The following is a 57,671-nucleotide window of genomic DNA, read 5'->3' as shown; positions in this document are numbered from 1 at the left end:
CGGGCGGCCGCCTTGCCGGTGGGGGCAGCCAGTGCGACGCGTGGGGGATTGGTCTCCCCCGTCTGCGCGTGGAGCCGGGCGAGCACGGCGAGGATGCGTGCGACGGTGCGCGTCTTTCCGGTGCCGGGCCCGCCGGCGAGCACCAGACGTGAGCCATGGGCGGCGATGACCGCCGCCAGTCGTTGCTGATCCGAGGAGCCCTCGGGAAGCAGGGAACCGTCGAAGAGTTCATCGAGGGAACTGCGGAGCATCTCCCCATCGACCGCGGTGGGTGAGGCTGGCGAACTGTTCAGCCATGCCCGCAGGTTCTCCTCATCGTTGAAGTGTCTGGCCGGGTACAGCAGTCCACCACGACGACGCAGTGGCGCTCCGGTATCGGGGGCATCGGCGTCATCCACCAGACCGCTGGCCATGAGGGAGGCCCACCACACGTCCGGTTCGGGCCAGGGGAGATCGGCGTCGGGGGCGACCTCGGCGTCAAGCACGAGTTCGTGGGCGCGGCGCAGGTCGACACACACCGATCCGGCGCGGAGCGCGCGCAGCGCGATGGCCAGCCCGAGCCGGACGTTCTCGTCGGGCTCGGCATCGGGACGATACAGCTCATGCAGCCGTGTCGCGGCATGAACCTCGGCAGCGCCGATGACGCCGGCGTCGTTGAAGGTCTTGAGCAGGCCGGTGGCCGCCAGGGCACGGTCGGCCGAGTGTGGGTCGACGCTGAGTGTCATCGTGTTTTTCCTCCTGCGGCGTCGGTGGAGCGAGACTGCTCCGTCACGTCGATGCGATCGGACAACTCTTCGATCATGGACGCCGGTGGGTGCCAGGTGAAGACGCCGCAGCGTGCACCATCGATGACCGGGGTCGCCTCACCGCCCATGCCGCGTACGAAGAGGTAGGCGACACCACCCAGGGAGTGGTCGGGCCGGTAGTCGGTCAGACGCCAGCGCAGGAAGCGGTGCAGGGCGACCGAGTACAGCAGGGCCTGCAACGGATAGTGCGCATGGATCATGGACTGCGCCATGATCGGCATGGTGTGGTGGCGCAGGAGAAGCGGACCGGGATCGGTGGGCGGAAGCAGCCAGTTGGTCTTGTAGTCCACGACGAGGAACCGTTGGGGTGAACCGACGCGCAGCACGGCGTCGATCGAACCGGTCAGGAATCCCCGCAGCTCCTGCTCGCAGAGCCCGGGGGCACGCAGGTGCGCGGGGTAGTCCACGAGCGGATCGTCGGCCGGGAGATGATCTTCCAACAGGTCTGCGATATCGCCCAGCCGGATCCCGGGCCGGGCCGCCGTGGCGTGCTGCCCTCCGGCGAGCGGCATCTCGAAATCGAGTTCGGGAAGGCGATCGTGGGCCGGGATGTCGCGGAGGCGCAGATCGTCCGCGACAGGCCCCAACGGCGTCTCCACCACCGGCAGCAGGGAAGCGGCCAATTCTTCGGGTTCGACGCCCAGGCTCGGCAACCGCATCGCCCAGTGTTCACAATGTCGTGTCAGCTCGGCCAGGAGATCTGGTGCGGCCGGATCGAAGTCCTCCAACACCGCGTGCACCAAGGTGCCGAAGGCGGGGCCGCGCGGAAGGTCGGCCATGGGAGAAACCGCCTCGGGGGAGACCGTGTTGATCGTTGCGGAGACATCGGACGCCTCGGCTGAGGCGGGTCGGGCATCGATGGTGCCATCGGACGGGGCAGGGTCATCGAGCAGTGCATCGGCATGTTCGATCGACGGTTCGGTGAGTTCCGATGGTTGTCCGGGGCCGTGCACGTCCTGCGTCAATGAGGAATACGACGAACGCCGCCACCCGGTGTCGAGCTGACGCTGCCAGCGACGCACCGACAGCTCGGGGCGTTCCACGGGGCGCGGATCGGCGGATTCGGCCAGCACATGCGGCAGTTCGGCACAGTGGATACCCGGATGCTGCACACGGCTGAGCTCCTCGGGCCGACGAGGACGGACTCGCTCCGGCGTCCTGCCCTCCTCGGCCAGAAGCATGCGGTGCAACGGGGCGCGGGACGCGTCCGGCGTCGACCCCTTCTTCGCCGAAGCCGCCCAATGAAGCACCAGATGACTTTGTGCACGCGTCATGGCGACATAGGCGATGCGCAACAACTGCGCGTTCTCGTCCTGACTGTGACGGCGCAGCGGCTGGCTCTCACCCTGGGCGGTGACGTGGAGCCGGCGACCACGCTCCCCGAGGTAGGTGATGGGATCGCCCTCCTTGTGGGGAGGCTGCCAGCCAGACCACAGCGTCGGGGCGTACACGACGGGGAACTGCAGCCCCTTGGCGCGATGCACCGTGAAGATCTGTACCGCGTCCGCATCGGTTTCCAAGCGTCGGCTGGCTTCGGCCCCGGCATCACGTTGGAGCGCCAGCCAATGCCGCACGCCCGCGATCCCCAGTCGGTGACGACGCTGCGCAGCGTGGAGCAGCTGCCCTATGTGCTGCAGGTCGGTCACGAGTCGATCACCACCCAGTGTGGTGAGCAGACGAGCGGTGACGCCGTGGGCATCGAGAGCCTGGGAGAGATCGGCGATGGAGTTGGACGCCATCTGTGACCACGTGCGGACGCGTGTGGCCAAAGCATTGACGGTGTCGTCGTCAGCGCTCACCAGATCGGCGAAGGACATCCCGATGATCGGAGTGAGTGCCAGACGTCGCACCGTGCGGGAGTTGGGTTGTTCGCAGGCGCTCAGGAGCTGCTCCCAGATGTGGCCGGCCTCGCTGGTGAACACATTGGTGGCGCCGGCATGGACGGCGGGGATTCCCTGCTTGATCAGGGCGGCGCAATAGGCGTCGGCGTCGGCATTCGACTGCACGAGGATCGCGATGTCTCCCGGGCTCAACGAACGACCGTCATCACCTGTGGCGGTTTCGGTGGCCTGCTCCATCACTGTGGTCACGTTCAGCATCCGCCCGATGTCCTCCACGACGTCGTTGAGGATCATCGGTTTGATCGTGAAGTCATGACGCGTCTTGGGCACGCTGCGGATACGCAATGGTCCGGTCATGTCGGCGTCGGCGATACGGAGTCGTGAACCCTTGCGTCGCGCCCTGACCGGGTGGACCCGGATCTCATCGGAGCCGAGGGAGAGGTCCTGCAGCAGGTGGGCAAGAGCGTCCACCAGCGACGCGTCGCTGCGATGGTTGGTCGTGAGGGTCAGCGTTCGGTCGGCCGCCCGAGTGGCGCGCAGGTACGCGTGGATGTCACCGCCACGGAACCCGTAGATCGACTGCTTCGGGTCGCCGATGAGTACCAGGGTGGCCGGGGGCGGGTCGGTGTGTTCACGCGCCCCGAACGCCCGATGCAGGATCGTCCACTGGCGATCGTCGGTGTCCTGGAACTCGTCCACCAGAACGATCCGATGGAGCTGACGCAGCCGTACCACGGCACGGTGGCCGGCATCCTTGTCGGTCACGGTGTCGACGAGGAACCGGATCTTGTCGTCGTGGGTGTGGATGCCACGTATCCGCTGACGCCGTCGTACCTCTTCACGAACGCTTCTGGCGAAGCGGACCTCGTCGAGCTCACGTCCTTGGGAGTCGACCTCGGAATCCACCTCGGCATCGGATGCGGCGACCGCCCGCGCGATCGCGAAGGCCCGTTGGGGAGTGAACGAGGGGTTCGGGTCATTCCCGAACCGGCGCACGTAGAAGTCGGCGGCGACCTCATCGGCGAGATCGTCGAGGCGTTCGACGAAATCGGTACGGGGGCTGCCATCGCCCAGGACACCGAGATGGGCCGCGGCATCGTCGCAGAACCCGTGGATGGTGGCGATGGTGGCGGCATCGAAGTCGCCGAGTGCGGTGTACAGGCGAGCCCGGCGCTCGGGTGCCCGTTCCGGTTCGTCGGCGAACATACGGTCGACCGGGTGCTCGCTCGAGGTGATCCCGGTGGCGATCACCTCGTCGAGGGACGCCACGGCATCCACCAGGCGCGCCCTGATCGTCGTTCGGAGATCGTGGGCGGCGGTGCGGTTGAACGTCACCACCAGGAGCTGGGCGAGCACGGCGTGGCCGTCGGCCAGATAGCGGGTGCACAGGGCCGCGATGGTCCACGTCTTGCCCGTGCCGGCCGAAGCCTCGAGCACCACCGTCTCGTCGAGCGGGAGGGGGGCGGTGATGTCGAACTCGTCGGCTGCGCTGCTCATGACAGCTTCCTCTCGTGGTCGAGCATGGGTGTGATGACGCGTTCGGAGACCTGTGTGAAATCCGGTGCCTCTCCGATGTTCCGAGCGGGGCCGATGAGCATCTGCCATGTCTCGTCGTGCGCATACATCTTGCTCCGGTACCCCAGATATCCACCGGATTCGATGAGTTCACAGCCACAGTCCGGTGGCCACAGCACCGGCCGGTGCAGGCCCTGCCAGTGGATCTCCAGGAGTTGCCGCAGGGCCGCCCGTGCCGTCGATTCGGCGACGGGACCCTGATGGCGGCTGCCCTGACTTCCGATGATCGCGGCCTCCCACGGCTCGGGCTGGAAGGTCGTCAGCGCCAGCAGGTTGATCCATCCCTGGAGACGTCGTTTTCCGCGGATCGTGGAGGGCGTCGCGGACACGATGCAGCGTTCATGGATGTCTCCCACGGTTCCGGACAGCCGGAACCGTCCGATCTCCACCTGTCCGGTCACGGTCCGCAGGGGGCCGCGGCGGTGACGTTCGAGTGGACGGAGTATGTTCTCGGCCTTCGCCATGGCGAGCTCGAGGGATCGGGAGCCCATTGCCCGGGGTGGGACGGCACCGCGTCGACGCTCCACATCGAGCAGGGTGTCAGCGTCGACGCCAGCCAGCAGACCCCGCAGCAGACGCTGGGCGACCTGGAAGATGTCGAGTCCGTCGGATTCGAGCGGCAGCTGTTCGGACGGTTCATCCTCCTGCCACGTGGAGATACCACCGCGGGCCCGCAGGTAGTGATTTCCGGGGTGACGGAAGAAGGACAACAGGTCGCTGAGCTCGATATCGATGGGGGAGCCCTCGGCGTGCTCGAGGGCTGGGAGGGGCGTGTCGTCGAACACGGGTCGGGCCGGGGTGAGCGGTTCGGTCCGTGCCGCCTCGGCCGACGCCAGCGCCACCTCGTCGAAACTGAACGGCGGATCGCACAGGTCGCTCTCCCCATGGGACTGGAGGGGATGCCGACGTGTGATGACCGCCGGGTCGGCACCGAGACCGACACAGGTGTCCAGAAGATCCTGGACGGGAGGAGCCGCGGCCACCGGTTGGTTGGTTCGTTCGTCGAAACCGCTGTGGATCACCACGAGCCGTTGCCGTGCCGACATGATGGCGTCAAGGAAGGCCTGCCGGTCTGCGGCCCGTGGGTCGGGGTCGCCGATCTGCGGATGCACCGCCACGAGGTCATCGCCATCGGGCCGGACGGCGCGGGGAAAGACGCCATCGTCCAGGCCGAGAAGCACCACGGCGCGGTGGGGGGCCTGACGCATCGGTGCAAGTGTGCAGATCGTGATGGCGCCGGTGCCGAAGGCCGACCGAGTGGGGCGACCGGACAAGGCCTCCGACAGCATCGCGACCGCATCGGTGGAACGCAGCAGGGCTGTTGTGTCTTTGGCGCGGGTGTCGGAGATGTCGGCCAGCACCCCGTGGGCGTGGCCGATCTGCCAACTGTCGTCGGGTGCGACCGCGGTGAGTTCATCGATGATGCGGTGGCCCAGAGTGACCCATTGCGCCGCAGTGGCCTGGGCTGAGGCTGTGTCGACGAGATTGGCGACGCGGTCGACGAATTCGGCGAAATGGCCCACGAGGTCGGTCTCATTCGACTCGACGCCCTCCACCGGCACAGCGGTGCCGGCGGTGTGGCGGTCGTCGTCCTCACGAAACAGGCTCAGCAGGAGTCGGTCACGAGCGCTCGCCCAGGTGTTCTGGTCGGTGCCCACGCGGAACCTTGATCGAAACGTGGCATCGATGCCCCAGTTCACCCCGGCGGCGTCGATGAGCTCGGTGAGGGCCTCGAACTGGCCCTCACGGCCCCAACCGAAGCGGCGGGCGACCGGAGCCGCCGCGCACAGATCCAGAAGGTCCGAGCGTGATGCACGGCCGGTCGTCAGTTCCAACACCGAGGCCAGCACATGAAGCACCGGGTTGACCTCCCGCAGGGAGTGGTCGGCCAGGCGTACCGGTAACGCCTGGCCCGGATGGGCCGAGCCCTCTGGGGGTGCGGTGAACACCGCGTGGGCCAGAGGGGCGACTTCCGGCATGTTCGCGCACTGCACGATGATGTCGCGGGGCTCGAGCGTCGGATCGTCGGCGAGGAGCCCGAGCAGGACCTCGCGCAACACCTCCACCTGACGATCCAGACCATGACACCGGTGGAACATGACGCTGTCATCATCGTGGCCACGGCCGCCTTGCTCACTGCCGCCTCGTTCAGGTTTCCCTTGTTCAGGGGCGCCTTGTGCAGGGTCGTGTTCGAACGTGACTTCGGGGGCCTCATCGCGTCGGATCGCGTCTTGAACCCGCGCCAACAATGTGTCGGTTTCCTCGCGGGTGTCAGCGTTGTCCTCGGCGGGGACGCCCGTGCTCGGCCAGGCCTTGTGCTCGACGACGCCCTGGAGCTCCCGGGAATCCCGCCCGAGTCGCGCCAGCAGGGGGTTCGTGGCAATGGTGGCGGTGGGGTCGTGATCGCGTGACGGAAGTGCCCCGGTACGTTCCCCGCTCCAGCGGTCTGCGACCTCGTGCCACAGCTGCGGTGAGGAATGCGGAAGCCAGAGCACCACCTCCCGATCCTGCCCCAGGGCTTCCAACACGGTGGTGTGCAGGGCCGTGAGGTGGTTGGGGGACCACACCGCCAGCCGTGGGGGGAGGTTGACGATCTGCGGGTCGGCCCTCAGGTCATCGGCCAGACTGATGAGTCGTTGCGCAGGGTCGGGAACATCCATGCGACCCTGCAGAGCACGCCACAGGTGGGCCTGCCAGCGGAACGCGTCATCGAGTGGCTTTCCTGCAGCGTCCACGTCGTCCCCGAGCGTCCATCGCCGCATGAGGCCTGGACGCAGCGTCGCATAGCGGTGCAGACGCCGTGCGGCCTGCTCGGCGACCACATAGCGCCGGGTGTGTTCGGCGGCGATGTGACGTTGCAGCACACGGCAGTCCGGACGTGCGGCGATCTCGTCGAGAAGATCGAGCACCGACCAGATCAGTCGTCCCGGATCCCACGGATCGAGATCGTCGACACCGGCAACGACAGTCAGCACCTGTGCGCACAACCCATCGAGGCGCTGGAAGTCGATGGCTGCACAGACTCCGAAACGTTGCGCGAGCTGCTGGGTCAACCATCGCTGGACACCGGCGGAGGGCACACACACGACATCGGCGCTGAACGGATCGGCGCGCGTGCCGTCGAGCCACGTGGCCAGCTCTGCGGCCAGCGGAACCGATGCTCCGTGGACGACTCGGACACCGGCACCCGACAGTGGGGCGCCGGTCTGATTCGTGGCCGCGCTCATGGCCGGAGACGGGGAGGTGTTCACGATGCGTAACGCTACTGGTCGGGTCCGACATATTCGGGCCAGAGGGGGCGAACGAACCTTCGATGCCCGAGTGAAGACCTGCTCGGGGTGAGGACTGGCGTACGGTGACGGGGATGGATGACGAACTGTTGGACGCGTTGGACCCGGAGCAGCGTCAGGTGGCGACGCGATTCGACGGTCCCATGGTCGTCATCGCGGGCGCCGGAACGGGCAAGACCCGCGCCATCACCCACCGCATCGCCCATGGCGTGCGGATCGGTCGTTACGTGCCGACACGTGTTCTCGCCGTCACCTTCACCACTCGGGCGGCCGGTGAGATGCGTGGACGGCTGGAACGGCTCGGTGTGCAGGGCGTCCAGGCCCGCACCTTCCACTCGGCGGCGCTGCGTCAGGCCCAGTACTTCTGGCCCCGTGTGCACGGGCATGACCTGCCGCCGGTGCTCGAGAACCGGATGTCGTTGATCGCGGAGACCGCCGGGCGTATGCGGCTCAGCACCGACACCGGCACTCTCCGTGATCTTTCGGGAGAGATCTCCTGGGCCAAGGTCTCCAACATCTCGCCCGAGGACTATCCGACGCTGGCGCGTTCGGCCGGACGCGAACTGGCATCGGTGGACCCCGAGACGGTGGCCCGCGTCATGGAGACCTATGAGGAGACCAAACGCAGCCGCATCCGTATCGACTTCGAGGACATCCTCCTGTGCTGCTGCGCACTGTTGGCGCAGAACGAGGAGATCGCAGCCCAGGTCCACGACCAGTACCGGCATTTCGTGGTGGACGAGTACCAGGACGTCAATCCGTTGCAGGAGACCCTGCTGAGCCTGTGGCTGGGGCGTCGGGAAGATCTCTGCGTCGTGGGCGATCCCGCGCAGACGATCCACTCCTTCGCCGGAGCACGTGCCGACTACCTGACCGATTTCACCACGCGTCATCCCGGGGCCGATGTGGTGCGGTTGGTTCGCAACTACCGATCGACGCCGCAGATCCTCGACCTGGCGAACCGCAGCCTGCACGGGCGCAGCAGCGGGGAACAGGGGGCGGGGCACGCGGCCCTCGGAGCCGTGCGGTTGCAGGCCACCCGGGGCAGGGGACAAGACCCGGTGCTGACCTCGGCCGCATCGGAGGCCGATGAGGCCGAGGCGGTGGCCCGCTGGCTGGGCGGTCTGGCCGAGCGCGGCGTCGCCTATCGGGACATGGCGGTGCTGATGCGGACCCGTGCACAGTCACCCGCGGTCGAACAGGCACTCACCGATGCCGACATCCCGTACCTGGTCCGGGGCGGTGAACGCTTCTACGAACGCCCCGAGGTGCGTCGGGCCCTGGGGCTGTTGCGCACACACGCCAAGGCGGCCAGCGCCGATCCGGTGATCGAGCAGGTGCATTCGGCCCTGGTTGCCGCGGGCTGGACCCAGAGCGCGCCCACCGGAGCCGGCGCCGCACGCGAGAAGTGGGAGTCCCTCGCAGCCCTGCACACGGCGGCGTCGGACTTCATCGCCGACAGCGACGACGTGACCATGGCCGGGCTCGTCACCGAGCTGGAGTTCCGCGCCAACGCCCAGCAGGTTCCGGCCGCCGAGGGCGTCACGCTGGCCACGATCCATTCGGCCAAGGGACTGGAGTGGGATGCCGTCGCGGTGATCGGCGTAGCCGAGGGGCTGCTGCCGTTCGTCCTCGCCAAGCGACCCGATGAGGTCGTCGAGGAGCGGCGCCTGTTCCACGTGGCGGTGACGCGGGCCCGCAGTCACCTGCACATCTCATGGCCCACGACGCGCGCCGGTGGCGGCGGACGCCGCCGCTCCCGCTTCCTGGACGGCGTCGTCCCCGACACCTCCGAGCCGGTGCAGCGTCGTCGCACCCGGAAGGTGAGCGTGGCGACCTGCCGCGTCTGTGAGCGACCGCTGGGAGCCGGCGTCGAACGCAAACTCGGACGCCACACCACGTGCGAATCCAGTTACGACGAGGACCTGCTCGAAGCACTGCGCGCATGGCGACTCGAACAGGCCAAGGAGCGCGGCGTCCCCGCCTATGTCGTGTTCACCGACGCGACCCTCGTGGCCGTGGCCGAACAGCTTCCGGCCGATGAGAGCGCCCTGCTCCGCATCCGTGGCATCGGACGGGTGAAGGTGGACACCTACGGTGAAGGACTCCTCGGCGTTCTGCGTGCTCACCGGAGCTGATCGGCGTGTCGTTGTGTGAGGAACGCGATGCTGGGATGCATGAATCAGATCTCGCAGGTCACGCAGGTCTCACCGATCTCCCACACCTCATCGATCACACAGCCCGCCCCGGTCGATGTTCATCGCCCTCTGCAGGGGAGGACGAGAGAACGGGCGAGTGGGCACGAGGCAGGATCTGAGAAGACGCCGCGGCTCCTCACCGAGGTCTGGCGACGCGGTGACGGTGACCATCAGGTGGGCCTCGATGTGGAAGGGGGCGTCCGATTGCGTGTCGCGGACGACATCGCAGCGGCCCTGCGTCTTCTCGACGGACGCCACACCCTCGAGGAGGTGGCGGCGCTCGAAGCCGTTGATCCGGTGGCGCTGCGTGAGACGGTCACAAGCATTCCCAAACACCTCTGGGCCGCTGACGGGGACGCTGCTCCTGCGGTGCGTCTGATCGGAGCCGGGCATCTGGGGCGGACCTTCGCTGAGCAGTGGACGGCGGCCCGGCCCACCGTGCCCCTGGTGCTCATCGATCCGATGCCGCCACCGCCCGGGCTCTACGAACAGCGATATCCCTCCGCGGCGGCCTGCCTGCAGGCGGCGCTGGCCGAAGGCTGCGTCCCGGATCACGGTCTCGACGTCAGTACCCGACAGCACTGGTGGGACGCACCGGGCCGACCCACCATCACCGTCATCGCCCAGGACGCCGCCGAATGTGATCGCGCGCTCACCGGAAGCCTGGTGCGTGATGACCAGCCGCATCTACTGATCCGCCCGTTACCGACCGGCGCGGTGGTGGGTCCCCTTGTGGAGCCCGGAACCACAAGTTGCCTCCGCTGTGCTGATCTGATCCGAGCCGGTGATGCGGGCTGGGGGAGCGTTCTGGCTCAGGCGGTCAGACGGCGCGTGGTGCCGTCACACCACCATCTCGCCTGGGCGGCCTCGGTTGCTGTGTTCCACTTGGGCAGATGGATGGACCACGGCGCGTGCGCGCTGCAGGGGGCCACCTGGGAGTCGACCGAGATCAGCGGAGAGCACGTGACGCGACTGTGGCCGCACCATCCCGACTGCGGATGTGGCGGCCTGTGATGCTGCCGCAGATGACACTTCGTTCCCGGTCGTTCAAAGCCGATTCGGGTGCGCTGCAGAATGGGACCCATGGCACGCAACAGGGATGACCTGCCCACCTCGGGCATGGGACGAGCAGCTCGATTGATCCGGTTTCCCCTCGGAGCCGCGGGTAGGGCCACACGTGGTGTTGGTCGACGATTGGGTGGCGCGTCGAGCACGGCCGCGACCGAGATGGCCCGCACCGAGGCAGCCGATCAGCTCTTCAGGGTTCTCGGTGAGATGAAGGGCGGCGCCATGAAGGTGGGGCAGACGCTCAGCCTGTTCGAATCCTTCTTCCCCGAGGAGATGGCAGCCCCCTACCGCACCCAGCTCAAACGACTCCAGGATCAGGCTCCGCCCATGCCGACCTCACGGGTCCATCATGTGCTGTCCGGTGAGCTCGGGGAGGACTGGAGCAAGCTGTTCTCCGAGTTCTCCCCGCGACCTGCCGCTGCGGCGTCGATCGGGCAGGTCCATCGCGCTGTGTGGGCGGCCACGGGTGAGCCTGTCGCGGTCAAGGTGCAGTACCCGGGAGCGGCGGCGGCCCTGCGGGCCGACCTCACCCAGATCCAACGGCTCGGGGGAGTGCTGGCGCCCCTCGCCGGCGGCATGGAACTGCGGCCTCTCATGGAGGAGATCGTCTCGCGGGTGGGCGAGGAGGTCGACTACGAGAAAGAAGCCGCGGCCCAGGAGCAGGCTGCCCGTGGCTTCGAAGGGCACCCGGAATTCGTCGTGCCGCATGTGCTCGCCCACACAGACAAGGTGATGGTGAGCGAATGGATCAGTGGCAAGAGCTTCAACCGTATGGCCGACGAACCACAGGACGTGCGCAATGAGATGGCCCTGCGCTACGTCCGGTTCCTCTTCGCCGGCCCCCAGGAAGTGGGACTCCTGCACGGCGATCCACATCCCGGTAACTTCCGGGTTCTTCCCGACGGCCGTCTCGGAATCGTCGACTTCGGTCTGGTGGACCGGCTGCCCGGAGGCCTCCCGCCCGCCATGGGACGCCTCATCCGCATCGCGATGACCGGGGACGCGGACACCGTCACCGAAGGGCTGCGTGAGGAAGGCTTCCTCCTTCCCCGTGCCGGAACGGTCAACCCCTAGGAGATCCTTGACTTCCTCAGCCCCTTCCTGGAGCCCGCGGAGACCGAAGAATTCCACTTCCACCGTGAGTGGATGCGCCACGAGTTCGACCGCGTCATGGCGGCCAAGAACTCCAAGGTCATGCGGCAGATCAATCTTCCCGCGAGTTACCTGCTCATCGATCGCGTCTGGCTCGGCGGCATCGCGGTGCTCTCACAGCTCGATGTGCGGGCCAACTTTCGGCAGATCCTCGATGAGTACCTTCCTGAATGGCGGGCACCCGACGCCTGACGGCGAAGAATAGAAAACCCCTTGCTCTGCAGGAAAGACCCTGCTGCATGAAAGACCCTTGCTGTATGAAAGACCCCGGGGGCGCCGCCTGCCTTCCCCTGCGAGCGGCGCAACACCCCGGGGTCTGGGCATGGAATCTATGACGCCGGAGGGGTCCGCGTCAACTGCATGTGACCACTTGGTGGAGTGGACTTATCCACGGTCTGTGGACAAGTCTGTGGAGATCCTGTGAATGTCGTGTGTGGTCTGTGCGGATCGCTGTGGAGTTCTGTGCAACAGTGGGGCCTGTGCCCACGTTGAATACCGTCGTGGCGGCCTCTGATCGGGAACGCTCTGTGGATGGACGCCATGAACTGCTGACCGTGGATGGCGAGACCGTCGAGATCCGCCGGAGCCGTCGCCGTACCAAGACCGTCGCCGCCCACCGGGAGAACGGCCGCATCATCGTCCTGATGCCGGCCCGGCTCAGCGCTGACGAACAGCAACGCTGGGTGCGGAACATGGTGGAACGGGTACGTCGGCGAGAGCGCTCGCGACGTTCGGGCCACTCCGACGACGACCTCATGGAGCGGGGGCGGAAACTTCTGGAGCGTCACGTGTGGCCGCACACCACAAAACAGTTGGCTCCCACCTCGATCCGATGGGTCTCGAACCAGAAGCGGCGGTGGGGCTCCTGCACGGTGGAGACCGGTGCCATTCGGCTCTCGGACCGGCTGCAGTCGTTCCCGGACTTCGTCATCGACTACGTGCTCGTCCATGAGCTTGCCCACCTGTACGTGGCCGATCACACCCACGAATTCTGGGCCTTGGTGGAGCACTATCCGTGGACCGAGCGTGCTCGGGGTTTCCTCGAAGGATGGTCGACAGCCCGGAATGCTCCCGCCGGTGGGGGCGAGCAGAACAGAGCCGTGGATGACGAGGGAGAGTGACCGACGTCGGATCGCAGCGGCGTCAGATCTCGTACTGCAGGTATTCCTGGGCAGTGAGAACGAGGAGGCGGACCGACTCGTCCACCTGAGGCAGGGCATCGGTGCGGAACCACTCGGCGGGCGTCTCGGGAGACTCCGCCACCGGTTCCTCATCGGGGTCGGCGATGATGAGGAACCGCACATCGAGGTGATAGGTGGAAGCATCTTCGGCGTGGTGCCGCACGATGTGCCGGTCAAGCTGGATGGGCTCGGGCTTGATGTCCAGTGAGGACAACCCGGTCTCCTCGCGTGCCTCTCGGAGAGCGGCGTCGGCCAAGGAGGCATCAGTCGCCTCGATGTGGCCACCGGACTGGAGCCAACGCCCGAGCCCAGTATGGAACACCAACACCACCTGACTTCCGTCTTCGGAGCAGATCAGAGAACTGGCGGTGAGGTGGGCCTCGGCGTTGTCCCGCGACCACGCCTCGTCGCTGGCCTCCAATACGTCGAGAAACCTCCGTCGCAGCGCTTCCTGCTCCGAGGTGGGTGCGGGCCAAGCCTTGAGGGTCTCCACGCATGACGCATGCAGTGATGCGGTCATCGTTCGTCTCCGTCCCGGGGACTCGCCCCATCGTCTCCCTCTGATTCCAACAACTTCCGCAGTTCTTCGTCGAATGCGTCGACGCTCGGCGTGTCGTCGCTGCCCTCGACGTCGGGGCGGACGAAGCCCAGCGGATCATCGAGATCGTGGGTTCCGGGGAGCAGATCGGGGTGTCCCCAAGCTGCCTCGCGCCGTTGCGCACCGCCGTCCTCACGTAGCGCGGCCCACAGATTCTCGGCATCGCGGACGCGACGTGGCCGCAGTTCGAGCCCCACGAGTGCCTGGAAAGTGGCCTCGGTCGGGCCGCTGGAGGCACGCCGACGCCGCAGCGACTCCACGATGGGTGCCGCGGTGGGCATCCACTGGCCGGTGACATCGGCGGTGACATCGTCGACCCAGCCGTCGATGAGGGCCAGCAGGGTCTCCAGTTCGGCGAGGACGCGGTCCTGCTCGGGCGTTCTCCGCGGAGCGAACAGGTTGCCCTGAAGCTTCTCCGACATCTCCTGCAACTGGGAGAGATCGGTCATCGACTCGAACTCGCCCATGGCCTCCTCCAGGCCGGAGGTGTCGATGGTGATCCCGTGGGCATAGCGCTCCACGAGGGACAGGAGGCGTTCGCTCAACCATGGTGCGGCCGCGAACAGGCGCTGACGAGCCGATTCCCGCAGGGTGAGAATGAGCCAGATGTCGTTGGCGTCCTGCTCGAGTCCGTCGGCGAACTCCTCGACATTGGTGGGCAGCAGAGCCACGGTGTGACAGTGCTCGCCGTCGAGGGGAAGGGTGGACTCGGTGGCCGATACCACCGAGGACGCCAGGTTCCCGATCGCCTCGGCGGCCTGGGCGTGGAACACCGTTGAGCCGGTCTGGCGCAGCATCGGACGGATCATCGCCTCCAGTCCCGCGATGGGGTTCTGCGGGTCGGCGTCGCCCTGGGAGTCGGCCAGTGATCCCATGGCGTCGGCCAGCGCAGAGGCCACCGGGTCGATCAGGCGGCGCCACGTGGGCATGGTGTTCTCGACCCACTCGGCGCGGCTCCATGCCTGGATGCGGCCGTTGGTGGCCGGGAGATCGACATGCCGGTCGAGCCAACCCTCCACGATCCGGGCGGCATCCCCGAGTTGGCGGCGCGACGCATGCGTCGGGGTCGGATCTTGTCCCTTCGTCTGGACCACCTTGCGGGCCAGGTCACGGACCGTCTCCCACGACTTGGCCGACCCGTCGGACTGTGGGCCGAACATTCCGCCGCCAGATGCACCGAGCTGCCCGAACATCTGCTGGACCTGACGCATCATCGCTTCGAAGTCGGGTTGGCCACCCGGCCCGCCCATGGACCCCCCGAACAGCATCTCGAACGGATTCGGCGGCTGATTCCCGCGGTCGTCGCCGGACTCGTCGCGGTTCGGTTCGCCGGACTCGTCGCGGTTCGGTTCGTCGGGGCGATCGTTGTCGGCCATGTGTCTCCAAACGGTCTGCGTCGGTCGACGCGTCTTTGCCAAACGGATTGGGCGTCGGCCGTCATCGGGCGGCTGTACGTCTTCACGTGTCGTCTGCATGACGTGCTCAACCACGTCATTGGTACAGGGTAGTCTCGACGCCATGTCAGACCGAGTGCGCGCCAGTGGTCTCACCGATGAACCTGTGGATCCGGAGTCCTTCCGCAGGCTCGTGGCCGATGATGCGGCCGGCGCCGAGGTCGTGTTCTGCGGAACCGTCCGCGATCACGATGGGCGCCCCCAGCAGGTGAGTGGACTCACCTATGAGGCACATCCCGGTGCCGCCGAACGGCTCGCGGAGGTCTGCGAGCAGGTGGCTGCTGCCCATGATGTGATCGCCGTCGCCGCTGAGCATCGTGTCGGTGAGTTGGAGATCGGTGATGTCGCGGTGGTCGTGGCCGCTTCGTCGGCGCATCGGGTCGATGCCTTCGCCGCGGCCTCGGATCTCATCGACACGCTCAAGCGTGAGGTCCCCATCTGGAAGCATCAACGGTTCGTCGACGGCTCCGACGAATGGGTGGGGCTGTGAACCAAGGTCGGTGGGGGAGACCCCGCAGACGCTTCACGGTGAGCCGACAGACGGTCACTGCCGCCGTCGCGGCGGGCTGCTTCATATCCACCGCCGCCATCTTGATGTTCGTGCCGGTGCCCTACGTCATGTATTCACCGGGCAATGCCTATGACATCTTCGCCCTTGACGCGGAGAAGCGCCCCACCGTGTCGGTGAGCGGAGTGCCGACCTATCCGGTGAGCGGTGAACTCCGCATGACGACGGTGTCGGTGACGCGGTCGGATGCGAACCTGACGTTGCCGGAGGTCGTGTTCGGCCAGCTTTCGCCCTCGCACGATGTGCTGCCACGCGAGAACGTCTATCCCGAGGGCAAGAGCGCCGAGCAGGTGCAGAGCGAGGAACGTCAGATGATGGACACCTCGCAGCAGGAGGCCATCGTCGCCGCGTTGCGTGAGGCCGGCCAACCGGTGGAGGAGATCCCGGTGGTGGCGTCCGTCGTGACCGACGGCCCTTCGGACGGCATCCTCATGCCGGGCGACTTCGTGCTCGAGGTCGATGGTGAACCGGTGCAGGCCACCAGCGACATCCCTGAGCATGTTCAGCAACGCGAGCCCGGGGACGAGATCACGCTCAAGGTTTTGGGCGCCGACACAGACGAACCCGAAGAGGTCACCGTGCCGGTGGAGATCGGGCCGGAGGGAACTCCGCGGATCGGCATCGGTGTCGAGCTCGGCTACCAGTATGACGCCGAGGTGAATTTCGGGGTGCGTGAGGGGATCGGTGGCCCGAGTGCGGGTCTTGTGTTCGCCCTCGGCATCTACGAGCAGGTCACCCCCGGCGACCTTGTGGCCGGACGGGACATCGCCGGCACCGGGACCATCGACGTCGATGGCAGGGTCGGGCCCATCGGTGGCATCCGCGAGAAGATCCATGGCGCGGAGAAGGCCGGAGCCGAGGTGTTCCTGGTGCCTGCGGAGAACTGCCGTGACGTGGTGGGGCTGCGCACCGACGCAGAACTGGTTCGCGTCGACGACCTCGCCGGTGCCGTGGACGCCCTCGACGGCGACGGCCCGATGCCGCGCTGCGGTTGATCGGTTCGCGGCTGTCGAAGCCCCAGATCCTCGAGGGAATCAACGAGATCTGGACCAACGAATGCAGAATCTACGAGTGTGGGATCAATGAACGCAGGAGGAGACGTGAGCGAAACATCCGATGATCGGTCCCAGGGCCAGAACGAACCGATCGAGGACGAGGAGGCGCTCATCGCCGCGTTGGTGGAGCTCGATCACCACGTGGGACGTCTCGGATGGGATCAACCCCCACGGTTGTTCGCTCTGGTGCGCTCGGCGAGCCTGCTGGAGGCCGAGCCACAGTTGGCCGAACACCTCGGCGTCGAAAGTGCCGACGAGCTTGTTCCCGGCGCCTTGAGCTCCATCGAGCAGGAAGGGTTCAACCCCAAGCAGGATCCCGACCTGGAAGCGGTGCTGGGGCGCGTCATGTGGCCCGAGGATGTTGACGGATGTGCGCTGTCCTGCGTCCGCACGTTCCTCCCGCAGGCGTTGCAGAACGAGATCCCCGAGGATCCGGTCGAGGCCGCTGACTTCGTCGCAGAGCATCCCGAGCGAGAGGAGATCCGGCTCGTCGCGGGGGTGCTGCGTGGGGGATCCCAGCATGCGGTGGCGCGTCTGGTGAGTCATCCCGATGACCTGTTGGGCGGGAAGGATCTTGCTCCGGGAGTTCTCTCGGCTCTGGCCAGTACGCTGTGGTGAACCCGCAGATGGGCGAGCATCGGGGAGAGCGCGGTCTCTCCTGGTGTCGCGCCACTCCAGATGGGCAACGATAGACAGATGAGGGGTCAGTGACCGACGTGAATGCATCCTCGCGCAGTGCCAACCGAAGCCGCAATGCTCTCCTGCCCACCGTGGGCATTCTTTTCGGCATCTTCGTGGTCTTCGTGTTGTTCTCCACGGTGTACACCGACTACCTGTGGTTTCGTTCCATGGAGTTCGACCATGTGTTCACCACGCTGCTGTGGACCCGCATCGGGCTCTTCGTCGCTTTCGGTCTCATCCTGGCGGCGGTGACCACCGGCAACGCGTGGGTCGCGTGGAGACTGCGTCCGCGGACGATCTCCTTCGGCCATCCTGCGCTGGACAGGTATGCCGAATCCCTCCGCTCCAGAGTGACGCCGTTGTTCGTCGGTATCGCTGCCGTCATGGGGTTGTTCGGCGGTATGGCTGCGGTGGGGTCGGCTCAGCTGTTTCTCGCTTGGCGCAATGGGGAAGCCTTCGGAACGACCGACCCGCGGTTCGGGCTCGATATCGGGTTCTTCGTCTTCGACTACCCGTGGTGGCGTTTCATCATCGGATTCGGTATCGCGGCCCTGGTGATCTCCACGATCATCTCGGTGCTCATCCATTACGTGCTCGGGGGGCTTCGCGTCCGCCGTGAGAACGATGGGCGCCGTTCGACCCGCGGTGCCAACGCACACGTGTCGATCCTGCTGGCGTTGACGATGGTCCTGCTTTCGGTGAGTGCTTGGTTCGACCGCTACGGGCGAGCGGTGACCACGAACGATCTGCTCACCGGTATCCGCTACACCGACGAGAACGCCACGCTGGTGGCCTCGCTGATCATCGCCGTCATCGGCATCCTGTGTGCGGCCCTGTTCGTCGCCAATGTGGCGGTTCGACGCTGGACCATCCCGGTGGTGGCGGTGGTGTTGATGATGCTCAGCAATTTCGTGCTCGGCGTCCTGTACCCCTCGATCGTCCAGGCCGCTGTCGTGCGTCCGAACGAACCAGATCTGGAACGTCCCTTCATCGAGCAACACATCAAGGCGACCCGATCGGCCTATGGAGTCGCCGATGTGGAGATCGACGATTACAAGGCCGAGACCGACGCGTCGGCCGGGCAGTTGAGGGCCGACGCCGAGGCGCTGCCGGGGCTGCGTCTGATGGACCCCTCGGTGATCGGCGCGACGTTCGACCAGTTGCAGCAGGTTCGTGGCTACTACTCGTTCCCCGAGGTGCTCGACGTGGATCGCTATCAGATCGACGGTGAGGAGACCGACTCGGTCGTTGCTGTCCGTGAACTCAATCAGGAGAACCTGCCCAACCAGTCCTGGAACAATGTGCGCACGGTGTTCACCCATGGTTACGGCCTGGTCGCTTCCTACGGAAACCGTTCCAGTTCTGGTGAGCCGGAATGGATCTCGAAGGATCTGCCGCCGGTGGGCGAGCTTGGGGAGTTCGAGCCCCGTATCTATTTCGGCGAGGGACACACCGAGTACTCGATCGTTGGACGCGCCGAGGGAGAGGCGCCGGTGGAGCTGGACACCCCAGGTGGTGGCCCCGACGGTGGACCCAGTCGCAATATCTATGACGGCAAGGGCGGCGTGCCGATCGGGAACTGGTTCGTACGGTTGATGTATGCGGTGCGTCTTGCCGACTACAACATCGTGCTCTCCGAGCGCGTGAATCCCGAATCGAAGATCATCTACGATCGCACTCCGCAGCAGCGGGTCCAGGCTGCGGCGCCGTGGCTTCAGGTGGACTCCAACGCCTACCCGACGGTGGCTGATGGTCGCATCGTCTGGGTCGTCGATGGCTACACCACGTCGAATCACTACCCGAACTCCGAGCGGGTCTCGATGCAGGAGGCAACCGCGGACGCCGATACCAAGCTCGATCCCGAGCTCGCTCAGACCGATCAGATCAACTACATCCGCAACTCGGTCAAGGCGACCGTCGACGCCTATGACGGCACCGTCAAGCTCTATGCCTGGGACGAGGAGGACCCAGTGCTCAAGACTTGGGAGAAGGTCTTCCCCGGGTCTGTGACCCCGCGTGAGGAGATCCCCGAGCAGTTGTTGGAGCACCTGCGTTACCCCGAGGACCTGTTCAAGGTTCAGCGCGAGATCCTCGGTAGCTATCACGTGACTGAGCCGCATGAGTGGTTGGCGAACAACGACCTCTGGGAGATCCCCAAGGACGCTTCGGGCAAGACCGAGGCCAAGCAGCCCCCGTACTATCTGCAGGTTCGGTGGCCCGATGAGAAGGGGGCGACCTTCTCGCAGACGGCGACATTCGTGCCACGCGAGCGTCAGAACCTCGCTGCGTTCATGTCTGTCAATGCCGATGCCACCAGCAAGGATTACGGCAGGATCCGCATCCTGCGGATGAATGACGCCACCCAGATCGATGGCCCCCAACAGACGTTCAACGCCATGGTCACCAACCCGGCCGTGGCTGCGGAACTGCGTCCCTTCCAAGACAGTGATTCGGCTCGAATCACTCATGGAAACCTGCTGACCCTGCCGGTGGGGGGCGGCCTTCTGTACGCGATGCCCGTATACACCAAGCGAGCCGGAACCGGCGGAGGCGCCTATCCGGCACTGACCTTCGTGATCGTTCGTTTCGGTCAGCAGGTCGGTATCGGGAAGACGCTCGACGCAGCACTGGATGAGGCCTTCGGTGGCGACTCCGGGGCCGAAACCGGTGAGGAGGGCACTACGGAGCCACCGCCGGACACCGAGAGCAAGCCCGGTGATCCGGGCGATGGCGCTCAGCTATCTGCTGAGGTCATCCGGGCGTTGAAGGACGCCGACAAGGCCTTCGGAGAAGCTGATGAGGCCCTCAAGAAGGGGGACCTCGCCGAGTATCAGAAGAAGATCGAGGAAGCCCGCGAGGCGCTGGAGCGTGCGCAGGCCGGCTGACGCAGACACCAGAGGTGGTGGATCCCAGCACATGCGGCCACGGTGACCGGCCACGCGACGACCCGAGCCATGGTGACCTCGCGGTCTGTGCGGCTCGGGTCGTCGGTGTGCAGGTATTCAGTTTGCGGGGATCTGGATGGCGCTCATCACGCCACCTTGCTGCATGGCCATGATCAGTGCCGTTTCACTTTTGTTGGCGTCGAAGCAGATCCACCCGGATTCGGAGCTGCCGGAACTGATGGTCTCCACGGGGAAGCGCGTCTTGCCCTCGGGCATTCGGTAGGAATCGGTGTAGACGTTCCCGGACCTGTCGACGAGTCCGAACCCGCTGGAGCTGATCGTGACTCGGGAGTTGGGGCTGGTGATACCGACCTCGACGTTGGCGCACAGGTAGGCATCACCGTCGAGCGGCTCCGTGCCCTGGATCTCGGTGAGCCATTCGTACTCACTGACTGTGGTGTACCCCTCGATGGTGCTGCCGCTGACATCTGCACTCCACGTGACTTTGTCCCCGACCTTGCCAGTCGCGGCATCCGACGTGTCGAGATCCCCGGTGGGCTCCTGCATCGGTGTGCTCGATTCGGATGGCTCTGTCGATTCACTCGGCGGAGAGGCTGGCTCGCTGCTGGGCGCGGGGGCCGGGGGTTCTGCGGGGGCCGGGGGCTCGGTGCCCTTTTCGTCCCCGCCGCCCAGAGTGAACACGGCGACGAGAACGATCACGAGAACGAGCGCGAGTCCGCCACCGATCAGCGCGATCATCTTCCCCTTGCCGCCAGATCCGCCACCGGGTGGGAGCGGGTTGCCCGGTCCCAGACCGCCCGGTCCCATACCGCCCGGTCCCATACCGCCGGGGCCCATACCGCCGGGGCCCATGCCGCCGGGAGGCTGACCTCCGTAGGAACCGCCGGGGCCGGGCTGTCCGCCGGGGTAGTTGCCCCCACCCTGAGGTCCACTGGGGCCGCCCTGACCATATTGGCCGGGGCCGTACGGGCCGCCTGCTCCCGGGGGTGCCATCCCGGGGCCTGGCTGGCCGCCACCGGGTTGACCCGGGTTGGGGGGACCACCGGGCCCCGGGTTCTGCGCCCCCCAGCCGGTGTGGGGCTCTTGCGGATTGGGGTTCCAGCTGTTGTTCACCCGATGCTCCTTGTTTTGTTGGGCGGGGTCCCTTGATGACATCACATTTGCGTGCGTGGTCAACTGCGACGAAGGGCTTGCCCGTGCGGTTCCATCTCCTGACGTGATCAAGATCATGGGGAAGGCCAGTGGAACGGAGACTACCTGCGGCTTGCGCAACGCAGTGGAGCCGTACGCACCGACATCGGTGCACAGACTTCCACCATCCATCCGCCGATGGAGGTGACTCTTCAGGTGAAGGGCAACGAAAAAGTCCCGGGGTCCGATGAGGATCCCCGGGACTTCACGTGGTAGCGGGGACAGGATTTGAACCTGCGACCTCTGGGTTATGAGCCCAGCGAGCTACCGAACTGCTCCACCCCGCGTCGTTGTGCTTGTGCAACATTACACGTCATCTGGAGGGAAGCCAAATCGGGGTCGTCAAAATTTTCCGGCCTGGGTTTCTGTGGTGTCGGCGTGGTCCATCGAGGGTGCCCCCTTCGTGCTGGCCAGGCGGCGCACGAATGGGCGGGGGAGAGCCTGCAGGAGTGCAGAGAGCGCCCGGTACTGCAGGCCGGGTACGCACACGACACGCCCTTGGGAGGCATCGGTGAGGGCGGTGCGAGCGACTTCTCCGCTGTCGAGCCACATCCACTCGGGGATGGCGGTGGTATCGATGTCGGCGCGTTGATGGAACTGTGTCCGGGTGAAGCCCGGGAGGACGACGCTGGCTTGCACCCCGGTGCCTTGAAGTTCGAGTGCGAGCGATTCGGTCAGTGTCAGCACGAAGGCCTTCGCCGCCGAGTAGGAACCTCCGGGTAGGAGAGCCGCGACTGATGAGACGTTGAGGATCATGCCGTGCCCCCGTTCCACCATGGCCTCGGCGGCTGTCTTGCTCAGCAGCGCCACAGCCCGGACCATCACCTCGACGCTGTCGGATTCGTACTCCGGTGTGGAATCGAGGAACGAGTCGGCTGTACCGAAGCCGGCATTGTTCACCAGCGTGCTGATGGGGCGGTCCTGGTCTTTCAGGCGTGCAGCCACGGCTTCGACACCGACCTCGGTCGCCAGATCGGCCACCAGAACTTCAGCTCCGCCGAACTCGGCAGCGAGCAGCTCGAGCCGATCTCGGTTGCGTCCCACCAGCACCATGCGGTTGCCTCGTCGGGCGAGCTGCCGAGCGAACTCTGCCCCCAAACCTGCAGAAGCCCCGGTGACCAATGCGATGGGAGGTTCAGCGCTCATGCTGCGATCCTTTCCGAGATGTCCTGTGGATGATGCCCTGTGGAATCAGAGCGTGCGTGCAGAAAAAGTGTCGCACTGACGCACGTCACCGGTGCGCAGACCACGATCGAGCCACCGCTGGCGCATCTCCGAAGAGCCATGCGTCCACAGATCGGGGTTGACCTCCCCGGAGCGCTCCTGGATGTGGTCATCACCCACGACGCGGGCGGCGTCCATGACGCGGTGCATGTCCTCCGCCGTGATGTTCTCGATGAGGTCGTCGGGGTTCTCGTTGGCCCATGCCAGGTAGGCACCTGCGTAACAGTCGGCCTGTAGTTCGGCACGGACGGCGGGGGAGTCCTCGCCCTGTTGTGCGCCCTGACGAGACTTCGCCAACAACCCCTGAAGCTCCTGGGCATGATGCCCGAACTCGTGGGCGACGATGTAGACCTCGGCGGCCTGCCCACCCTGCGTGCCGAGTTCGTTCAAAAGCTTGCCCAGGAAATCGGTGTCGACGTACACCAAGCGGTCGGCGGGGCAGTAGAACGGCCCAGTCTGTGAGGATGCCATGCCGCATCCGGTGGAGACCTGCCCACTGAACGTGATGATCGAGCTTTCCTCGTAGCCGTCGAACCGTTCGATCCAGAAGTCGTTCGTGCTCGTCGAATACGCAGGCCAACGGCATTCGGGATGGGTTTCGACGTCGGCGCCGGTCTGGCAGTGCGAGTAGTCCGTGCCGGGTTGGGCGCTGGTCTCCGGCTGTGGGCCGCCGCTGAGCAGCATGCTCGGATCAACCCCCAAGAAGAGCGCGATCACCAGTACGACGAGACCGGCGCCCCCGCCGATGGCGAGCCCGCCACGGCCACCTCCACCAGATCGGGCCGAGCCGCCACGGATACGGGCGTCTGATTTGAAATCCATGATCACTCCATGTCCGGTACGGCCTCTCGGGCGTCTGCCGAGTCCATGCCGCACAGCTCCAGTACATCGATAATCATGGACCGTGCCTGCGCAAGAAGCACCACCGCCGACAGCGAACGGTCGATCTCGAACTCCGCAGAACGTTCCGCGAGTTCGATCAACCGCCCTCGGACCTCCCGGGGAACGTGGCCCTGTTCGAGTTCCTGGGCACAGTCGCGCAGGACATCGGCGATGCCCGCCAGCAGCTCCCGGTGCGTTTCGGGAACTGCTTCGTGCCGCCACAGCGCCACCGCACAGCGCCGGGCCACGATCCGCAGGTTCCGCAACAGACGATCCAGAGGGGCCACCAGTGCCGCCAGCTCCTCGGCGTGCCCGCGTCGGTGCCGCAGCAGGGCCGAGAACCGCGCCGACGCCAGCGATTCACGGCTCGTCTCCCGCAGGGGCTCCATGAGCGATTCGGACCGACGTGCACGGGCCAATACATCACGGCCAGCGTCCTCGTCGTTCTCTCGCAGTGCTCGGCAGATCGCATCGATGGTTCCGGCCGCCTCGGTGAGCGCCTTGGCCGCGGCGCGACGAGGCCGATGGAGCGAAGCGGTCGGCATGATCAACGACGCGGCGATGGCGCAGGAGGAGCCGATGACCGCGTCGAGCACACGGGTCAGGCCCTGATCGTCGCCATGGAACAGCGTCATCACCACGATGCCCTGGACAGCAGCCTGGATCGTGATGAGGTTCCCCGCCCCCAACCAGGTGGCGAATGACATCGAGGCGGCGATCAGCACGACCAGCTGCCATGTGCCGACGCCGAACAGCGTCACGAAGAGCGTCCCCAGCCCCACTCCCACCGTGACGCCGACACCGATCTCGATGGCACGTGCGGCCCGTTGTCCATGGTTGAGGCCGACGGTGATCACTGCGGCGATGGGCGCGAACAGCGCGAGGTCATGGCTGAACAGGTGCGTGGCGATGGCCCAGGCCACAGAGGCGGTGATCGCACAGGCCACGATGAAGGGAAGCCGTTCCCGCCAGCGTTCGACTCGCCGCTGCTGGGAGCGCTTCCCCCAGCGGACGCTGCGCTCGCTGAAATCGAAGGCCCGCAGTGCCATACGACGGATCAGGGGAGAACCACTCACCGTTCCATCATGCCGTCCTTGTGAACCCGGTTGGGCATATGGGCCTAAGGTTGATTGCCGTGAAGGTCTTGCTGCTCGAAAATATTCATGAAAATGCCGTGACGACCCTGACCCAGGCGGGTTTCGAGGTCGAACAACGTGCCGGTGCCCTCGACGAGGATGAGCTCATCGAAGCTCTTGCCGGCGTCAGTGTGCTCGGTATCCGCTCCAAGACGCAGGTGACCGCCCGTGTCATGGAGGCCTGCCCTGACCTGCTCGCTGTCGGAGCCTTCTGCATCGGCACCAACCAGATCGATCTGTCGGCGGCCTCCGAGCAGGGCGTGGCGGTGTTCAACGCCCCCTACTCCAACACCCGTTCGGTGGTGGAACTCGTCGTGGCCGAGATCATCTCGATGGCCCGACGCCTCACCGTGCGCAATGATGCGATGCATCGTGGTGTGTGGGACAAGAGCGCCTCAGGTTCACACGAGGTCCGCGGCCGAACCCTGGGCATCGTCGGCTACGGCAACATCGGGTCGCAGCTCTCGGTGCTGGCCGAGTCGCTGGGCATGAAGGTCTTCTTCTACGACGTCGACGACAAGCTGGCACTCGGTAACGCGACGCGCTGCGACAGCCTCGGTGAGCTGCTGGCCAGCGTCGAGACCGTGACGCTGCACGTGGACGGACGCACGGGCAACGCCGGGATCTTCGGCGCCGAGCAGTTCGCCCAGATGCAGCCCCGCAGCCTGTTCCTCAACCTGTCGCGTGGTTTCGTCGTCGATCATCACGCACTGCGTGACGCGTTGACCAGCGGCCACCTCGCCGGCGCTGCGGTCGATGTGTTCCCCAGCGAGCCGAAGTCGAACAACGAGCCGTTCTCGTCCCCCCTCCAGGGGTTGGACAATGTCATCCTCACTCCGCACGTCGGTGGCTCGACGCAGGAGGCCCAGGAGCACATCGGGTACTACGTGGGCGGCAAGATCGTGGACTTCCTCACTGCCGGGAACACCTCGATGTCGGTCAACCTGCCATTGGTGGTGACCGAGAATCATGCTGCGGCCGGCTCGGCTCGACGCATCCTTCACCTGCATCACAATGTTCCCGGTGTCTTGGCCCGGATGAACCAGTTGCTCGCCGACATCGACGTCAACATCGATCGCCAGAATCTGGCGACGCGCGGTGAACTCGGCTATGTGGTCACCGACATCTCGGGTGAGGATCTCGACTCACTGACCGACAAGCTTGTGACCCTGCCCGAGACGATCCGCCTGCGAACTGTCGACGCCTGACGCCGCTCAGGCTTCGTCGGGCCTCAACAGCTCGATGACATCGCCGTGCAGGTGCCCGTTGGTCGCCACCGCGCCCGGGCCCTGCACGCCGTCGAGACCGTCGATATTGGTGAACCGTCCACCGGCCTCGGTGACGACCGCTTGACACGCCGCCATGTCGTAGAGATTGAGCTCAGGTTCGGTGGCGATGTCCACCGCCCCCTGTGCCACGAGCATGTAATGCCAGAAGTCGCCGTAGGCGCGGGTGCGCCAGCATGAGCGCATGAGTTCACCCATGCCACGTCCACGGCCCTCATCGACCCAGCCGCCGAGGGACCCGTACGACAGTGACGCATCGGCCAGACGGTGGACGCCGGACACCTGCAGCCGGGTGGCCTTCGACATCCGCGGACCCATCCAGGCACCTGCACCACGGCTGGCCCACCAGCGCTGCCCCAGCGCGGGCGCACTGACCACCCCCAGCGCGACCTCGTCCTCCACCATGAGTGCGATCAGCGTCGCGAACACCGGGACGCCGCGCAGGAAGTTCTTCGTGCCGTCGATCGGATCGATGATCCACCGGCGGTCACTTTCTCCGGAATCGGAGAACTCCTCGCCGTGGATCGCGTCCCGCGACCGCAGGCGTCCCAGAGTGGAGCGGATGGTTCGCTCCACCGCGAGGTCTGCATCGGTGACGGGAGTGGCGTCGGGCTTCGACTCCACATGCAGATCCTGTGCGCCGAAGCGCTCGGCACTGATCTGGTCGGCGCTGTCGGCCAGCATGTGTGCGAGGCCGAGGTCGTCGGCGTGGGCTTGGGGATCCAACACGGGGGTACCTTTCGTGAGTCCGAGGCCGTCAGGGCCGATCGGAACGTGTGGGGACGTCGATGTCGGTACGAGCATCGACCATGCGGCGGAATGAATCGAGGCGGGCCGCAGAGACAGATTCGTCGTGTCGGGCAAGATCGAGACCACATTCGGGGTCACTGCTGCGGTGCGGGCAGCCTCGGGGGCAGGTGTCGGTGAAGCGTTCCAGATCGGGGAAGGCGCGGATCACCTTGTGCCACTCCACGTGGCTGAGTCCGAATGATCGGACCCCGGGGGTGTCGATGATCCAGCCGCCGTTCGCCAGGCGCAGTGCCATCGCTGAGGTGGAGGTGTGGCGGCCGCGGCCGGTCACCTCGTTCACCTGCCCGGTGGTGCGTTCTGCCTCCGGGACCAGGGCGTTGACCAACGTCGACTTGCCGACTCCGGAATGTCCGACGAGCACACTGATCTGGTTGTGCAATGCGTTGCGCAGAGGAGTCAGATCGGCGCCTGGACGTGTGGTGATGACCTTGATCCCCAAGGGCTCATACGCCGCGATGAGTTCATCGGGAGTGGCCAGGTCGGACTTGGTGAGGCACAGCAACGGTTCAAGACCGGCGTCGTAGCAGGCGACGAGGATCCGGTCGATCATCCCGGTGCGGGGTGGCGGATCGGCCAGAGCGGTGACGATCACGAGCTGGTCGGCATTGGCCACGATGGGACGCTCATAGGGGTCATCATCATCGGCCGTGCGGCGCAGCACCGAGTCGCGTTCCTCCACCACGACGATCCGGGCCATGGTGCCGGGGTGACCGCTGGTGTCCCCATCCAGACGAACGAGATCGCCGACGATGGCGGAGTTGCGGGCCAGGACGCGGGCTTTCGTCGCAGTGATGGATACGCCGTCGAGATCACAGCGGTAGCGTCCACGGTCGACGCTCACCACCCGAGCGAGCGGGGCGTCGGAATAGTCCGGACGTTCCTTGGTGCGTGGTCTGGAACGTCGACGTGGACGATCGAAGGCGGCGTACTCGTCGCCTCGGCGACGTGCCATCACGCCTCGCCGTTGACGTTCTGCTCCGACCACACCGCCGACTGCTCCAGCATCATGCGCCACATGCCGGGGAAATCTGGCAGGGTCTTGCTGGTGCACGTCACGTCGTCGAGCGTCACATCGTCCACGATCAGCCCGATCAGGGCTCCGGCGTGTGCCATGCGATGGTCGGCGTAGGTGTGCCAGTCACCACCGTGGAGCATGCGTGGCGCGATGCTGAGCCCGTCCTCGGTCTGGTGCGTGGCCGAGCCGAGCTCGTTGAGCTCTGCTTCGAGGGCGGCCAGACGGTCGGTCTCGTGCCCTCGGATGTGCCCGACGCCGCGGATGGTGCTGCTCTGGTGCGCGATGGCGGCCAATGCGGCGACCACTGGGGTCAGCTCGCTGGCGTCACTCAGATCGAGATCGACGCCGCGTGGGTGCATCGTGCCGGTCACATGCAGGCCGTCGGAATCGAGGCGGACCTCGGCGCCGAAGTCGGTGAGGATCTGGCGGATCCGATCACCGGGCTGATTCGTCTCGAACGGCCAGCCGGGCACGGTCACTGAACCAACGGTCATGACTGCGGCGGCGAGGAACACCGCTGCATTCGTGAGGTCGGGTTCGATGACGCTGTCCAACGCGACGATTCGGCTGGGTTCGATGCACCAGCGAGTCCCGCCCTCGTCGAAGGCTCGGATCCCGTGCTCGTTGAGCATGGCGACGGTCATGTCGATGTGGGGTCGGCTCGGTAACGTCTCGCCGATGTGTTCCACGTCGAGGCCACGCGCGCAGCGTGCGCCCATGAGCAGCAGCCCCGACACGAACTGGCTTGATCCCGATGCGTCGATGCGGATCGGTCCACCGGGGAGGTCAGGCCGCCCGTGAACGGTGAAGGGAAGCGAATCGGTGTCGGTGCTCACTTCGGCACCCATGTCGTACAGGGCGTCGAGCAGAGGGCCCATGGGGCGCTTCTCGGCCTCGGGATCTCCCACGAAGTGGGTGGGTCCGTCGGCGAGGGCTGCGATCGGTGGCAGGAACCGCATGACGGTCCCGGCAAGGCCACAGTCGATCGTTCCGCCACCGCGGAATCCCCCATCCGGGGGAGTGACGAGCCAATCGTCGGTGGAGTCGTCGATCGTGACGCCGAGCGTGCGCAAGCCTTCGCGCATCAACCGGGTGTCGCGGGCCTCGAGGCCTCCGGATATCCGGCTGGGGCCGTCGCTCAAGGCGGCCAGCACCAATGCACGGTTGGTCTCGGACTTGGAACCGGGCACGACGATGGTGGCATGAACCGGTTCGGTGGCGATCGGTGCCGGCCACGGCCCTTCGTCGGCCGCCCGTCTGGGCAGTGAGAGGGCCTCGTCTGGCATCGGGTCGGTCGCCACGGTCAGGAGGTCGCGTTCTTGCCGACCTTCGTGGCGGCCTTGGTTGCTCCGCGTGCCTTGTTGCGCATGTTCGCCTGGATCTTGCCGCGGGCCTTGCCTCGGGCGGAGGCCTTCTGTGCGATCTGCTTGCGCTTCTCCGCACGCTTGCGGCTTTCGGCGAGGCGATAGCTCACACTCGGACGGCCCTGGAGGTCGCCGGCAGCGATGAGAGTGGCGCCGGTGAGTGCGAGATTGCGGAGGAAGTCGTCACGCTTGTCCGGGTCACCGGTGGGCCCCGATGCGAGCAACGACGGCACCATGGAGGTGGTCAGGAGGAGCGCTCCGAGACGGCGCCCCTTGCCCGTGGCCAGAGCGACGCCGCCCACCACTTGGAGGCCGCCACGGATCATCGCCCATGTGGAGGCGGTCTCGGGAAGCTGAGGGACCGCATTCTTCGCGAGAGGAACGACACTCTCGGCGAACTGCTGGGTCTCGTCGGCGTACTCCTCGGGCTCCTTCAGAGCCTTCACGCCGTTGACGACGAAGTAGCTGGCCAGCATGGCCCGGGTGGCAACGCGGAATGGATTCATGCCCCCCATTCAACCGCGTCTGTCTTCATCGAACAACAGTGGGGTCGGTGCGAACTCGAAGCTCGGCGCTCCTGACAGGCCGGGGAGGTCCACATCCGATCGCTCCCGTTGTCTGATACGTGAGGGGTCTGATACGTGAGGGGTCCGATACGTGAGGGGAATGTTCATGACCCTGAAGGTGTTGCACCGGTGTGATGACACAGAATCGTGAACGACCTGTCGATACAACCGCCTCCGGTGGTGGTTGGGCCTTTGTGCCCGCGGCTGTATCGTGCGTGACGATGATGAACGATGGCGACCCCCACTCGGCTGCTGAGTCCCCGGCTGCTGAATCTTTGAGAGGCGACGGGCGATCCGGAGTGGTTGATGTGGCCGACGACACCGGGACGGAGCACGGGGATCTGACAGCGCGTTTCGAGGCCGAGGCGCTTCCTTATCTGGATCAGCTTTACGGTGCCGCTGTCCGGATGACGCGGCACACCGCGGATGCGGAGGACCTTGTGCAGGAGACCTTCACCAAGGCCTTCACGAAGTTCCACCAGTACCGCCCCGGAACCAATCTGAAAGCGTGGCTGTACCGGATCCTCACCAACACTTGGATCAACACCTACCGCCGGGCACAGCGTCGGCCACAGGAATCCGACGACGATCAGGTTGAGGACTGGCAGCTGGCGGCTGCCGCCGAGCACACGTCGACGGGGCTGCGTTCGGCTGAGGTCGAAGCGCTCGAGGCGATGCCTGACGAAGCCGTGACGCAGGCTCTGGCCGAACTGCGCGATGAGTTCCGAATGGCGGTGTACCTCGCCGACGTCGAGGGGTTCGCTTACAAGGAGATAGCCGAGATCATGGAGACCCCGGTGGGCACCGTGATGTCCCGCATCAGCCGTGGTCGCGCTCAGCTGCGTCAGAGTCTGGCCCGTCATGCGGCCGAGCAGGGAATCAAGGCTGCGCAGGCGTACCTGGATGAATCGGAGACCGAGCATGTCTGAGCTGGATTGCCGAAAAGCCCTCGAACGCATGAACCAGTTCCTCGATCAGGAACTCTGTGACGCCGACGCCCAGGAGATCCGCGAACACCTCGCCGCATGTGAGCCATGTCTGGACGATTTCGACGCCGATCAGGTGCTCAAACAGTTGGTTCATCGTTGTTGCAGTGAAAGCCGGGCACCCGATGAACTGCGGGATCGGATCCGTACATCATTGGCGCGCCCCGCGCTCGATTCGGATGGCTGACCCGCGCTAGAATCGCGCACTCTGCACACCGTACAAACCACAGGAGGCCCTCATGGGCAAGACTGGACGCAAGCGCCGCGCACGTCGCCGGAAGAACGCGAACCACGGCAAGCGCCCCAACTCGTGAACAGACGCCCGGGAGTTCTTCTCCCGGGCGTCATATGTTTCTTTCCTTGGTGTGACATTTTCCTCACTCCGCCACGCGGTCCGATGCGATAGGAATGGATCATGGCTTCGTTGACGCAGCTCATCGCCGAGCACTCCACGATCGCCCCCGCAGACGAACGCTGGCTCGTCACACTCGTCGCCGAGTGGCAGCTCTGGGCAGATCTTTCCTTCTCCGACCTGGTGTTGTGGATCCCCGATGAGGATCCCGCCATGTGGTGGGCGGCTGCCCAGACTCGCCCAGCAACGGGTCCCACAGCGATCGACAACGACGTGATTGGGGAATGTCTGGCCTATGAGTTCGACGAAGCGGTCCTGATCGCAGGAGAGACCGGCGAGATCTGTGAACTCAGTGAGAACAGGCTGCAGGCCGGGGTTCCGGTGGACATCAAGGCGGTCCCGATCGTGCGGGCGGGGCGCATCATCGGCGTTGTGGAATGTCACACCAATCAGATGGGCATCCGGATGCCCGGTGAACTGGAGGACGGGTACCGCGAAGCCGCCGGGCTCATCACAGGAATGGTGCACCGTGCAGAGTTTCCCGTGAGTGGGCAGTCGTTCAACCAGGAGATGAGTCCCCGAGTCGGGGATGGCGTCATCCGGATCGACGCCTTGGGAACCGTTCTACAGGCCACACCGAATGCGATCACCTGCTACCGGCGTCTGGGGATCCAATCGCATCCCCTGCACGAGAATCTTCCTGCCCTGACGCAGCGTCTCGCCGGCGATCCGGTGGAACCGGTTGGGGAATCGTGGCGGTCACTGTTCCTGCCTTCGGAAGTGACAGAGTTCGGGATCGAGGGGGTCAGGGGAGCAGTTCGGCTCCGGGTGGTACCGCTGCGTACCGTCTCGAAACCTGCGGGCGCGGTGGTGCTGTGCCGTGACGTCACCGAGATCGCACAGCTCGACCGCAAATTGGTGAGCAAGAACGCGACGATCCGGGAGATCCATCACCGGGTGAAGAACAACCTCCAGACCGTTGCGGCACTGCTGCGGATGCAGGGGCGTCGAATGACCCAGCCGGAAGCCCGGGACGCCCTCAACGAGGCCATGCAGCGTGTTTCGGCGATCGCGGTGGTCCACGAAACGCTGTCGCAGAGTTTCGACGAGGTCGTCGATTTCGATGAGGTTGCTGACCGCGTTCTGCGGATGGCGGCAACGGTCTCGATCGCGATGGACACCGACGGTGTCCGCACCACGCGGACCGGCAGCTTCGGCCCCGTCCCGGCGCAGGTGGCGACGAACCTGTCCCTCGTGGTCACCGAACTCGTCCAGAACGCGGTGGAGCACGGCGCCGACGGGGGCAACAGCAATGTCGTCATGCACGTGGAACGCGACGACCGCCAGGTGCGCGTGATGGTGAGCGATGACGGCGTCGGCCTGCCCGAAGGGTTCGACCCCGCGGCCACGGGGAGTCTTGGTCTGAGCATCGTCCGCACCCTCGTGGAGGAAATGGGTGGTACGTTCGTACTGCACAACCGCGTCGACGTACCCGGCGCTGTGGCGGAAGTAACAGTGCAGCTCTAACTGCGCAAGTCTTGTATTTCGCCTCACGAGTTGCAAGTCTTGGACAGTCACATTGTCCAATGATTTCTCAGACCTACAGACGGAGTGGATCAGCGCGCATGGACTGGCGTCACGAAGCGGCTTGCCTCGATGAGGACCCCGAACTTTTCTTTCCCATCGGAAACACCGGGCCCGCGTTGCTGCAGATCGAAGAGGCCAAGAAGGTCTGCCAACGTTGCACGGTCCGCGAAGCGTGCCTGCAGTGGGCACTCGAAGCAGGTCAGGACCACGGCGTGTGGGGTGGCCTCTCGGAGGATGAGCGCCGAGCGATGAAACGTCGCGCCGCGCGTTCACGGGTTCGGAGCGCGTGAACCTGAACTCCCGTCTGCCTGCGGTACTGATTGCCATCATGGCGGCCACCTCGTTGGTCCTGGGCATCATGGAAGCCGCCGCCACACAGTCCGGACGAGCCATCGTCGGCGTCGGTGGAGCCATCATCCTCATCGCCTACAGCGCATTCCTCGGATGGATCGCCCGCGGGCTGTGGCGGCTCGCCCCCCGCGCACATGCCCCTGCCATCGCCGTGGGAATTCTGCACCTGCCGATCGCGTGGAGCTTCCGCGGCGGAGGAACCACCTGGATCGCGGTGGCCATGGCTGCGAGTTCGCTGGCGATCCTGATCTGTCTGCTGATCCCGCGCAGCATGCGTGATTTCGGGCGTGTTCCCGCCGACGAGACGAATGGCGGGACGTCTGGGGCGACGAACTAGCCCAGGCCGGTGTACTGAGAGCTTGCCCGCTCGAGAGCGCGGCCCGGCTTCTGGAACGGGAAGGATCAAACCCGATCCAGGCCAGCCACCAGGAGCGCGAGCCCATGCTCGAACGCTTCGTCCCCCGGAAAATCGGGGTCGGGGTCGGTGACGCCCAGTTCCACGAGCTGGGCATGCCCCTGTTCGTCGAAACAGTGCCCGAGAACGAAATGGGTCACCACAGCCGCGGTGAGTGAAGCCCGTGGGCCCGGCAGCAGCCTGGTGAGGTGGGTGATGGGGGAGATCTCTCCCAATCGCATGGAGATCACCGACGCCACCAGCTCGGCTGCGTCACGATGCGCCAACAGAGCCGCTCGGAAGGCACGCGCCCACGTCATGATGATCGCCGCAGGACTGCCCGTGGGGTTGGGGAGATCGCGCAGGATCTCATCGGACAGCGCTGCGAGCATGCCTTGTTTGTTGTCGATGTGCCAGTACAACGCGCCCGGCTGCACACCGAGCTGTGTGGCGATGCGACGCATCGAGAGGTCGGCGAGTCCGTAGGTCTCCAAGATGCCCTGGGCGGCCATCAGGATCTCGTGCCGGTCAAGGGCCACGCGGTCAGTCCTCGAAATCGTCGTCGAGGCGCGCGAGCCATGTGGCAAGACGCTCGACCGGCGTCTCGAACTCGGGGTTGAGGTCGACGAAGGTGCGGAGCTGGTCGGCCAGCCACTCGAAGCTGACCTCCTCGGCTCCGCGACGCTCCGTCAGTTCCTCGATCCCGCGGTCGGTGAAGTACATGACTCAGTTCCGCGGAGCGAAAGCGCGCTCCATCAGGTCAGCCTGCTCCACCTCGTGAATGTGGTGCAGACCGGTTGACGGCGCTGCCGCAGCCTTCCGCGTCACCGGCATCATGACGAACTCCGAACGGCCGGGGAGGGCGTCCTGCATGGCCCCGGGCAGGTGCAGAGCCATGAACGGCCACGGGCCCTGGTTCTCGGGCTCGTCCTGCACCCAACGGATGTCGGTGACATGGCCGAAATCACCGAGGATCTCGGCCAGTTCATCGGTCGGCAGCGGGAAGAGACGCTCGAGCGCCACGATCGCCACCTGTTCGTTGAGGCCCTGCTTCTCGCGGGCCTTCACCAGATCCCAACGGACCTTGCCCGAGCACAGCAGGACGGTCTTGACCTTCGAGGGATCGCTGATCGTCGGGTCCGGCAGAGCGGGACGCCAACGGCCCTCGGTGAAGTCCTCGGGGTTGGACGTGGCCAGCTTGTTGCGCAGCATCGACTTGGGGGTCGCGATCATGAGCGGGCGGTGCCAGTTCACGTAGGCATGCGTACGCAACAGGTGGAAGTGCGACGCCGGCGTCGAGGGCTGGCACACGGCCATGTTGTCCTCGGCGCACAGCTGCAGCCAGCGCTCGATACGGGCCGACGAGTGGTCAGGTCCCTGGCCTTCGTACCCGTGAGGCAGAAGCAGGACGATGCCCGACTTCTGCGTCCACTTGGTCTGACCGGAGCTGATGAACTCGTCCACGATCGTCTGGGCGCCGTTGGCGAAGTCACCGAACTGTGCCTCCCAGCACACCAAGGCCTCGGGGCGGGCCACCGAGTAGCCGTACTCGAAGCCCATCACGGCATATTCGCTGAGCAGCGAGTCGAACACCTGGAACTTGGCCTGATCCTCGCTGAGGTTGCGCAGCGGCATCCACACATCGGAGTTCTCGCGGTCGACGACCGCAGCGAAACGCTGTGAGAACGTGCCTCGGCGCGAATCCTGACCGGTGAGGCGCACCGGGCGTCCTTCGAGCAGGAGCGAACCGAACGCAAGGATCTCGCCGGTCGCCCAGTCGATCGGTCCCTCGAGGATCGCCTTGGAGCGACGCTGGAGCTGGGGGAGCACCTTGCGGTGCACCTTGAAGTCCTCCGGCACATTCACGTGGGCGTTCGCGATCGCGGTCATCATGTCCTGGCTGATGGCCGTGGGTTCGTCGCGGTGACGCTTCTCGGGGTACTGCGGAATGCGGTGGTAGTCCTCGAGCGGCTCGTCCTCGCCGCGGACCTCCTTGAAGACCTCCTCCAGACGCTGCTGGAACTTCGACATCGCCGCCTCGGCGTCTTCCATGGTGATGTCGCCACGGCCGATGAGCGCCTCGGTGTAGAGCTTGCGGGTCGAACGCTTGCGGTCGATGAGGTCGTACATGAGCGGCTGGGTGAAGCTCGGATCGTCACCTTCGTTATGCCCGCGACGGCGGTAGCACACGACGTCGATGACGATGTCCTTGTTGAATTCGCGGCGGAACTCGAAGGCGATGCGGGCGCAACGCACGACTGCTTCGGGATCGTCACCGTTCACGTGAAGGATCGGAGCCCCGATCGACTTGGCCACGTCGGTGGAGTACAGCGACGAACGCGAGGACTGCGGCGAGGTGGTGAAGCCCACCTGGTTGTTGACGACCACATGGATCGTGCCGCCGGTCCGATAGCCGCGCAGCTGCGACATCTGCATGGTCTCGAACACCACGCCCTGCCCGGCGAAAGCGGCGTCACCGTGCAGCAGCACCGGCAGCACCGGGAACTCGGTGGAGCGGTCGAGGATGTCCTGCTTGGCCCGCGTGATGCCTTCGAGAACCGGGTTGACGGCCTCGAGGTGCGAGGGGTTGGCGGCCACCGAGGTACGGATGGTGTTGCCCGTCAGCGCCCGGAACTCGCCTTCGGCGCCCAGGTGGTACTTGACGTCGCCCGAGCCCTCCGACTCACGCGGGTCCAGATTGCCCTCGAACTCACGGAAGATCTGGGCATAGGACTTGCCGACGATGTTGGCCAACACGTTCAGACGTCCGCGGTGCGGCATGCCGATGCAGACCTCGTCGAGACCGGTGTTGGCCGACAGCTCGCACAGCTCGTCGAGCAGCACGATCGTCGACTCGCCGCCTTCGAGCGAGAAACGCTTCTGCCCGACGAACTTCGTCTGGAGGAAGGTCTCGAAGATCTCGGCCTCGTTGAGCTTGTCGAGCACACGCAGGTGCTCTTCGCGGGGGAGTGAGGAGTGCGGTGTCTCGATGCGCTCCTGGATCCACTTGCGCTGCTTGGGGTCATGCAGATGCATGTACTCGATACCGGTGCTGCGGCAGTACGAGTCACGCAGGACGCCGAGGATGTCTCGGAGCTTCATGAATGGCTTGGTGCCGCCGAAGGAACCGGTGGCGAAGGTGCGGTCGAGGTCCCACAGCGTCAGGCCGTGGGTCTCCACGTCCAGGTCGGGGTGTTCGCGCTGCACGTACTCGAGTGGATCCACATCCGCCATGAAGTGACCCGAGGTGCGGTAGGCGTTGATCAGCTCGAACAACTGTGCCTGCTTGCCGATCTGGGCTTCGTGGCTGACCGAGGAGTCAGTGGCCCAGCGGATCGGCTTGTAGGGGATGCGGAGTGCTCGGTAGATGTCGTCGTAGAAGTTGTCGGCTCCGAGCAGCAGTTCGTGCAGACGCTTCAGGAACTCACCGGAGACCGCGCCCTGGATGACGCGGTGGTCGTAGGTGGAGGTGAACGTCATCATCTTCGAGACGCCCATGTCATTGAGGCGCTCGGGGTCAGTGCCCTGGAACTCCGGCGGGTAATCGATGTTCCCGATGCCGATGATGCAGCCCTGGCCCTTCATCAGGCGCGGCACCGAGTGCTGCGTTCCGATCGTGCCGGGGTTGGTCAAGGTGATGGTGGTGCCCTGGAAGTCGGCGAGGCCGAGCTTGCCGTCGCGGGCCTTGGCCACGAGGTCTTCGTAGGCCGCCCAGAACTGGGCGAAGTCGAGATCCTCGGCACCCTTGATCGACGGGACCATGAGCTGGCGGTTGCCGTCCTTGCCGGGAAGGTCGATCGCGAGGCCGAACCCGATGCTCTGCGGCTCCACGATGTGGGGCTTGCCGTCGATCTCCTCGTAGGCGTTGTTCATGGCGGGGACGGACTTGAGCGCCTGCACCATGGCGTAGCCGATGATGTGCGTGAACGAGACCTTGCCGCCGCGTGCCCGACGCAGGTGGTTGTTGATGACGATGCGCTGATCGATCACGAGCTTCATCGGGATCGCGCGCACGCTGGTGGCGGTCGGGATGCTCAGCGACTCATCCATGTTGGCGGCGGTGCGCCCCACAGCTCCCCGCATCCGGGTCTTGACCGGTTCGCCCTTGTCCTCGCTGTCACGGACGGTCGGGTTCGGTGGGTCGGCGGGCAGACCTCCGGGGTTGCCGGGGCGAGCCGGACGCAGATCACGGACGTCATTGGGCTTCTCGACCTTCGCCTCGGGAGAGTTCGCGGGGCGGGCCGGGCTCTCGGCGGAGTCCTTCTCCTTGGCGCGCTGAGCGGCCTTGGCCGAGGAATCGTGATCCGAGGGCATCGGCGCCTTCGGCTCGGGCTTGGTCGGCTCGGGCTTGGTCGCCTCGGGCTTCGTCGCCTCGGGCTGCTTCACCCCCGTTTCAGCCGGCTTGGCAGTGTTCGCGGAGCTCTTCGACACGTCAGACGCGGACTGCTGGGTGTCGCCGTTCCCGCCCTCCGCAGCGAAGTACTCAGCCCAACTCTGGGGAACAGAGGAGGGGTCCTTGGTGTACTTCTCGAACATCTCATCGAAGAGCCAGTCATTGGCTCCGAAGTCTGAATCCTGCTCGGGCGCGGTAGCCACTGTCGCCTTCTTCCGGTCGTCTCTGGATCTCGGTCTTCGATTGCTCGACACAACGGCCAACAGCCGTTGTTGAACATCGATCGACGCACGGCAGCGAGCCTATCGTCTTGACGTGCGTGAACCAGCGTAGCGGGCAGGGAATGTCGTGCCGAACCATGCCTCGGTCACCAACGCGCAGCCCGTCACGAGCAGGATCGCGTTGCGAGCGGTGAGGGCGATGGTGACGCGTACGGTTTCGGGTTCGGCAGCGCCTCCGCCCCAAAGAGAGGGGTACCAGATCGGGTAGACGAGTTGGGTGAGCAGCCCCAGCGTCAGGAGCAGGCCCGTGTTGGTCCAGCGACGCCCGGGACGAGCGTCGAGAGCGATCGCCACGACCATGGGGGCGGCCAGCCACACCAGGTACTGGGGGCTCAGTGTCTTGTTCGTGATGATGACCACTGCGGTCATGGCACTGACGGCGAGAGCCACCCACTGCAGTCTGTCGATGCTCGGGATCCCCGCGCCGGCGGCGTGCTTCGCAGCGGTCAGCCCTTTCACCAACAGGGCGGCGATGATGATGGTTCCTGCGACGGCGGCCAGGGAGCTCCATGCCATCCACTGATCGACGCCGCTGCCGGCCACCTCGAACGCCTTGTATTGGGACATGACGATCTCCTGATCGCCACCGTTGATGCGCGCGAGCATGAGCGGCGTCGCCCACACCGACTCGATCTGTAGACCGCGGTCGCTCTGCCAGGTGAGCGCCGATGCTGTGCGTTCCCACCCGGTCAGTAGCAGACTCAAACAGGCCAGTCCGCCGCCGGCAGCGGCGAAACCCGCTGTCTGGCGCAGGCGTTTGGGCATGACGAGCATGGGGAGCAGGACGGCGGCCGGCCATAGTTTCAACGCTGCCCCCACTGCCACCAGGGCCCCTGCAAGACCTGGGCGGTGACGCAGGAGGAGCAGGGCCACTCCCACGAGCGCTGCGGTGATGACGTCGAAGCGCAGATAGACGATCGTCCCCATTGAGGCGAGGAACCCCGACCAGACGGTGATCGCCAGCAGCGGGCGCGGCGTGTGACGCCACAGCGCCCATGTGAAGGCGGCGTCGGCGGCCAGCATCATGGCCACGAACACGGCGAGGTACTTCTCGGGGTCGCCGGGGGCGAGGAGCTGCGGAGTGCCGAGCAGCCACACCACAGGCACCGGGTATTCGACCAGTGTGGTCGTCACTCCCTGCATGGGCAGCGCCTGGGTGGAGGTGAAGTAGTACTGCACATCGCCCGGGCCGCGGTCACTCGCCAACCATCGGAACCACAGGAGAAGACGCCCGAGCAGGAAGATCCCGAGCGCCACAGCCGGCCGGGACCGGGAGGGGACGCCACCTGAAATGGCGTTCACGGCGCCATCGGAAGCCGCGTGCGACTCCTCGCTGGACCTCGTCGAGTGCGCCATGTCTCTCCTCGGCTGCCTTCTGGGGCTCGGTTCCCTAGGGCTCGGTTCCACTGTGCGGTGAGCGATCGTGCGATGTTCTCATGGCCACTCGGGCCCGCTCCACGGGTGGCCGAATGACCCAAGAGCGCCGCGCGCTCGGTCATGCCGCAGAACATCGTGCCGCAAAACGGGTGAAACCACATGTCATGGGCCGGTGAGGTACCGCGCACCGACCCCAAATGTAGAGAAGCCCCAAAAGTTCAGGGAGTGGCGACGCGGAAAGAAAGGTACAGATGAGGAATGCTGGTGGCGCCCCCGCGAGGATTCGAACCTCGGCTCCCGCCTCCGGAGGGCGGTGCTCTATCCCCTGAGCTACGGGGGCCCGGCTCAGCGTCCCTGCGGGGTGGATGCGTGCGATCCACCGTGCAGGCTCGAAAAGCCGTCGGTAAGCGTAGCACCTAGACTGCGCCGCATGACACACATGCACGTGGCGGGATCGATCCACGCCGATGCGGTGACCCCCGCGCCCAAGTGGCTGCAGCGCCCCGACGATGTCAATGCGATGGTGCAGATGCTGTGGTCCAGCACTGCGTGTCGCAACGATGACGGAGTGATCGAGGTGGGCGGCGTCTCCGTCGTGGAGATCGCCGACCGGATCGGCACCCCGGCCTACGTGATCGACGAGGTCGACTTCCGAGAGCGTCTCGCAGCCTTCCGGGACGCCTTCGCCGGGATGAAGGTCTACTACGCGGGCAAATCCTTCTTGTGCGGAGCCGTGGTCGACTGGGTGGCCGATGAGGGCATGTACCTCGATGTGTGCAGCCACGAGGAGCTCCAGCTGGCGCTGGCGGCCGGTTTCGACGCCGCCCGCATCGGTCTGCATGGCAACAACAAGTCCGAGGCCGAACTCGAACTCGCCGTCACCGCGGGCGTCGGCCGCGTCGTGGTGGATTCGGTCACCGAGATCGAGCGACTCGACCGCATCGCGCAGGAACACCGACGCACGGTCCCGGTGCTGGTGCGCGTCACCGCGGGCGTCGAGGCCCACACCCACGAATACATCTCCACGGCGCACGAGGATCAGAAGTTCGGTCTGGCGATCGGTTCGGGGGCGGCGCTCGATGGGCTGCTGCGGTGCGAACAGGCCGCCGGGATCGACCTGCGGGGCATCCACTCGCACATCGGCTCGCAGATCTTCGATGCCTCCGGGTTCGAGGTGTCCGGAAAACGGACGCTGAAGCTCGCCAAACAAGTGGCGCGGCTCATCGGGCGTGAGCTGCCTGAATTCGATCTGGGCGGTGGTTTCGGGATCGCCTACACCACCATGGACTCACCCATGACGCCCGAAGCGCTCGCCGAACACCTCCGGGAGATCGTCGAACACGAGTGCCGCGCGCTGGAGCTGACGCTGCCCGAACTGTCGATCGAGCCGGGACGCGCGATCAGTGGACCGGCGGGCATGGCGGTCTATCGCGTGGGCACCGTCAAACCGGTCGCCCTGGGCGACGGCATCTACCGCAACTACATCTCGGTGGATGGCGGCATGAGTGACAACATCCGGCCCGCCCTGTACGGGGCCGACTACTCGGGCACGGTGGGAAATCGGGCCTCGACATCCGAACCCGCCCTGGGCCGGGTGGTGGGACGCCACTGCGAATCGGGCGACATCCTTGTCCGCGACGAGTTCTTCCCCTCCGACATCACGCCTGGTGACCTCGTCGTCATCCCCGGGTCGGGCGCCTACAGCCGCGCGATGGCAAGCAACTACAACCATGCGACGCGACCGCCGGTCGTGGGCGTGCGAGACGGGCAGATCACCACTCTCGTGCGCCGGGAATCCATCGACGACCTGTTCGCTCTCGATCCGGTGGTCTCCGCGCGACGTGCGACAACCCCCGACACCGACGCCTGACGGCGTCCACCACCGAAAAAGAACGCCTGACGGCGTCCAAGGCATGGACCGACCAAGACCGGTTCGACGCCGCCGGGCAGCATGAACGATGATGAAGGCTCGCTGTCGAGGTTGAGCCGTGGAAGGTGAGGAATGACGAGCGCTTTGCGAGTGGCCCTGCTCGGATGTGGGACCGTGGGTAGTGAAGTCGTTCGGGTTCTCCAGAACCAGGGCGACGACCTCGCGGCACGCGCCGGTGCGCGGCTCGAGGTGGTCGGGATCGCCGTGCGGCGACTCGACGTCGAACGGCCCGGAATCGATCCCGCACTGTTGACGACCGATGCCGAAGCCTTGGTGCGTCGCGACGATGTCGATCTGGTGGTGGAGGTCATCGGCGGCATCGAGCCCGCGCGCTCGCTGATCCTGGCCGCTTTCGAATCCGGCTCATCGGTCATCACTGCGAACAAGGCCCTGCTGGCCGAGGACGGCCCGACGCTGTTCGCCGCGGCAGAGTCGGCCGGCGTGGACCTTTACTTCGAGGCCGCCGTCGCCGGTGCCATCCCGATCATCCGCCCCTTGAGCGAATCACTCATCGGTGACCAGATCACGCAGGTGATGGGCATCGTCAACGGAACCACCAACTTCATCCTCGACAAGATGCACAACGAGGGCGCCAGCTATGCCGATGTCCTGGCTGAGGCCCAGGAGCTCGGGTACGCCGAGGCCGACCCCACCGCCGACGTCGAGGGTTTCGATGCAGCGGCCAAAGCCGCGATCCTCGCCGGAATCGCCTTCCACACGCGCGTCGCTGCACACGAGGTGTACCGCGAGGGCATCACCGGCATCACCCGCTCCGACATCGAGGCCGCAGCAGAGATGGGCACGGTGGTCAAGTTGCTGGCCATCTGCGAACTGCACACGCAGACCGATGACGCGGGCAACGTCACCGAGACCGTGTCGGCCCGAGTGCATCCAGCGTTGATCCCTGCGACGCATCCGTTGGCGACCGTCGGCGGTCCGTACAACGCTGTGTTCACCGAGTCCACCGGTGCGGGCAGCCTCATGTTCTACGGCGCGGGAGCCGGCGGTGCGCCCACGGCGAGTGCCGTGCTCGGTGACCTCGTCACGGCTGCCCGCAACCGGATGCGCGGTGCGACCGGCCCCGGGGAGAGCGCCTACACGCAGCGTCAGGTGATGCCCATCGGCGAGATCGACACGTGCTACTTCATCAGCATCGACGCCGCTGACCAGCCCGGTGTGCTGGCTGCCATCGCCTCGTGCTTCGCGCATCATGGCGTCTCGGTGCAGACCATGCGGCAGCAGGTCGGCGTCAACCGTGCCGAGACAGCAAGGATCGTCGTGGTCACCCACTCGGCGAAGGAGGCCGCGCTCTCGGCCGTCGTCGAGGAGCTTCGGAGTCTCACCGAGGTGCAGGAAGTTTGTTCCGTGATGCGGGTCGAAGGAGAATGATGGAGTTTCGCGCAGCCCACCCGGGCATCATCGATCGTTACCGGGAGTGGCTCCCGGTGGAGGACGGCGAGCACGTCGCCTCGCTGGGCGAGGGTTCGACGCCGCTGGTTCCGGCCCCGGTCCTGTCCAAGAAGCTCCGTGGCGAGGTGTGGATCAAGGTCGAGGGTGCGAACCCCACCGGTTCGTTCAAGGACCGCGGCATGACGGTCGCCGTCACCAAGGCGGCGGCCGAGGGGGCCGAAGCCGTCGTCTGTGCCTCCACCGGAAACACATCGGCATCCGCCGCGGCCTACGCGGTGCGCGCCGGGCTCAAGCCGATCGTTCTACTGCCTTCGGGGAAGATCGCCAAGGGCAAGCTGGCCCAGGCGATCGTGTACGGCGCCCAGATCGTCCAGGTGGACGGCAACTTCGACCAGTGCCTGACGGTGGCGCGCAAGCTCGCGGAGAACTATCCGGTCGCGCTGGTGAACTCGGTGAACCCGCATCGCCTCGAAGGGCAGAAGACAGCGGCCTTCGAGATCGTCGACGCCTTGGGAACAGCACCCGACATGCATGTCATGCCCATCGGCAACGCGGGCAACATGCCGGCGTACTGGCGGGGGTTCTGCCAGTACGCCGAGGCCGGTCGCACCGACAGGCGTCCGGTCATGTGGGCGGTACAGGCAGAGGGGGCCGCGCCGCTGGTGCTCGGGCACCCGGTGCTCGAACCCGAGACGATCGCTACAGCGATCCGCATCGGGAACCCGGCGTCGGCAGATCTGGCCAAGCAGGCCCGTGAGGAGTCCGGTGGGCGCTTCCTTGCAGTGAGCGATCAGCAGATCCTTGAAGCTCAACGTTTCCTCGCGTCCAAGGAGGGCGTCTTCGTCGAACCGGCGTCGGCGTCGGGCGTCGCAGCCCTGCTCGCCGCTGCTGAACGGGGTGACGTGGAGCCTGGTCAGTTGATCACTGTCACAGTGACCGGCAACGGCCTGAAGGACATCGACACCGCGCTCAGCGGTATCGAGACCTCGCCCGACGTCGTGACGCCGGAGGCCAGCGCGGTCGCCAGCGCCATCGGCCTCGCATGAGCGTCCCGCCGAACGGGCGATCCCCGGTGTTGCCGGTGGGGCGCGCGGTCACTGTCGATGTCGCTGCGAGCAGCGCCAACCTCGGCCCCGGCTTCGACGCCTTCGGACTCGCGCTCGACTGGCGCGACGAGATGACTCTCACGGTTGCCGACGAATCATCATTCGACCTGACCGGGGTCGGTGCCGACACCGTGCCGCGCAACGACGATCACCTCGTGGTGCGGGCCGCCCGCACCACGCTGGCCGCACTGGGGGCTGAGGTCCCCGGTCTCGCCCTGCGGGCGCACAACACGATTCCGCACGGTTCTGGTCTGGGGTCCTCAGCCGCGGCAATCGTCGCGGGAGCCGCGGCGGCGTGGGGGCTCGCTCGCCCCGGTGAGGATCCGGACCCGGAGTGGCTGCTGCAGCAGACCTTCGCCTACGAAGGGCACGGTGACAATCTCGCCGCCTCGATCCGGGGCGGGGCCGTGCTCGCCTGGAATGGTGAGGGCCCGCGCTCGGCGGCTTTGGAGGTGCACCCGGAGGTCGCTGCGGTGGCCTACACCACCGAGCTCTCGGTGGCCACCAAATCGGCTCGCGGGGCGCTGCCGGGCACCGTGCCCCACGGGGACGCGACCATGAACCTGGGGCGGGCGGCGTTGCTGGTGCATGCTCTTGCGCGACGACCCGATTTGTTGCTCGACGCGACCCACGACGTGCTCCACCAACCGTACCGGGCTGAGATGATGCCCGATTCGTGGAATCTGGTGCAGGAGCTGCGCACGCGTGGTCTGGCCGCGTTCATCAGTGGTGCCGGGCCGACGGTCGTGGCGCTGGGGGAGCGAGACGCGCTCGTCGACGCTCCCGAAGCGGCAGGCTTCACCCGTCACGCACTCGAGATCGCAGGTGAGGCCCGAGTCGTCTCCGCGTGACCCTGCAGAGCCGACGACCGTGCTTTGTCGTCGCTGGGAATTCGCTGCTACAGTGGTTCGCCAGAAGCCGATTTCTTCGGTGATCTCCAGAACCTCCCTCTGAGATGCCCTGCGGGCGTGTGCTGCGCACATCGGTCGCTTCGTGCATGTGAGGGCCATGCCTCCTGCGTATGGTCAGAGGTTCTGTTCCCGGTCTAACCATCATTCAGTCACCTGACCGGGTGGGCCGGAGCGCTCAGAGTGAGTGCAGGCCCGAGTGGAAAGGACACTCGTGACAGAAGCAACCGACACCACCCCCTCCCGTCGGCGCCGGGGTGAGGGCCTGCAGGCCCTCGTGCTCCCCGAACTGCGCAAGATTGCAGCAGACATGGGTCTCAAAGGTGTCACCGGACTGCGCAAGGGCGAGCTGATCGCCGCGATCGAAGCGGCCGGTGGCGCGCAGTCGGGGCGTCGTGGCGGAAAGCCCGACGCGCCGAAGGACAACGCGCCGAAGGACAACGCGCCGAAGAGTGCAACCAAGGAGCAGCGCGGCGCCGTGAACACCACGGCTGGCGGCGCCGAGGTGAAACCGGCCAATGACAACGAGGCGGCTGCCGCGCCAGCTGCGGGGTCATCGCGCCGACGCCGCGCGCAGCGTCCCGCCGGAGCCCCCACCGATGGTGCGCCTGTGCAGCAGCCCGCCGATGGCCAGAAGACCGAGCCCCGGGGCGACGCCCCGACCTTGGATCTGGACGACGAGATCGGACGTCGGCTCGAAGCCGACCTCGGTCGTGGTCGCAGCCCTCGGGGTGACCGCAACGCTCAGAACGATCAGAGTGACAAGTCCGATTCCGGCCGCACCGACGAGAACCGTGGACGCGCTCAGCAGCCCGAAGGAAACCGGGAGAACCGCGAGGAGAAGGCATCCGGTGCCGACCGCTCCGGCGAGTCCGGCCAGGGTGGTGGCAGCAATGATCCGCAGGATCAGGGGCGGGACCGGTCCGGCAACCGGGATCGCAACCAGAACCAGCGGGACGGGAACAACGATTCCGGCGGTGGACGCCGCGGACGTCGTCGCCGCAACCGCGATCGGCAGAACCGCCGCAACCGCGATCGTTTCGATGCTGAACCCACCGTCTCCGAGGACGACGTTCTGCTCGACATCTCCGGCATCCTCGATGTGCTCGACAACTACGCATTCGTCCGTACCTCGGGTTACCTGCCCGGGCAGAACGATGCCTATGTCTCCTTGGCGATGGTCAAGAAACACGGTCTCCGCAAGGGAGATGTCGTCAGTGGTGCGATCCGGCAGCGGCGCGATGGGGAACGCAAGGAGAAGTTCAACCCGTTGGTGCGTATCGACCGCATCAACGGGGAGGCTCCTGACAAGCAGCGCGACCGCGTCGACTTCAACAAGCTGACGCCCCTGTACCCGCAGGAACGCCTCAAGCTCGAGTGCATCCCCACCGAGATGACCACGCGCATCGTCGACCTCATCGCCCCCATCGGCAAGGGGCAGCGTGGCTTGATCGTCGCTCCGCCGAAGGCGGGCAAGACGATGGTGCTGCAGCACATCGCCAACGCGATCACCACGAACAACCCCGAGGTCCACCTCATGGTCGTGCTCGTCGACGAGCGGCCCGAGGAGGTCACCGACATGGAGCGGACCGTCCAGGGTGAGGTCATCGCCTCCACCTTCGACCGTCCGCCGGACGATCACACCACCGTCGCCGAGCTGGCGATCGAGCGCGCCAAGCGTCTGGTGGAGCTCGGGCATGACGTGGTGGTGCTCCTGGACTCGATCACGCGTCTGGGGCGGGCTTACAACATCGCCGCACCGGCGTCGGGACGCATCCTCTCCGGTGGCGTGGACTCAGCGGCCCTGTACCCGCCGAAGAAGTTCTTCGGTGCGGCACGCAATATCGAGAACGGTGGATCGCTGACGATTCTTGCGACCACCCTGATCGAGACCGGCTCCAAGATGGACGATGTCATCTTCGAGGAGTTCAAGGGCACCGGCAACATGGAGCTGCGCCTGCGCCGTGAATACGCGGACAAGCGCATCTTCCCCGCGATCGACGTGGACGCCTCCGGCACGCGTCGTGAGGAACTGCTGCTCTCGCGTCAGGAACTCAACATCATCTGGAAGCTGCGTCGGGTGCTTTCGGGCATGGACGGTCAGCAGGCTCTGGAGATGCTGCTCAAGCAGATGCGCAAGACGCGGAACAACACCGAGTTCCTCATGCAGATCAGCAAGACGACACCCGGCCACGAGTGACCCGGACCGCGCTTGGACTTTGGCGTCTGGGTCCATGTGCGGCACAATTGACCCTCGCGCCGGTTCACCCCAGAGCGCGTTCGTCCAACGGGGACGGTCGCAGGGGACCCGGAGCAGATGACAAGGAGACTCCCATGAAGCAAGGCATCCACCCCGAGTACGTGGACACCACGGTGACGTGCACCTGTGGCAACACCTTCACCACCCGTTCCGCTGCCGACGGCGGCGCAATCCGAGCCGACGTCTGCTCGGAGTGCCACCCGTTCTACACCGGCAAGCAGAAGATCCTCGACACCGGTGGTCGCGTGGCCCGCTTCGAGAAGCGCTACGCCAACATCAAGCGCAAGAACAAGAAGGACTGAACCACCTCCGGTGGGCCAGCCCCCTCAGAACGCTGGCGCGTTCAGGCGCATGGACGAAGAAGCGTCCGAACGCGCGGACAGGGCCGCGAAGATCCGTGAGGAATTCGCGGCCCTCGAGCATTCCCTCGCCGATCCTGCGGTGCATGCCGACCAGGGGAAAGCCCGGCGTCTCGCGCGTCGGCACGCCGAGCTGACCCCCATCGTGCGGGCCTTCGATGAGCTCGAAGAGCTGCGTGGGGATCGAGAGGCGGCCGAGGAGCTCGCCGCCGAGTCGCCGTCGTTCCGTTCGGAGGTCGAGGCCATCGACGAACGTCTGGTGGAGATCGAACAGCGTCTGGTGGAGCTGTTGGCCCCACGGGACCCGAATGATTCGGCCGATGCCATCGTCGAGATCCAGTCCGGCGCTGGTGGTGAGGAATCGGCTCTGTTCGCCGGGGACCTCCTGCGCATGTACACCCGATACGCCGAGGCGGTCGGCTGGAGCGTCGAACTGCTCGACTCCGCCGAGAGCGACCTCGGCGGCTACAAGGACGTCGTGGTGGCGATCAAGGCCGGTCGTGCCGCCGACCCGCACGCGATGCCCTACGGCGTGCTGAAATTCGAAGGCGGCGTCCACCGCGTCCAGCGAGTCCCGGTGACCGAATCCCAAGGGCGTATCCACACCAGCGCCGCGGGGGTCCTCGTGTTCCCCGACGTCGATGACGATGAGGTCGAGATCGACGAGGGTGATCTGCGCATCGACGTGTTCCGAGCCTCCGGGCCCGGCGGTCAGGGCGTCAACACCACAGATTCGGCCGTGCGTATCACGCACCTGCCCTCGGGGATCGTCGTCTCGTGCCAGAACGAGCGGTCGCAGATGCAGAATCGGCAGCAGGCCCTGCGCATGCTTCGAGCCAAGCTCGTGGACGCGGCGGCCGCCGAGGCAGAGGCCGCTGCGAGCGAGGCTCGCCGCTCCCAGGTGCGTACGGTGGATCGCAGCGAACGGGTCCGTACCTACAACTTCCCTGAGAACCGCATCGCCGACCACCGCATCGGATACAAGGCCCACAACCTCGATCAGGTCCTGGGCGGGGACCTGCAGCCTCTGCTCACCGCGCTCGCCGATGCCGACCGCGCCGCGCGCCTGGCCAGCACACCATGACCGGGAACACGCCATGACCGGGAACGGGCCGGTGATCGAGCCGGGGCCCGCCACTGCGGTGGCCCGCGCCGTGGCCCGGCATCTCTCCGCGGCGGGGATGGCCTCTCCAGACGCCGACGCCCGCCAGCTGGTTGCCCATGTCATCGGAGTGGGCGCCTCACGACTGTTCACCGCCGACGTGGATGCCGCCGCGCTCCCGATCCTGACCGAACTGGTCACGCGGCGTGGCGCAGGCGAACCCCTGCAGCACCTGACTGGCGTCACGGGCTTCCGCACCATCGAGGTGTCGGTCGGGCCCGGGGTGTTCATTCCGCGTCCCGAGACCGAGACCATGGTGCAGGCCGCGCTGGACTGGATCCTCACCGAGCGTCTCCGTGCGCCACGGGTGGTGGATCTGTGCACCGGGTCGGGCGTCATTGCCGCTGCACTGGCCGCCGAACTCGGTGAAGCCGATGTCGACGCCGACATCCACGCCGTGGAGTTGAGTGATGAGGCGCTCGATCATGCCCACCGAAACCTCTCGGGCACCGGCGTCCATCTCCACGCCGGAGGCATGGCGCAGGCCCTGCCGGAGTTCAACGGCACCGTCGACGTGGTCATCTCCAACCCGCCCTATGTGCCGCTCGAGGCGTGGGAGAGCGTCCCGGCAGAGGTCCGTGATCACGATCCACACCTGGCGCTCTTCTCCGGTGATGATGGCCTGGATGCGATGCACGTGGTGTCACAGGTTGCCCGACGCCTTCTCAAGCCCGGTGGTCTGGTGCTGGCCGAACATGCCGAGGTGCAGCACGACGCCGTCATCGAGCTGTTCACTGCCGACGGTTGGGCGCACGTCCGCGACAACCGCGACCTCACGGGGCGGTGGCGCTTCGTCACCGCCATCGCGCCTGTTGGCTCCGGGAGCTCCATGGCATAGTGGCGCTGTGAGTGACGCGTCGGTGAACATCCATTCGCTCGAGCGGGAGCCCGAGTCCGCCATGGAGGCCGCTGTGACAGCGGTGCGAGCGGGGGAGTGCATCGTGCTACCCACCGACACCGTCTACGGGATCGGCGCAGACGCCTTCAACGCTGCAGCGGTCGCCAAACTCCTTGCCGCGAAGGGGCGTGGACGTGACATGCCGCCACCGGTGCTCGTGGGCGACCCTCAGGTCATGATGGCTCTCGGCACGGACATCAGCGATCACGCCAAGGAGCTCGCGGCCGAACACTGGCCGGGAGCCCTGACCATCATCGTCACCGCGCAGCAGAGCCTGCAGATGGATCTGGGGGAGACGCGGGGGACCATCGCCATCCGCGTCCCCGATGATGACGCCACCCGTGAGCTGCTTCGTCGGACCGGGCCGCTGGCTGTGTCCAGCGCGAACCGGAGTGGCCACCCGGCTGCCGGCACCGTCGCCGAAGCCAAACGGCAGCTGGGGGGCAGCGTCGCGGTCTATCTGGACGGTGGTGATCGCAGCGGCAACGCTCCTTCCACCATCATCGACTTCACGCGCTCCAAGTACGGCACTGTGCTGCGGCACGGGGCCTTGGGACTCGAACTTCTCCGGGAGACCGTCCCCTTCCTGGAGGATGGTGCTCCCACGGAGAAGCCCACCACAGGCGGTTCCAACGCCGAGGTACCAAGTGCTGATGAGGCTGGAGCCGATGAGTCCGGCGTCGGCGAGCAGGAGCAGCCCCCGAGTGCGTGAGTACGTCCTGGTGTGTCTGATCGCCGCCTGCACCACCTACCTGGTGTGCGGTATGGCGCGGCGTCTGGCTCTGCGAACGGGGGCCGTGGCGCGCGTCCGTGAGCGTGACATCCATGTGAAACCCGTGCCGTACTTCGGTGGTGTCGCGATGTTGGGCGGGGTCGGCGCCTCGTTCTTCATGGCGACCAAACTGCCCTTCCTCGGACGCAATGAGCTGATCGAGAACGACATCGGAGCGGTCTTCATCGCAGCGACGGTGATCTGTGCGGTCGGGGTGCTCGACGACCTGTTCGAGATCAACGCCATCACGAAACTGGCTGGCCAGGTGTTGGCCGCGGGGCTCGTGGTGGTCGGTGGTGTGCAGATGTTGTGGATCCCGCTGCCGAGCACGGTCATCTCACTGGACACCTCGGCATCCATCGCGATCACGGTGTTCTTCATCGTGCTGTGCACCAACGCGGTCAACTACGTCGACGGTCTGGACGGGCTGGCCACGGGGGTCGTGGGCATCGGCGCTGCGGCGTTCTTCGGTTACTGCTATGTGCTGGTGGCCGATCAGAACCTGTCCCGAGCGAGCACCGCGAGCCTCATCACCGTGGCCATCGTGGGGGTCTGCCTGGGCTTCCTGCCGCACAACTTCCACCCTGCCCGGATGTTCATGGGCGACTCGGGTTCGATGCTGCTGGGGCTGTTGCTGGCATCGTCCTCGATCTCGCTCACCGGGCAGTTCGACTCGGCGCCGCTCCAGGACGGGGGACAGGGGCTCCTGCCCGCCTACCTGCCCCTGGTGCTGCCGCTGGCGATCGTGGCACTTCCGATCCTCGACTTCACCCTTGCCTTCCTCCGGCGCACCTATCGAGGCAATCCCTTCTGGGTCGCCGACAAACAGCACCTGCATCACCGACTTCTGGAACGCGGTCATTCCCATCGTCGTGCGGTGCTGCTCATGTATGTCTGGTCCGGGCTGATCAGTTTCGGTGTGGCCCTGATCGGTCTGACGCAGTTCTGGTGGGTTGCAGTCCTGTTCATCATCGCGGCCGGGGTCGTGACGGTACTGACCGTCCGAGGAAACCGTCAGATGAAGCCCTCCCCCCGGGAACTGGCGGGGAAGACACCGCAGCGCACCGAGCCCCGAGGCTGAGTCGGTCCCGACTCGAGATGCCCACCACGGTGAGATTGTGCTACCTTTCACAAAGTCCCAAGATCCTGCTTTTCTGCAGATGAAGTGAGCCCATGACCTTGACACCCTCCTTGCCGCGTGCCTTCGGCATGCGACGCGACCGTTCGTCGCGTATGGGTGCCACCCCTCGGGACATGGTGCGCACCATGGGGATCGCCGGCCTGTCCGCTTCGTTTCCTGCGGGTCTCATCGTCTCCCTGATCTGGATGTTGGACTCCGTGCAGGCGTGCCTCTCGGCGGCCATCGGCGCAGCGGGAGCGATCGTGTTCTCCGGTCTGGGGCATATGGTCCAGTGGCTGTGGGCGAATGCCTCGGTTCCGGCGCAACTTGTGGCTGCGCTTTCCTCCTACGGGACCCGCGTCGGTTTGTTCGGGATGGGGCTGGCACTGTACCTTTCCCTCGGAAACTCCACCGGGCTGCATTCGGTAGCTCTTGTCACGGGATGCGTCACGGTGGTCGTGGTGTGGTTGATCGCCGAGGTCATGGCGTCCAGCCGACTGCGCATCCTGTGTTTCGACGATCCGGATCCGAACGAGGAGGTGCCCCGATGAGCCGTGAGGATCAGACCTCGACCGTCAAGGGCGGCCGCTCGACGGAGCGCCGGGTCCCCGCCGAGGGCACAGGCGTTCCTCGTGCCCCACGCAAGGTTTCTGATGACACGGGTGGAACCAATGACGGTCTCCAGGTCATCTCCTACATCCTCTCCGGCCTGCTGCTGTACGGCGGACTGGGCTGGCTCGGTGACTGGCTGCTCGACACCTCTTTTCTCTTCCCGGTCGGTCTGGTGCTCGGTGTCGGACTGGCCGCCTACATGATCATCAAACGCTTTGGGCAGTCCAAGGACGCTCAGAAGGTGACGCTCGGAAGGAGTGACCGGTGGGATCGTTGACCCTGCCCCTTATCCCCATGGCTGGGGGAGGTGGCTACACGCCGCCCAGTGCGGATGACTTCATCTATGACCCGATCTTGGGTACCACGTGGCTGAACAAGGTGTTCCTGCAGTCGATCCTGGCGCTCATCATCGTGATGGTGCTGTGGTTCGTGCTCAGCCGGAACCTGAAGGTCGTGCCCGGCAAGCGTCAGTTCTTCGGCGAGATGCTCTACGACTTCATCCGCAACGGTGTGGGCCGCGACATGATCGGCCATGACTTCCGCCGCTACCTTCCCTGGCTGCTCGCGTTCTTCACCTTCATCCTCGTGAACAACTGGTTCGGACAGGTGTTCTTCGTGATGCTCCCCACCTACTCCTTGGTGGGATATGCCTACGGATCGGCGTTGCTGGTGTGGATCATCTACATCACCGCCGGCATTCGTAAGCACGGTCTGCTCAAATATCTGAAGTTGCAGACGATGCCCGAGGGCGTCCCGTGGTTCCTGTACCTGATGATCATCCCGCTGGAGGTCCTCTCCAACTTCATCACCCGCCCCATCACCCTGGCGTTGCGTCTGTTCGCCAACATGTTCGCCGGACACCTGGTGATCATGGTGTTCGTGGTGGGCGGCGGATTCCTGGTGACCCAGGCCGATGGCCTCATCAACAACATCGGTGGTGGCGTCTCCCTGATCTTCAGCTTCGCGGTGTTCGGCCTGGAACTCTTCATTGGAGCCCTGCAGGCCTACATCTTCACCGTGCTCGCGGCTCAGTACATCGAGTCGTCGATCTCCGAAGCCCACTGACCACAAAGCCTCCGACCAACAATCTGAACCACCCAAGATCCCTTCACAAGAAGACATCTGAAAGGACCCACCATGGAAATCACCGGCAGCATCAACATGATCGGCTACGCCCTCGCGACCGTCGGCCCCGCGCTCGGCATCGCTTGGATCTTCTCCTCGGCCATCACCGGTATCGCCCGTCAGCCCGAGGCCCGTGGCGCGATGATGAGCGCCGTCTACATCGGCTTCGCCGTGACCGAGGCTCTGGCCATTATCGCCATTGCCCTCGCCTTCGCACTCTGACCGATCCTCTAGGGAGCAACCACCATGGTTCCGATGGAAATTGACCTCGGGCCGCTGCTGCCGCACCACTTCATCGAAGTCGTCATGGGCTTCGCGCTGCTCGTGGTGATCGCCATCTTCATCGGCAAGGTCGTCGTGCCCGCCTTCGAGCGGATGTACGAGGAGCGCACCGAGCAGATCCAGGGCGGCATCGAGAAGGCAGAGCGTGCTCAGGCCGAGGCCGCGGCCGCGCTGCAGGAGCATCAACAGCAGCTCAACGAGGCCCGTCAGGAGGCGGCTCGCATCCGCGAGGACGCCAAGAACGACGGGGCTCGTATCAAGGCGGAGATGCGTGCCGAGGCCGAGGCCGAGAAGGAGCGCATCGTCGAATCGGCGCGCATCCAGATGGAGGCCGAGCGAGCACAGGTCGTCAGCCAGCTTCGTGCCGAGGTCGGTGGCCTGGCCACCACCCTGGCGGGTCGCATCGTGGGCGAGTCCCTCGATGACGACGAGCGGGCACGACGCACCGTCGACCGTTTCCTCGCCGACCTCGAAAATGACGGGCAGTCGGCCCAGAATGTGGGGCAGCAGGTATGAGCCAGACACGCGCGGCCGAGACCGAACGGCTTTCGAGCCTGGACCGTGTGCTGGACCAGCAGCCGCACGGCGCTGAGCTCGGCAGCGAGCTGTTCTCCGTCACCGACCTGCTGGACGGGGAAGTGACCCTGCGTCGGGCCCTCACCGATCCCTCGCAGGAGGGGGAGCGCCGCGCGGCTCTGGCTCGTACCGTGCTCACCGGCAAGGTCTCGCCAGCAGCGCTCGCTGTGGTCGAGGCCGGAGCTCGTCAACGATGGAGTGGTCCCAACACCTTCGTGGCCGCACTCGAGCGTCAGGCCGTTCGCGCCGAGCTCTTGGCAGCCAACGAGAAGGGGGCCCTCGATCAGGTCGAGGACGAGCTCTTCCGCTTCGTGCGGCTGGTCGCCGCCAATGGCGAATTGCGTGACGCGTTGGCGCAGCAGTACTCCGATCTCGAGGGCCGTCAGGCTCTGGTGTCGAAACTGCTGGACGGTCGGGCCGATCCCATCACCGTGGGGTTGGCGCGCCGTGCTGTGAAGGCACGCACGCGAACCTTCCATGACACCGCAGAGGGGTACCTCTCGCTGGCCGCGCAACTCCGTGATCGGGTCGTCGCGACCGTGCGTGTGGCACGTCCCCTTCCCGCTGATCAGGTCGAGCGCCTGCGTGTGGCGCTGGGCCGTCAGGTCGGCCATCAGGTCGATCTTCGCGTCGTGGTCGAACCGGACCTCCTCGGAGGGGTCCGCGTCGAGATCGGTGATGAAGTGATCGAGGGCACGGTCGCTGGACGTCTCCAGCAGGCCGAGCGCCGGATCGCCTGACACCCGATCGCCTGACGTAACGCAACACAGACAACTCCGTAACCGAAGCCCGAACAAGGAAGCAGGGACGCAACGATGGCGGAACTCACGATTCGTCCGGAGGAGATCCGGAACGCACTGGACGACTTCGTCCAGAACTACACCCCGGAGACCTCTACCCGCGAAGAGGTGGGCACCGTATTCAGCTCCGGCGACGGCATCGCCCGCGTTGAGGGTCTCCCCTCGGTCATGGCCAATGAGCTGGTCGAGTTCGAGAACGGCACCCTGGGCATCGCCCAGAACCTCGACGTCCGTGAGATCGGCGTCGTCGTCCTCGGCAGCTCCGACGGCATCGAAGAGGGCAGCAAGGTGCGCGCCACCGGCGAGGTGCTCTCGGTGCCCGTCGGCGACGGCTACCTCGGTCGCGTCGTCGACGCGATGGGTAACCCGATCGACGGCCTTGGCGAGATCACCGATCTGGCCGGTCGCCGTGCACTGGAGATCCAGGCCGCCGGCGTGATGGACCGCCAGGAGGTCCGCGAGCCCATGCAGACCGGTATCAAGGCCATCGACGCCATGATCCCGATCGGTCGCGGCCAGCGTCAGCTCATCATCGGCGACCGCAAGACCGGCAAGACCGCCATTGCGATCGACACGATCATCAACCAGAAGGCCAACTGGGAGTCGGGCGACCCCAAGAAGCAGGTGCGCTGCATCTACGTCGCCGTCGGCCAGAAGGGCTCGACGATCGCCGAGGTGCGCGGTGCCCTGGAGCGTGCCGGTGCGTTGGAGTACACCACCATCGTTCACTCCCCGGCATCCGACCCCGCCGGCTTCAAGTACATCGCCCCGTACGCCGGATCGGCCATCGGTCAGCACTGGATGTACGAGGGCAAGCACGTTCTCATCGTGTTCGATGACCTCACCAAGCAGGCCGAGGCCTACCGCGCCATGTCGCTGCTGCTGCGTCGCCCGCCGGGCCGTGAGGCCTACCCCGGCGACGTGTTCTACCTCCACTCGCGTCTGCTGGAGCGCTGCGCCAAGCTCTCCGACGAGATGGGTGGCGGCTCGATGACCGGCCTGCCGATCATCGAGACCAAGGCCAACGACGTCTCGGCGTTCATCCCGACCAACGTCATCTCCATCACCGACGGCCAGATCTTCCTGCAGTCGGACCTCTTCAACGCCAACCAGCGTCCGGCCATCGACGTGGGCATCTCGGTGTCCCGTGTGGGTGGTGCCGCTCAGGTGAAGGCCATGAAGAAGGTCTCCGGCACGCTCAAGATCTCGCTGGCCCAGTACCGCGACATGCAGGCCTTCGCCATGTTCGCCTCCGACCTGGACGCGACTTCGCGTCGTCAGCTCGAGCGTGGCGCGCGTCTCACCGAGCTGCTGCGTCAGGGCCAGTACAGCCCGATGGCCGTCGAGGAGCAGACCGTCAGCGTGTTCATCGGTTCCGATGGACAGCTCGACGACGTCCCGGTGAAGGACGTCCTCCGCTTCGAGACCGAGTTCCTGGAGTACCTGCGCCACAACGGCTCGGTGCTGCAGAACATCGCCGAGACCGGCAAGTGGGACGACGACACCGCTGAGGCCATCCGCGCCGCCGTGGCGGACTTCAAGCCGACCTTCCAGCTCAGCGAGGGCCAGCACCTCGCCGCGCAGGAGGAAGACGTGGAGGCCATGGACGCCGACGGTCTGGCTCAGGAGAAGATCGTCAAGCAGAAGCGGGGCTGATCCATGGCAGCCAGCTTGCGCGAACTTCGTCAGCGGAGGAATTCGGTCTCCGCGACGAAGAAGATCACCAAGGCGATGGAGCTCATCGCCGCGAGCCGGATCATCAAGGCCCAGCAGAAGGCCCAGGCCTCGGCACCGTACTCGCGTGAACTCACGCGTGCGGTGTCGGCGGTGGCGACTCTGTCGGACGTCGAGCACCCGCTGACGACCCAGATCGAGAATCCGACCCGCGCGGCGATGCTGCTGATCACCTCTGATCAGGGTCTGGCCGGCCCCTATTCGGCCAACGTGCTGAAGAAGGGCGATCAGCTCGTCGAGTTTCTCGACGAGAAGGGTCTCGACATCGACGCCTACGTCACCGGACGCAAGGGAATCGGGTACTACCAGTTCCGCGAGCGCCCCATGCTGGGCACGTGGGAGGGGTTCTCGCAGAGCCCGGGCTATGCCGAGGCACGTGAGATCGCCCAGACCCTGCTGGACGCCTTCATGAAGCCGACCGACGAGGGAGGTGTGGACGAGATCCACATCGTCTACACCCGTTACATCTCGCGCATCTCGCAGGTGCCCGAGGTGCTGCGTCTGCTTCCCCTCGAAGTCGTCGAGGCAGATGAGGACGACAAGCCCGCCGACCCCGGCGAGATGCACCCGTTGTACGGCTTCGAGCCCGAACCGGAGGAGGTCATGGACGAGCTGCTGCCGCTGTACATCAGCAGCCGCATCCACTACTGCCTCCTGCAGTCGGCCGCCTCGGAGCTGGCTTCGAAGCAGAGCGCCATGAAGGCTGCGACCGACAACGCGCAGCAACTGATCGAGAGCCTTACCAGGCAGGCCAACCAGGCCCGCCAGGCGCAGATCACCCAGGAAATCAGTGAGATCGTGGGTGGCGCGAATGCGCTGGCCGACGCAAATGCCGAGAGCGAGTGAGAGAACCATGACCGCAACCGTCTCTGACAACCAGGCGGCCGCCAGCACCGGCGGCGTCGGCCGTATCGCCCGGGTGATCGGCCCGGTGGTGGACGTGGAGTTCCCACCGGACCAGATGCCCGACATCATGAACGCCCTGCTCGTCGATGTGGACATCATGGGCGAGAAGCGCACCATCACCCTCGAGGTGAACCTCCACGTGG

At 65.8% G+C, this 57,671-nt stretch carries 52 protein-coding genes and 2 tRNA genes (2 of these 54 cut by a window edge); 35 read left to right on the top strand and 19 right to left on the bottom strand.

What is annotated here, in order from left to right:
* The 3 genes in view from recD to recC are tightly spaced (each overlapping or abutting the next) and all read right to left on the bottom strand, a layout consistent with a single transcriptional unit that may run on beyond the window.
* On the bottom strand, positions 1–725 hold the 5' portion of the coding sequence (recD, locus tag FB460_RS07260) for an exodeoxyribonuclease V subunit alpha (RefSeq protein ID WP_142093491.1). Its footprint begins 1,162 nt before the window's first position; the window shows 725 of its 1,887 coding nt (coding positions 1–725); its start codon is at positions 723–725; its stop codon lies beyond the left edge, outside the window.
* Positions 722–4,144 (bottom strand): UvrD-helicase domain-containing protein, encoded by a 3,423-nt coding sequence (locus FB460_RS07255; protein WP_170209993.1) that lies wholly within the window; start codon positions 4,142–4,144, stop codon positions 722–724. Before FB460_RS07255 ends, recD begins: the two co-directional genes overlap by 4 nt.
* A complete protein-coding gene (gene recC, locus FB460_RS07250) occupies positions 4,141–7,473 on the bottom strand; it encodes an exodeoxyribonuclease V subunit gamma (protein ID WP_142093489.1) in 3,333 nt (1,110 codons plus the stop codon). The genes FB460_RS07255 and recC overlap by 4 nt, the downstream gene beginning before the upstream one ends.
* A 113-nt stretch (positions 7,474–7,586) precedes the next feature.
* Between recC and FB460_RS07245 the strand changes: the two genes are divergently transcribed.
* The 5 genes from FB460_RS07245 to FB460_RS07230 all read left to right on the top strand — a co-directional run bounded on the left by FB460_RS07245 (position 7,587) and on the right by FB460_RS07230 (position 13,051).
* Positions 7,587–9,650 carry an ATP-dependent helicase gene (locus tag FB460_RS07245; protein WP_142093488.1) on the top strand — a complete coding sequence of 688 codons (2,064 nt, stop codon included), beginning with the start codon at positions 7,587–7,589 and terminating at the stop codon, positions 9,648–9,650.
* Positions 9,651–9,689: 39 nt separating this feature from the next.
* Positions 9,690–10,724: a hypothetical protein gene (locus FB460_RS07240; RefSeq protein ID WP_142093487.1), complete on the top strand. Its 1,035-nt coding sequence runs from the start codon at positions 9,690–9,692 to the stop codon at positions 10,722–10,724.
* Positions 10,725–10,793: 69 nt separating this feature from the next.
* A complete protein-coding gene (locus FB460_RS07235; protein WP_246044320.1) occupies positions 10,794–11,852 on the top strand; it encodes an ABC1 kinase family protein in 1,059 nt (352 codons plus the stop codon).
* 72 nt (positions 11,853–11,924) lie between these two features.
* Entirely contained in the window at positions 11,925–12,122 is a 198-nt protein-coding gene (locus FB460_RS13310; protein WP_246044319.1) for a hypothetical protein, read from the top strand.
* 287 nt (positions 12,123–12,409) lie between these two features.
* Positions 12,410–13,051 carry a M48 metallopeptidase family protein gene (locus tag FB460_RS07230; protein ID WP_246044318.1) on the top strand — a complete coding sequence of 214 codons (642 nt, stop codon included), beginning with the start codon at positions 12,410–12,412 and terminating at the stop codon, positions 13,049–13,051.
* Positions 13,052–13,073: 22 nt separating this feature from the next.
* On the opposite strand, the gene FB460_RS07225 is transcribed toward FB460_RS07230, so the two are convergent.
* Both FB460_RS07225 and FB460_RS07220 read right to left on the bottom strand, forming a co-directional pair.
* The gene (locus tag FB460_RS07225; protein ID WP_142093486.1) at positions 13,074–13,631 is read right to left on the bottom strand and encodes an NUDIX hydrolase; all 558 of its coding nucleotides are present in this window, start codon (positions 13,629–13,631) and stop codon (positions 13,074–13,076) included.
* Complete coding sequence (locus FB460_RS07220; protein WP_142093485.1) at positions 13,628–15,085, bottom strand: zinc-dependent metalloprotease; 1,458 nt, start codon at positions 15,083–15,085, stop codon at positions 13,628–13,630. Before FB460_RS07220 ends, FB460_RS07225 begins: the two co-directional genes overlap by 4 nt.
* A gap of 142 nt (positions 15,086–15,227) precedes the next feature.
* On the opposite strand from FB460_RS07220, the gene FB460_RS07215 reads away from it, so the two are divergent.
* The 4 genes from FB460_RS07215 to FB460_RS07200 all read left to right on the top strand — a co-directional run bounded on the left by FB460_RS07215 (position 15,228) and on the right by FB460_RS07200 (position 20,352).
* Positions 15,228–15,653 (top strand): molybdenum cofactor biosynthesis protein MoaE, encoded by a 426-nt coding sequence (locus tag FB460_RS07215; protein ID WP_142093484.1) that lies wholly within the window; start codon positions 15,228–15,230, stop codon positions 15,651–15,653.
* A gap of 38 nt (positions 15,654–15,691) precedes the next feature.
* The gene (locus FB460_RS07210; protein ID WP_170209992.1) at positions 15,692–16,726 is read left to right on the top strand and encodes a YlbL family protein; all 1,035 of its coding nucleotides are present in this window, start codon (positions 15,692–15,694) and stop codon (positions 16,724–16,726) included.
* Between the two features lie 87 nt (positions 16,727–16,813).
* Positions 16,814–17,404: a PPA1309 family protein gene (locus FB460_RS07205; protein WP_142093482.1), complete on the top strand. Its 591-nt coding sequence runs from the start codon at positions 16,814–16,816 to the stop codon at positions 17,402–17,404.
* 89 nt (positions 17,405–17,493) lie between these two features.
* Positions 17,494–20,352, top strand: a complete 2,859-nt coding sequence (locus FB460_RS07200; RefSeq protein WP_246044317.1) for a UPF0182 family membrane protein — start codon at positions 17,494–17,496, stop codon at positions 20,350–20,352.
* Between the two features lie 117 nt (positions 20,353–20,469).
* On the opposite strand, the gene FB460_RS07195 is transcribed toward FB460_RS07200, so the two are convergent.
* The 5 genes from FB460_RS07195 to FB460_RS07175 all read right to left on the bottom strand — a co-directional run bounded on the left by FB460_RS07195 (position 20,470) and on the right by FB460_RS07175 (position 24,746).
* Positions 20,470–21,486: a DUF4352 domain-containing protein gene (locus FB460_RS07195; protein WP_170209991.1), complete on the bottom strand. Its 1,017-nt coding sequence runs from the start codon at positions 21,484–21,486 to the stop codon at positions 20,470–20,472.
* Between the two features lie 288 nt (positions 21,487–21,774).
* Positions 21,775–21,851 (bottom strand) — tRNA-Met (locus FB460_RS07190).
* Between the two features lie 55 nt (positions 21,852–21,906).
* Complete coding sequence (locus FB460_RS07185) at positions 21,907–22,710, bottom strand: SDR family NAD(P)-dependent oxidoreductase (RefSeq protein ID WP_142093480.1); 804 nt, start codon at positions 22,708–22,710, stop codon at positions 21,907–21,909.
* Positions 22,711–22,755: 45 nt separating this feature from the next.
* A complete protein-coding gene (ypfJ, locus tag FB460_RS07180) occupies positions 22,756–23,610 on the bottom strand; it encodes a KPN_02809 family neutral zinc metallopeptidase (protein WP_142093479.1) in 855 nt (284 codons plus the stop codon).
* 2 nt (positions 23,611–23,612) lie between these two features.
* The gene (locus tag FB460_RS07175; RefSeq protein WP_142093478.1) at positions 23,613–24,746 is read right to left on the bottom strand and encodes an FUSC family protein; all 1,134 of its coding nucleotides are present in this window, start codon (positions 24,744–24,746) and stop codon (positions 23,613–23,615) included.
* A gap of 59 nt (positions 24,747–24,805) precedes the next feature.
* On the opposite strand from FB460_RS07175, the gene serA reads away from it, so the two are divergent.
* Positions 24,806–26,014 carry a phosphoglycerate dehydrogenase gene (serA, locus tag FB460_RS07170; RefSeq protein WP_142093477.1) on the top strand — a complete coding sequence of 403 codons (1,209 nt, stop codon included), beginning with the start codon at positions 24,806–24,808 and terminating at the stop codon, positions 26,012–26,014.
* Between the two features lie 6 nt (positions 26,015–26,020).
* On the opposite strand, the gene FB460_RS07165 is transcribed toward serA, so the two are convergent.
* From FB460_RS07165 to FB460_RS07150, 4 genes are all read right to left on the bottom strand, one after another.
* Positions 26,021–26,776 carry an inositol monophosphatase family protein gene (locus tag FB460_RS07165; protein ID WP_246044379.1) on the bottom strand — a complete coding sequence of 252 codons (756 nt, stop codon included), beginning with the start codon at positions 26,774–26,776 and terminating at the stop codon, positions 26,021–26,023.
* Positions 26,777–26,849: 73 nt separating this feature from the next.
* Positions 26,850–27,854: a ribosome small subunit-dependent GTPase A gene (rsgA, locus tag FB460_RS07160; RefSeq protein WP_142093475.1), complete on the bottom strand. Its 1,005-nt coding sequence runs from the start codon at positions 27,852–27,854 to the stop codon at positions 26,850–26,852.
* Positions 27,854–29,203, bottom strand: a complete 1,350-nt coding sequence (gene aroA / locus FB460_RS07155) for a 3-phosphoshikimate 1-carboxyvinyltransferase (RefSeq protein WP_142093474.1) — start codon at positions 29,201–29,203, stop codon at positions 27,854–27,856. The genes rsgA and aroA overlap by 1 nt, the downstream gene beginning before the upstream one ends.
* Positions 29,204–29,220: 17 nt before the next feature.
* Positions 29,221–29,787, bottom strand: coding sequence for a DoxX family protein (locus FB460_RS07150; RefSeq protein WP_170209990.1), 567 nt, complete (start codon positions 29,785–29,787; stop codon positions 29,221–29,223).
* 284 nt (positions 29,788–30,071) lie between these two features.
* Here FB460_RS07150 and FB460_RS07145 point away from each other — a divergent pair, with 284 nt between their 5' ends.
* From FB460_RS07145 to FB460_RS07125, 6 genes are all read left to right on the top strand, one after another.
* Positions 30,072–30,776 carry a sigma-70 family RNA polymerase sigma factor gene (locus FB460_RS07145; RefSeq protein ID WP_142094253.1) on the top strand — a complete coding sequence of 235 codons (705 nt, stop codon included), beginning with the start codon at positions 30,072–30,074 and terminating at the stop codon, positions 30,774–30,776.
* A complete protein-coding gene (gene rsrA, locus FB460_RS07140; RefSeq protein WP_211345901.1) occupies positions 30,769–31,020 on the top strand; it encodes a mycothiol system anti-sigma-R factor in 252 nt (83 codons plus the stop codon). Before FB460_RS07145 ends, rsrA begins: the two co-directional genes overlap by 8 nt.
* 52 nt (positions 31,021–31,072) lie before the next feature.
* Positions 31,073–31,147, top strand: a complete 75-nt coding sequence (locus tag FB460_RS13495; RefSeq protein WP_425466994.1) for a 50S ribosomal protein bL37 — start codon at positions 31,073–31,075, stop codon at positions 31,145–31,147.
* A gap of 101 nt (positions 31,148–31,248) precedes the next feature.
* On the top strand, positions 31,249–32,712 hold the full coding sequence (locus FB460_RS07135; protein WP_142093471.1) for a sensor histidine kinase: 1,464 nt from the start codon (positions 31,249–31,251) through the stop codon (positions 32,710–32,712).
* 98 nt (positions 32,713–32,810) lie between these two features.
* The gene (locus tag FB460_RS07130) at positions 32,811–33,062 is read left to right on the top strand and encodes a WhiB family transcriptional regulator (protein ID WP_142093470.1); all 252 of its coding nucleotides are present in this window, start codon (positions 32,811–32,813) and stop codon (positions 33,060–33,062) included.
* Positions 33,059–33,460, top strand: coding sequence for a hypothetical protein (locus FB460_RS07125; RefSeq protein ID WP_142093469.1), 402 nt, complete (start codon positions 33,059–33,061; stop codon positions 33,458–33,460). Before FB460_RS07130 ends, FB460_RS07125 begins: the two co-directional genes overlap by 4 nt.
* A gap of 65 nt (positions 33,461–33,525) precedes the next feature.
* On the opposite strand, the gene FB460_RS07120 is transcribed toward FB460_RS07125, so the two are convergent.
* The 5 genes from FB460_RS07120 to FB460_RS07100 all read right to left on the bottom strand — a co-directional run bounded on the left by FB460_RS07120 (position 33,526) and on the right by FB460_RS07100 (position 39,908).
* A complete protein-coding gene (locus tag FB460_RS07120; RefSeq protein WP_142093468.1) occupies positions 33,526–34,056 on the bottom strand; it encodes a TetR family transcriptional regulator in 531 nt (176 codons plus the stop codon).
* A 4-nt stretch (positions 34,057–34,060) separates the two neighbouring features.
* Complete coding sequence (locus tag FB460_RS07115) at positions 34,061–34,240, bottom strand: DUF6104 family protein (RefSeq protein ID WP_142093467.1); 180 nt, start codon at positions 34,238–34,240, stop codon at positions 34,061–34,063.
* A gap of 3 nt (positions 34,241–34,243) precedes the next feature.
* Positions 34,244–38,113: a multifunctional oxoglutarate decarboxylase/oxoglutarate dehydrogenase thiamine pyrophosphate-binding subunit/dihydrolipoyllysine-residue succinyltransferase subunit gene (locus FB460_RS07110; RefSeq protein WP_142093466.1), complete on the bottom strand. Its 3,870-nt coding sequence runs from the start codon at positions 38,111–38,113 to the stop codon at positions 34,244–34,246.
* Positions 38,114–38,212: 99 nt separating this feature from the next.
* Positions 38,213–39,547, bottom strand: a complete 1,335-nt coding sequence (locus FB460_RS07105) for a glycosyltransferase 87 family protein (RefSeq protein ID WP_142093465.1) — start codon at positions 39,545–39,547, stop codon at positions 38,213–38,215.
* 286 nt (positions 39,548–39,833) lie between these two features.
* Positions 39,834–39,908 (bottom strand) — tRNA-Arg (locus FB460_RS07100).
* 90 nt (positions 39,909–39,998) lie between these two features.
* On the opposite strand from FB460_RS07100, the gene lysA reads away from it, so the two are divergent.
* From lysA to atpD, 19 genes are all read left to right on the top strand, one after another.
* Positions 39,999–41,438 (top strand): diaminopimelate decarboxylase, encoded by a 1,440-nt coding sequence (gene lysA / locus FB460_RS07095; RefSeq protein ID WP_142093464.1) that lies wholly within the window; start codon positions 39,999–40,001, stop codon positions 41,436–41,438.
* A 132-nt stretch (positions 41,439–41,570) separates the two neighbouring features.
* Entirely contained in the window at positions 41,571–42,887 is a 1,317-nt protein-coding gene (locus tag FB460_RS07090) for a homoserine dehydrogenase (protein ID WP_142093463.1), read from the top strand.
* Complete coding sequence (gene thrC / locus FB460_RS07085; RefSeq protein WP_142093462.1) at positions 42,884–43,954, top strand: threonine synthase; 1,071 nt, start codon at positions 42,884–42,886, stop codon at positions 43,952–43,954. Before FB460_RS07090 ends, thrC begins: the two co-directional genes overlap by 4 nt.
* A 35-nt stretch (positions 43,955–43,989) precedes the next feature.
* The gene (thrB, locus tag FB460_RS07080; RefSeq protein WP_425466993.1) at positions 43,990–44,865 is read left to right on the top strand and encodes a homoserine kinase; all 876 of its coding nucleotides are present in this window, start codon (positions 43,990–43,992) and stop codon (positions 44,863–44,865) included.
* A gap of 271 nt (positions 44,866–45,136) precedes the next feature.
* Positions 45,137–47,122: a transcription termination factor Rho gene (rho, locus tag FB460_RS07075; RefSeq protein WP_211345900.1), complete on the top strand. Its 1,986-nt coding sequence runs from the start codon at positions 45,137–45,139 to the stop codon at positions 47,120–47,122.
* A gap of 134 nt (positions 47,123–47,256) precedes the next feature.
* Positions 47,257–47,484, top strand: a complete 228-nt coding sequence (rpmE, locus tag FB460_RS07070; RefSeq protein WP_142093459.1) for a 50S ribosomal protein L31 — start codon at positions 47,257–47,259, stop codon at positions 47,482–47,484.
* A 49-nt stretch (positions 47,485–47,533) separates the two neighbouring features.
* Complete coding sequence (prfA, locus tag FB460_RS07065) at positions 47,534–48,625, top strand: peptide chain release factor 1 (protein WP_142093458.1); 1,092 nt, start codon at positions 47,534–47,536, stop codon at positions 48,623–48,625.
* Between the two features lie 13 nt (positions 48,626–48,638).
* The gene (prmC, locus tag FB460_RS07060; RefSeq protein ID WP_142094252.1) at positions 48,639–49,541 is read left to right on the top strand and encodes a peptide chain release factor N(5)-glutamine methyltransferase; all 903 of its coding nucleotides are present in this window, start codon (positions 48,639–48,641) and stop codon (positions 49,539–49,541) included.
* A 7-nt stretch (positions 49,542–49,548) separates the two neighbouring features.
* The gene (locus tag FB460_RS07055; protein WP_170209986.1) at positions 49,549–50,313 is read left to right on the top strand and encodes an L-threonylcarbamoyladenylate synthase; all 765 of its coding nucleotides are present in this window, start codon (positions 49,549–49,551) and stop codon (positions 50,311–50,313) included.
* The gene (locus tag FB460_RS07050; protein WP_142093456.1) at positions 50,306–51,454 is read left to right on the top strand and encodes a glycosyltransferase family 4 protein; all 1,149 of its coding nucleotides are present in this window, start codon (positions 50,306–50,308) and stop codon (positions 51,452–51,454) included. Before FB460_RS07055 ends, FB460_RS07050 begins: the two co-directional genes overlap by 8 nt.
* Positions 51,455–51,546: 92 nt before the next feature.
* The gene (locus tag FB460_RS07045) at positions 51,547–52,044 is read left to right on the top strand and encodes a hypothetical protein (protein WP_142093455.1); all 498 of its coding nucleotides are present in this window, start codon (positions 51,547–51,549) and stop codon (positions 52,042–52,044) included.
* Positions 52,041–52,382, top strand: coding sequence for a hypothetical protein (locus tag FB460_RS13305; protein WP_246044316.1), 342 nt, complete (start codon positions 52,041–52,043; stop codon positions 52,380–52,382). Before FB460_RS07045 ends, FB460_RS13305 begins: the two co-directional genes overlap by 4 nt.
* 17 nt (positions 52,383–52,399) lie before the next feature.
* A complete protein-coding gene (atpB, locus tag FB460_RS07035; protein ID WP_142094250.1) occupies positions 52,400–53,170 on the top strand; it encodes a F0F1 ATP synthase subunit A in 771 nt (256 codons plus the stop codon).
* A gap of 72 nt (positions 53,171–53,242) precedes the next feature.
* A complete protein-coding gene (locus FB460_RS07030; RefSeq protein WP_142093454.1) occupies positions 53,243–53,452 on the top strand; it encodes an ATP synthase F0 subunit C in 210 nt (69 codons plus the stop codon).
* Positions 53,453–53,476: 24 nt separating this feature from the next.
* Complete coding sequence (locus FB460_RS07025; RefSeq protein ID WP_142093453.1) at positions 53,477–54,028, top strand: F0F1 ATP synthase subunit B; 552 nt, start codon at positions 53,477–53,479, stop codon at positions 54,026–54,028.
* On the top strand, positions 54,025–54,828 hold the full coding sequence (locus tag FB460_RS07020; protein WP_142093452.1) for a F0F1 ATP synthase subunit delta: 804 nt from the start codon (positions 54,025–54,027) through the stop codon (positions 54,826–54,828). Before FB460_RS07025 ends, FB460_RS07020 begins: the two co-directional genes overlap by 4 nt.
* A 75-nt stretch (positions 54,829–54,903) precedes the next feature.
* A complete protein-coding gene (gene atpA, locus FB460_RS07015; protein ID WP_142093451.1) occupies positions 54,904–56,544 on the top strand; it encodes a F0F1 ATP synthase subunit alpha in 1,641 nt (546 codons plus the stop codon).
* 3 nt (positions 56,545–56,547) lie between these two features.
* Positions 56,548–57,468: a F0F1 ATP synthase subunit gamma gene (locus FB460_RS07010; RefSeq protein WP_142093450.1), complete on the top strand. Its 921-nt coding sequence runs from the start codon at positions 56,548–56,550 to the stop codon at positions 57,466–57,468.
* A gap of 7 nt (positions 57,469–57,475) precedes the next feature.
* Positions 57,476–57,671: the 5' end (the start) of a F0F1 ATP synthase subunit beta gene (gene atpD / locus FB460_RS07005; protein WP_142093449.1), read on the top strand. It continues 1,259 nt past the right edge of the window; only the first 196 of its 1,455 coding nucleotides appear in the window; it begins with the start codon at positions 57,476–57,478; the stop codon falls past the right edge of the window.

It is taken from the genome of Propioniferax innocua, assembly GCF_006716235.1.
Classification (GTDB): Bacteria; Actinomycetota; Actinomycetes; order Propionibacteriales; family Propionibacteriaceae; genus Propioniferax; species Propioniferax innocua.
Note: the sequence above shows the minus strand (reverse complement) of the source record. Positions and strands in the feature narration are given on the sequence as shown.

Coding starts and splice junctions, on each gene's coding strand:
- FB460_RS07255 (WP_170209993.1), bottom strand. CDS start 4,144: ATGAGCAGCGCAGCCGACGAGTTCGACATCACCGCCCCCCTCCCGCTC.
- FB460_RS07245 (WP_142093488.1), top strand. CDS start 7,587: ATGGATGACGAACTGTTGGACGCGTTGGACCCGGAGCAGCGTCAGGTG.
- FB460_RS07240 (WP_142093487.1), top strand. CDS start 9,690: ATGAATCAGATCTCGCAGGTCACGCAGGTCTCACCGATCTCCCACACC.
- FB460_RS07235 (WP_246044320.1), top strand. CDS start 10,794: ATGGCACGCAACAGGGATGACCTGCCCACCTCGGGCATGGGACGAGCA.
- FB460_RS13310 (WP_246044319.1), top strand. CDS start 11,925: ATGCGCCACGAGTTCGACCGCGTCATGGCGGCCAAGAACTCCAAGGTC.
- FB460_RS07225 (WP_142093486.1), bottom strand. CDS start 13,631: ATGACCGCATCACTGCATGCGTCATGCGTGGAGACCCTCAAGGCTTGG.
- FB460_RS07220 (WP_142093485.1), bottom strand. CDS start 15,085: ATGGCCGACAACGATCGCCCCGACGAACCGAACCGCGACGAGTCCGGC.
- FB460_RS07215 (WP_142093484.1), top strand. CDS start 15,228: ATGTCAGACCGAGTGCGCGCCAGTGGTCTCACCGATGAACCTGTGGAT.
- FB460_RS07205 (WP_142093482.1), top strand. CDS start 16,814: ATGAACGCAGGAGGAGACGTGAGCGAAACATCCGATGATCGGTCCCAG.
- FB460_RS07185 (WP_142093480.1), bottom strand. CDS start 22,710: ATGAGCGCTGAACCTCCCATCGCATTGGTCACCGGGGCTTCTGCAGGT.
- ypfJ (WP_142093479.1), bottom strand. CDS start 23,610: ATGGATTTCAAATCAGACGCCCGTATCCGTGGCGGCTCGGCCCGATCT.
- FB460_RS07165 (WP_246044379.1), bottom strand. CDS start 26,776: ATGCTGGCCGACAGCGCCGACCAGATCAGTGCCGAGCGCTTCGGCGCA.
- rsgA (WP_142093475.1), bottom strand. CDS start 27,854: ATGGCACGTCGCCGAGGCGACGAGTACGCCGCCTTCGATCGTCCACGT.
- aroA (WP_142093474.1), bottom strand. CDS start 29,203: ATGCCAGACGAGGCCCTCTCACTGCCCAGACGGGCGGCCGACGAAGGG.
- FB460_RS07150 (WP_170209990.1), bottom strand. CDS start 29,787: ATGAATCCATTCCGCGTTGCCACCCGGGCCATGCTGGCCAGCTACTTC.
- FB460_RS07145 (WP_142094253.1), top strand. CDS start 30,072: ATGAACGATGGCGACCCCCACTCGGCTGCTGAGTCCCCGGCTGCTGAA.
- rsrA (WP_211345901.1), top strand. CDS start 30,769: ATGTCTGAGCTGGATTGCCGAAAAGCCCTCGAACGCATGAACCAGTTC.
- FB460_RS07135 (WP_142093471.1), top strand. CDS start 31,249: ATGGCTTCGTTGACGCAGCTCATCGCCGAGCACTCCACGATCGCCCCC.
- FB460_RS07130 (WP_142093470.1), top strand. CDS start 32,811: ATGGACTGGCGTCACGAAGCGGCTTGCCTCGATGAGGACCCCGAACTT.
- FB460_RS07115 (WP_142093467.1), bottom strand. CDS start 34,240: ATGTACTTCACCGACCGCGGGATCGAGGAACTGACGGAGCGTCGCGGA.
- FB460_RS07105 (WP_142093465.1), bottom strand. CDS start 39,547: ATGGCGCACTCGACGAGGTCCAGCGAGGAGTCGCACGCGGCTTCCGAT.
- lysA (WP_142093464.1), top strand. CDS start 39,999: ATGACACACATGCACGTGGCGGGATCGATCCACGCCGATGCGGTGACC.
- FB460_RS07090 (WP_142093463.1), top strand. CDS start 41,571: ATGACGAGCGCTTTGCGAGTGGCCCTGCTCGGATGTGGGACCGTGGGT.
- thrC (WP_142093462.1), top strand. CDS start 42,884: ATGATGGAGTTTCGCGCAGCCCACCCGGGCATCATCGATCGTTACCGG.
- rpmE (WP_142093459.1), top strand. CDS start 47,257: ATGAAGCAAGGCATCCACCCCGAGTACGTGGACACCACGGTGACGTGC.
- prfA (WP_142093458.1), top strand. CDS start 47,534: ATGGACGAAGAAGCGTCCGAACGCGCGGACAGGGCCGCGAAGATCCGT.
- prmC (WP_142094252.1), top strand. CDS start 48,639: ATGACCGGGAACGGGCCGGTGATCGAGCCGGGGCCCGCCACTGCGGTG.
- FB460_RS07045 (WP_142093455.1), top strand. CDS start 51,547: ATGACCTTGACACCCTCCTTGCCGCGTGCCTTCGGCATGCGACGCGAC.
- FB460_RS13305 (WP_246044316.1), top strand. CDS start 52,041: ATGAGCCGTGAGGATCAGACCTCGACCGTCAAGGGCGGCCGCTCGACG.
- atpB (WP_142094250.1), top strand. CDS start 52,400: ATGGCTGGGGGAGGTGGCTACACGCCGCCCAGTGCGGATGACTTCATC.
- FB460_RS07030 (WP_142093454.1), top strand. CDS start 53,243: ATGGAAATCACCGGCAGCATCAACATGATCGGCTACGCCCTCGCGACC.
- FB460_RS07025 (WP_142093453.1), top strand. CDS start 53,477: ATGGTTCCGATGGAAATTGACCTCGGGCCGCTGCTGCCGCACCACTTC.
- FB460_RS07020 (WP_142093452.1), top strand. CDS start 54,025: ATGAGCCAGACACGCGCGGCCGAGACCGAACGGCTTTCGAGCCTGGAC.
- atpA (WP_142093451.1), top strand. CDS start 54,904: ATGGCGGAACTCACGATTCGTCCGGAGGAGATCCGGAACGCACTGGAC.
- FB460_RS07010 (WP_142093450.1), top strand. CDS start 56,548: ATGGCAGCCAGCTTGCGCGAACTTCGTCAGCGGAGGAATTCGGTCTCC.